Genomic DNA, 56,867 nt, shown 5'->3' with positions numbered 1-56,867 from the left:
AACGAAAAATATACACAGCGCAAGTACCGGCAGACCAATCAAAAAGACAGCCAGCTTCAAAAAGAGTGTCGATCCACGTTTCATAAAAAGCACCTCATTTCCTAATATCTTTTTCCATCATACCTCCATATTTATCGTTTATCAATAAAAATATATCATTTATAAATATTTAATTATCGAATAAGCTACATTTAACCTCTTAGGTACTTTTGTTCATAAAAAACGCAGACCTCCTATAACTAAGAGATCTGCGCTTTTCATTTATGGATACTAGTTAGCTGGGAGGCAATCGGTCCTTTAGGGCGATTCACTGTTCCTTTGGCGCGATTCACCAGCCTTTTGGCGCGACTTGCGACTTAACCTCGTACCACTAAACTTTTTTCGTACTCTATAACAGCTTCTTCAAAAACGGCCAACCCCTGATCGATCTCTTCTTGAGATACAACCAATGGAGGGATCATCCGAATGACTTCCTGGTGCTTTCCACAAAGGTAAAACAACACCCCTTTCTCTAGAGACAAATCTAGGACACGCATCATCCCATCCCCATCTGGCTTTCCAGTCACAGGGTCGACAATTTCAATACCAATCATAAGCCCGACGCCCCGAATATCCCCGATGACTCGATGTCTTTCCCTGATTTCCTCCAAACGATCCACAGCATAAGTTCCAAGTGTTCTCGAGTTATCAAGCAGCTGCTCTTCTTCTATGACATCAAGCGTGGCAAGAGCGGCTGAGCAGGCAAGTGGATTACCTCCGAAAGTCGTTCCATGTGTCCCCATCGGCCACTGGCTCATCAATTCTTTGGAAGCCACGGTGGCACTGAGTGGCATACCTGAAGCAATGCCTTTGGCGATCGCCATGATATCCGGCGTCACGCCGAACGTTTGAGCAGCAAACCATTCTCCCGTCCGCCCGAATCCGGTCTGTACCTCATCGAAAATCAAAAGGATACCATGCTGATCACAAATGTCACGTACTTTTTGGAGCCACTCTTTCGGAGGGATGATGTATCCTCCCTCCCCAAGAACCGGCTCAACGATGATGCATGCCACTTCTTCCGGTGTGACTTGATGGTCGAACAGCATTTCCACGTCCTTTTCAAGCTGATCCACACAATAAACAGCAGGGTCTTCTCCATCCGGACAGCTTTTAGGATCGGCATAAGGAATCTGGTACGTCAAACCATTCGGCTGTAAAAACCTGCGATACTTGCTTTTTGAAGTACTGACACCGAGAGCCCCTAGAGAGCGCCCATGAAAACAGCCGGTGAAGGAAACGACATAAGGACGCTTCGTTACGTATTTCGCCAGCTTCAGCGCACCTTCAATGGCTTCTGTTCCACTGTTGGCAAAAAAGAAACAATCCAGGTTTCCAGGTAAGATCCCCTTCAGCCGATCTGCGACACGTAAAATTGAATCGTACATGATGACCCCGGAAGGACCATGCATGAGCTGGTCCACCCCTTCCTTGATCGCCTCCACGACCTTCGGATGCCGGTGCCCGGTATTGGCTACAGCGATGCCTGAGGTGAAATCCAAATACTTTTTCCCATCGGCACCATAGTAATAGCATCCTTCTTCTTTCACGACCGGTAAATTGGGATGATCTTTCGCCATGCTGGGTGCAAGCAAATCTGGTAAACGCGTATACAATTCATCGAATGTTGGTTTCATTTTTCCATCCCCTTCATTTCATTGACCAAGCTCTTCTCTTTCATTCATACAAACCCTTTAGAATATGAAATGTGCAATCACCACAATGATCGGCAGGGTAATTACAGTCCTTTGCAGGAATATCACGGCCAGTTCCAGAACCGAAATCGGTATTTTCGATTTGACGAGCAGTACGCCGATCTCGGACATGTAAATCAACTGAGTCAGGGATACAGCGGCGATAACAAAGCGTGTCAATTCACTTTCAATACCCGAACCGATGACCGCGGGTAAAAACATGTCTGCGAAACCGACAAGCATGGCAGGGGCCGCTTGTGCAGCTTCAGGAATCCCCATCCATTGGAGTAGCGGAACGATCGGCATGGATAAATACGTGAAAAATGGTGTGAATTCCGCAACGATCAATGCCACGGTACCAAGCGCCATGACTAATGGAATCAAAGCGAAATAAATATCAAGAACCGTTTGGGCGCCTTGTTTCCCAACTTCCTTCAAACTCTTCACTTGTGAGGCTTTATGAAGTGCTTTATCAACGCCCCATTGAAAATCAGAAACTCCTTCAGGTGTATCTTCTGATATTCTCATGCCTGTCCCTTCGTAATAGGTATCCGCCTTTCTGGATAAAGGCGGGATGCGGGGACAAATAAACGCCGCTACCAAACCTGCAACAACGACAGTCAAATAGAAAGGCACAAAGTATTCTTCCAATCCTATAAAACTGATGACGACCAAACTGAACGCAATCGAATTAATGGAAAAGTTTGTAGCGATGATCGAGGCTTCTCGTTTCGTATAGTAACCCTCTTCGTATTGCTGAGTGGTAATGAGCACACCGATCGTTCCCGCTCCCATCCAGGAAGCTAGCGCATCGATGGAAGAACGTCCGGGCAGCTTGAACACCGGTCTCATCACCCGTCTGAGCATCGTGCCGATAAAATCCATCAAGCCAAACTGCATGAGTAACGGCATCAATACCCCTGCAAAAAGGAACCAGGCAGCAAGAACAGGGACAAGTGCATAGAGCATCGTTCCCCCTGTTACATCAGATGTGATGACGGCCGGCCCGATTCCGAAAAGCGTCATAAGAGCAAATACAGCCCCGAGAATTCTCGTAACCAACCAGAAAGGATGAATATAAAAGAGCTGTTTCATAAATGGGCGGTTCATGATCACAGAAGGCTGAAAGGCTTTTGCAAAGATCGGGACAATGGCAGAAACAACCAGGATACCGGTCATTAACCCTGGAAGAAAGGGCTCTAAGTATGCCTGGACCGTTTCAGCAAGTACACCGACACCGATTGTAATTTTTCCTCCGTATGGGATGGGGAATAAGAATAAAAACACTCCCAATAAAGAAGGAATGATGAACCACAGGAAATTCCTTTTGGTTCGATAGCCGTCCTGTTTTGACTCCATATAGCCCTTCTCAAAATCATCCGTCTGTTTCACTTCCATGTATTCCACTCCTTGTAAAAGTAATAAAAAAGGCAAAGGATATTTTTCTTCCCTCACCCTTTGTATTGCAAGAATCATGCCAAACTTTCATTTTATTCTGTGTTTTTTAAGTTTTCTGACTACTGTTGGTTGGCTGATCCCTAAAGCTTCGGCCATCTTCGTAGTCGTTCTGAATTTTTCTTTCGCTCGTTCAAGCCTTTCTTTTTCTACTCGATTCAGGGTTTCGGCCAATGATTCATCAAAATTATTCATTTCTGAATAAACCTTCCCCTTTTTACGATATCCTTCGGGTAAATCGACTGGGTAGATGACGGGATTCGGAGAAGTGACCACTAAGCGCTCCAATAAATTGATGAGCTCTCTTACATTGCCACGCCACTCGTATGTATTCAAATCGTGCAACACTTCTCTGCTCAACACTCTTTTCCGTTTATAACGGGCCGCGAAATGATCCAAAAAGGTATGGATGAGAGGAGTGATATCATCCTTACGTTCTCTTAATGGAGGAATCGTGATGGGTACGACATTCAACCGAAAGTAAAGGTCCTCCCGAAACTCCTTATGGTCCACCGCTTTATCCAGTTCCTTATTGGTTGCGCTGATCAATCGGAAGCCGGATTGTATTTCTTTGCGTCCCCCGACGGGATAAAAAGATTTCTTCTGAATCAGTTTCAGAACCTTCACTTGATTCTGTAAGGAAAGCTCACCGATTTCATCCAAAAACAAGGTCCCGTGATGGGCAAGTTCCGCGAACCCCTTCTTCCCGCCTTTGGTTGCTCCTGTAAAAGACCCACCCTCGTAGCCGAAAAGTTCAGCTTCAAACAAGGCATCAGGGATGGCTCCGCAGTTAACTTCAATGAAAGGTCCGTCCGCTCGACCACTCTTATCGTGGATCATTCTTGCGAGCTCCGTTTTCCCTACACCAGATTCTCCGAGAAGAAGGACATTCGCATCCACTCCTGCCACTTGATTCGCTGTGGCAAGAACTTGCCGCATCTCTTCACTTTTGCCAATAAACGTTTCTTCCTTTTCTTGTTTCAGACGATTCAGCTCGTCACGGACACGCTCCATCTCGATCGTCATTTCTTCCATACCTGCTTTGATCTCCATAAGTTCTGTCACATCATGAGAATAACTGACGACTCGAACGAGTTCTCCTTCATCGTCAAAAACGGGCAAGCCTGTCACGAGCAGCTTTTTTCCGTCGCCAACGGTTTGGACGAACGTCACCCGTTCTTTTGATTCCATCACCATAGGCGTAGCCAGAGGCGTAAATAATCCCTCTTTTTCCAAGTCATAAACCGATCTCCCGAGCAGCTCATTCGCATGGACATCATAAACTTTCCCTGTCGCTTCACTTACTTTGACAATCGTTCCATCTGTATTGGTCACAAGGATATCTTCTTGAAGAGAATGCAAAAGTGTTTTATATTCGGACCATTCTGACATGAAATCCCCCACATTCATGATTGAATATTTTCTAGAATTCTTAAAAAAACCCCTTAGTAACAACGGAGTTATTATTCATTTCTGAATATTTTCACTTTTATATTATATCATAACCTCTGCACATCGCTTAATGGGGTTAAAGATTTCCCTCTTCCTTTAGGCGTCTCATAAAAAAGACAAAAAGTAACAAGTCTCCACCGTCCACTCATCCTTTGAATTCAATCAGGATAGACCGATTCTATTCAACAATCGTTGGACAGCCGCCTAAGGCCATGGTCATTTCCGTATCCGCTAATTTATGAACACCTCATGAACTCCCTGTTCTCCGGCAACAGCCAGACTGTACCTCGATTTTTTAATTATCTTCAATGTACACGCTGTCATTGGTTTACGGTTGCACAGACAAGGTAAAAGAGTATATGTTTAAGCTTTCCTCAGAACTACTGAACAATCTTTGATCACCTATAGGAAAAGATCTAATAAAGGAGTGCAACTATAATGAGTCAATCGATTCCTGAAATTCAATTGAACGATGGTCTCACCATTCCATCCTTAGGATTTGGAACGTATCGCCTGAACGGAAACCGCGGCGCTTCAGCCATCCAAAGTGCCATAGACGTAGGCTACCATTTGATCGACACCGCCTATAATTACGAAAACGAGGCGACGGTCGGCGAAGGGATCCGCCGCAGCAGCATCCCAAGAAATGAATTGAAAATTACGTCCAAACTACCTGGCCGGTACCATGAATACGACAAAGCCGTCACGGCCATCCAGGAATCTCTGTTCCGCGCGCAGCTGGACTACTATGATCTTTACTTAATCCATTGGCCGAACCCGAAAGAGGATATGTATGTGGAAGCATGGCAAGCGTTGATCGACGCTCAAAAGTGGGGGCTGGTCCGCTCCATCGGGGTATGTAATTTTCTCCCTGAACATTTGGATCGCCTTGAAAAAGAGACAGGCGTCTTACCGAGCTTGAACCAGGTAGAACTTCATCCATTTTTTAACCAAGAGGAACAAAGAGCCTATCACCAGGAGAAGCAGATCCAAACACAATCCTGGAGTCCATTGGCCCGTGTCCAGAACATCCTCGACAATGAGGTGATTCAAGGTGTAGCGGATCATCACGATAAGACGGTTTCCCAGGTTATTCTGCGCTGGCATTATCAGCTCGGTTCAGTAGCTATTCCCAAATCGGCGTCACCACAACGCCAAAAAGAAAATCTGTCTATATTCGACTTTTCTTTGACGAATGGAGACATGAACAAAATCAATCAATTGACTCGTGAAAACGGGAGAATGAAAGACCAGAACCCTGCTACGTATCAGGAGTTTTAAATCATTGAAAACAAGCCGCCCCGTATAGAGGACGGCTTGTTTTTAGTTTCCATCGTCCTTCATTTAGAACAAAAAATGACCGCTTACTTCTAAAGTCTCTCTTCAATCACACCATCCAAAAATACCCACATATATACCTATGGGGGAATAAGAATGATTGTATTAAAATTGTGTTAAGACCAGCACATCATAAGATATCCAAACATCTTGAAAAAGTATAAATCAGAGGGGAGCGCTATGCCAACCATCCTTTGCTTGGAAAACAGAATCGAGTCCGTAAGAGAACAATTGTATCAAGCCTACCTGGATTCCGTGGAATATAGTGAATTAGTAAAAATATCTCAAGAACTGGATCAATTGTTAAATCAATTAGATTCTTTGAAGCGGAGATAAGGAGCCATCATGGACGGCTCCTTTTTATTTGATTCAGGGACGATTTCGAACCGAGGTGCATATGGTTACTTATTCATTTTATCCTACCACAAAATGAAAGCGCTTTATAATTCAATCAAAAGATAGAGCCCTTCCCCTTCCTGCCACTATAACTTCCCATCTTCAAAAAATTATACGGATTGCCCCTTTGTCGGTCGTTCCAGATATTCTGGAGTCGTCACGTGTTCGGTATCCATCGAAAAAACGATCCGCTGGTTTTAGTCACACTATAATAATCCCCGCCACCGCAATGTATACGAATGGAGCGAAAAAGAAACGCCATACTTGTATCGGGAGGCACCCATGCCTCTTTCGTTCAAGTAAATATCGTTCCAAACGTGCCCCTGGTGCTTACCCTTTTTCAGAAATACATTTGCTCCCTATCCATGAATGATTTTCATGATGAAAAGAATACTATCCCTGTACCAAAAACGAAGGAGTGAAGATATGGGAATCTTAAGCGGAAACCAACAGCAAGAACCCCTTCATTATGGGGAAGTTTTCAGTCTTTGGAGTTATCTATCTGTAGCAAAAGGGGACTCCGCAAGCTACCAGACCATGTATAATCACGCAGGTGACAAAGAATTAAAACGTCTTTTGGAAGAACTCGTCCAGGGAATTAAACAGGAGACACAGGAAATAGAGGAAGTTTTAAAAGTAAACGGTGTCGTCCTTCCTCCGTCTCCGCCTGAAAGATCCGTGGCCGACGCTGAAGACATTCCAGTGGGCGCACGGTTGAATGATCCGGAAATCAGTGCGGCTATTTCACTGAATATCTCTCAAGGGTTGGTCGCCTGCAGTCAGGCCATCGGGCAATCTACACGAGAAGATGTCGCCATGTTGTTTGGTAAATTCCATATGAACAAGGTACAAGCAGGTGCAAAAGCCCTCCGCCTAAATAAAGAAAAAGGCTGGCTTGTCCTCCCTCCTCTCCATAAAAAGAACTGACGAACTGATGCAATCCTTACCACAAGGGCTTCCCTTGTGGTAAGACCTTTACTTCACTAAGGAGGAGAGATTGGATATACATGCTAACGTTAACATTAAAACATGATAAAAAAGTGACGAAAAGTAATTGACACCGCCTTATCTAACAGGCTGCTCTCGTTACATAATTAGAAAAATCACCCGTCGTTCTCGATACGAACAAACTTGCAAGGAAGAGGGATAAATGATGAAAGCTGTTACCTACCAAGGAAAATATTCAGTAGCTGTCAAGGAAGTCGCCGCTCCAAAGATACAGGATAAAGAAGATGTCATTGTACGCATTACATCCACAGCCATCTGCGGATCTGACTTACATTTGTATCAAGGCAATTTCCCTTTGCCGATTGGTTATATTATTGGACATGAACCAATGGGAATCGTGGAAGAAGTCGGTCCGGAAGTAACCAAAGTGAAAAAAGGCGACCGTGTCGTCATCCCGTTCACCGTTGCCTGCGGTCATTGTCCATATTGTGATACAAACCATGTAAGCCAGTGTGACAACGCCAACCCCCATTACGATTCTGGAGGGTATTTCGGGTACTCCGAGAAATTTGGAAACTACCCTGGTGGACAAGCGGAATATTTGCGGGTGCCTTTCGGGAATTTCACGCCCTTTAAAGTGCCGGAGGACTGCGAACTGGATGATCCTTCCCTGCTGTTTCTTTCGGATGTCCTCCCAACCGCCTATTGGAGCGTGGAAAACGCAGGTGTCAAACCAGGAGATACGGTGATTGTTCTAGGATGTGGTCCTGTTGGTTTGATGGCACAAAAATTCGCCTGGCAGAAAGGGGCCGAGCGAGTGATCGCTGTCGACCACCTCTCCTACCGTTTAAACCATTCCAAGATCACAAACCGGACAGAAGTCTTCGATTTCACAAGGCATAAGGATATGGGAGAAATTTTGAAAGAAGTAACTAAAGGCGGCGCAGATGTCGTGATTGACTGTGTAGGCATGGATGGGAAGAAATCTCCACTGGAATTCATGGAACAAAAACTCAAACTCCAGGGAGGAACGCTCGGTCCGATTCAAATCGCATCGAAAGCAGTGAAGAAATGCGGAACGGTCCAACTTACCGGGGTCTATGGAGGAAATTACAACATGTTTCCTCTCGGGGCTTTTTTCTCGAGAAACATCCAGATCAAAATGGGGCAGGCTCATGCAAGGCCTTATATGAAGCCACTTTATGAACAAATTGCAAGAAATGAGTTCGATCCAAAGACGATTCTTACGCACGAACTGCCTTTGGCAAAAGCAGCAGAAGGCTATAAAAAATTTAATAAACACGAGGATGACTGCATCAAAGTCATCTTAAAGCCTTAATTTTCCGTGGAGACCTAGAATCAGGTGAAAAGGATACTTGCTTTATAGCCACCGATTTCTATCTAAACTGGAAGACACCCCACTCCTAGTGACGTATATTTTTCATACAACGGTGCATCTTATAGCTTGAGGAGGTGCCTTACATGACACACGTAAAATTACTGGCCCTGAAGTTTGTATTTACTTTAGGCATTCTGTTTATCATTTTAGGTTTAGGATTTGACGTCTCTTTCGGAAACGTCTTTCTCATTTCCCTTGTCGTTAGTGCTCTCGGTTATTTAGGGGACGTGACGGTTCTTAAAAAATCAAACAACACCATGGCCACAGCCGGGGATTTTGTCCTTAGTTTCGCCGTCATATACTTTATGACCGATGCACTGACAGTCGGTGACGACGTATTTGAAGCCACGTTGATCTCAGCTGTTTCCTTAGCGATTTTCGAATACTTCTTCCATCAATCGGTGGCAAGAAGCCTCGATCAGGAAAAGAAAGAAAATCACGAAGTACGTTCCACTGGCCAGCTGCAAACAGAAGCTTCGGAAGAACTTTTTCCGTATGATGAAGAAGATAAGGAAAAATAGGTACGTCCAAGGGAAAACATCCAATGTTTTCCCTTGTTTTTTTCACATATAAGTTGGTGCTTACCCCACACTAAGAACGTGACACCACTACAAGAGGAGAGATGTTATGTTCTATCACATCAAAGAACTTCAATATAATGCAAAACCTTCACAACCTGATCCCGTGTATGCAAAAAAACTGCAGGAAATCTTAGGCGGACAGTACGGAGAAATGTCTGTCATGATGCAGTACCTTTTTCAAGGCTGGAACTGCCGTGCTGAAAATAAATACAAAGACATGATTTTAGACATTGCGACAGAAGAAATTGCGCATGTGGAAATGATCGCGACCATGATCGCACAGCTTTTGGATGGGGCGCCTGCGAATGATCAAGAACAGGCAGCCAAGGATCCCGCGATTGAAGCTGTTTTAGGTGGAATGAACCCCCAGCACGCGATTGTCAACGGTTTGGGAGCCCAGCCTAATGATAGTGTCGGCTACCCATGGACGGCCCGTTATACGGTCGCAAGCGGAAACCTGCTTGCAGACTTCCGGGCGAATCTCAATGCAGAATCACAGGGAAGGCTTCAAGTATGCCGGCTTTACGAAATGACGACAGACCCTGGAGTGAGAGACATGCTTTCTTTCCTCATTGCCCGTGATACGATGCACCAGAATCAATGGATGGCAGCCATCGAAGAACTCGAGCAGACACAAGGGGCTGTCGTTCCGAGCTCGTTTAACAAGGAATACGAAAAGCAGGAAGTTTCCTACTCTTTCTACAATTTTTCTGAAGGTACGGAAAGTCAGCAGGGAAGATGGGCAAGTGGGCCAACATTGGATGGCAAAGGTTCTTTTGAATACATTCAGGATCCTAAACCGATGGGCCAGATTCCCGACCTTAAACCAGGGCCTGCTTATATTCATGGAACGCCGCCAAAAGAAATGAGAGAAGCTCAAAACCAGACCTTCCAATCATAGGACAATGAAAAATCCCGCACACATGGAGGTTCTTCCTTGTTGCGGGTTACATAGGAAAATTAATTGGATATCTCTTCTTCCGAGTTATTCTTTCTTAGTTTAAAGATATACAACACCGGAACCAGGAAACTGACGAAAATGATTCCTCCGATGAGAAGGCCGTTCCATACTGTCTGCCCATCTGAAAAGGATACGAACAAACCAATGATAGCGGAGAGCACACTGATGACCGTCAAGGATATATAAAGACTCTTAACAGGGGACCTCTGCCGTTCTTCATGATCGACACTTATGGTCATCGATAAATATGCATTTACAATAACTGAGACCATAAATACGATCCAGACCGGATTATTAGTCATCCCGTCTAACCCTTTCGTTGTAAGATCATAACCAAGAATCGCTAAAATCCCGAGTGTTTGAACGATGTAAACCACACGAATGTTTTTTAAGTTCTTCCACTGCAGCCGTTCATCCCTTATTTTCTTCAAAAGAATCGCTCCCCTTTTCCACCCAGAAAACTTCATCGAGGGTTTTATTCACGGCGTAACAAATTTCAAGACACAATTTCAAACTTGGATTATACTTCCCTTTTTCTATTAAACTGATGGTCTGCCTCGTCACACCGGTCTTTTCAGCCAACTGCTGTTGGGTGAGGTTTTTGCTCACTCTCGCCACTTTAACATGATTATCCATAAATACCTTCCCTTTCCACCAAACTATAACAGATACACCCCATAATGCAATATATATATTACATCCGTAGTTTTATGGTGACTGCCTCAGGTCTAAGAAAAATCAGTCCAGAGAAGGAATATAAAAATGAATCTCTTACACTTTTCAAACGTATGTAAAAGCAGAATCAAATCTTTTCATATGGAGGTGATCATCTTGTTTTTCCGAATCTTCCATAAAGCCAACCGACCGACAAAAATTGCTCTACTTTCAGGGTCCGTTTTATTATTAATCGCTGGTCTCATTTTTCTTATCTTTTAAAGCACTCGACAGTTATTCAAAAGAAAAATGAATAAAAAAAGCGCCCCAATGATGGAGACGCTTTACCTTCTAGTTGGTTTGATCCGTCAATTTAACCAATACATGAGCCATATGTTCACGTTCTTCTTTATTCGCTACATTCCATAATTCGTTTAAGACTTTCTCTTCACGGTTTCTCGGTTCCTCATGTTCAGCGAGGTAATCGGCTACCCGCTTGGCCCCTTTGGAAAGACCTTCTTCACCGAGTCCCAGCTTTTCTCCTTTTTGCACCTTGTCACCTAAATAATCTTTGAACGTTTCAAAATGTTGGAGAATATCTTCTTTCTTTTCTTCATTCATTTGTTTTGCTGCTTGTTTTGGATCGTGTACCAATGTGATTCCTCCCTTATTTCTTGTATAAAGACCATTTCCTTTTTCAGAATTTAGTAAACATTGGAAAGCGTCGGGTCCGCGCATCCACTTTCCTACATGTCTCCCTTCCTATTCATGGGAAGAATGAGAAGCAGAAGACTCGAGAATGTTTTCTTTTTTCAGCACAGATTCAATGGCTTCACAAGCTTCTTCCAAGACCGATTCTTTCCATTCCTTCTCTTTCGGATAGAACATATTCATCAACTCTTCCAGGATCCATTCCCTGCTTTCCTCATGTTCCGTACCTTCCCAATACAGTTGGTTTTCTAAGATGATCGTCGTAAATTCCCTCAGTTCCGCTTCACGGCTGGTTCCAAATGTACCAAACTCGAACAAGGCAGAGAATAGTGATGTAGAAGGATATTCCGCCTCTCTTAATTCATAAAAGTAATTCGTCGAATCGCCTTTGACGTCTTCTGGAGAAAACACTTGGATATTTTCCATGCCATAGGAAGCTTTCAGCTCATCTTCCTTTATGCCGTGCTTCTCGGAAATGACCATGGTCACTTCATTGGTCGGTCCAAGCGCTGTATGCCAGTCCATGTGAATGACTTTTTGGAATTGCCCAAGCAAATGCCTCTGCCATGTTTTGATATAGGAACCGGAAGGCTCTTCTTCATAACCGCCGAAATACACCCCGCGGTCGAACTGAAACTGCCCCATTCCTTTGGCTTGTTTGATTCCTTTATACCCCTCGTTCATCATCCCTTTACTCAAGGCTTCATACAGTTCCGTCTTCTCTTTAGAAATCACATCCACAGGTTTCTTCGGAAGAAAGATGTGACTTTCTTTTTCATAGTTTTCATTTAGATCATAAGGGATATCTGTTTCTTCTAAAAAGTAATTCCGGTTCAGATCGACATTATTTTCTGTGACTCTGCGAAAATGCCTCATGCCCCAAGGGTTGATGGCATGGACCAAACAAATCCCCGTCGTCGATGGATCGATGGATGCTAGGTAATGATCGACGAATAAATGAATAACAGCTGCTCCCGCGTATCCTTCAATTCCATGTTCACCCGATGTCAGCAGGGCCACTTTGTCGTTGGACGATGTCGCTTCCGCATAAATGACATCTATAGAGTTGTCTTCTTTTTCACCAATCGCATGTTGATAAAGCTTGGCTTCCGGCCAGACTTCTTGAACTTTGCTCAATAAACCTCTAAACGTTTCTCTCGATTCTTCATAATTATTTTTGAAATAGTTATTAATATCGATTACACTCACCATCCTTCATAGAAATAGACAAGACCTCTAAAACCAGCTATTTACTTTACTGAATCTCTCTAATGAATTTACCTTTCATTCAAAATCTCGAAACCTACGATAAAAAAATGCCCGTCCCCGCTTTAAATGAAGCGGGGGCGGGCATTCGAATGAATTTCAATAAGCAAGCGGAAATTTGTGATGGTTCACAGTCATAAAGGCATCATACACATGTCGAATCATATCCGATCCATATTCTTCTGGGACGGAAACACTCCATACCGCAGGATGACTGTCGATCGAATGGACGCCTTCCAAAGGCATGAACTTTTTTTCATTCATCAAGGCGGTCTGCTTCCTTTTTTCCTCCTCATTAACAAAAATCAGGTGGATGGCCGCTTTTTGAATCTCTGTTTGAATGGTTTGGACGCCTAATTGATCTTTGTATGAGTCAAGCATTGATATCGTCTGGTCGAGGTCGTCTTTCTTTACCACTGCGAGAAGCTCGTCTAGGTGTGCATGAACATCCTTTGTTCCGATCACACCAGAATCCTTCATCCGCCTCAAAATTTTTTCCTTTTTCATCCTTCTTCCAAAAAGACGGATATGACAGAGATTTTTTTGATACGTCACACCTGCGACTGAAGAAATAGATGTATCCTTTGATATCCAGGTCCCTTCGTGTTCACTGAAGCTCGAACGAATGACTAGAGGAACTTGATATTCTTTCGCATGGGCGACAGCACGCGGATGAATCACCCCGGCCCCCATTTCAGCCATGGTGAGCAGGCTGTCGTAATCCATGAATGAATATTTCCCTGCGTTTGGGATCACACGCGGATCTGCGGCATACACCCCATCGACATCCGTACAGATGTCACAGCGGTCCGCTTTCAGTGCTGCAGCCAAGGCAGCGGCCGTTGTGTCAGAACCGCCTCGGCCAAGCGTACAGAGTTCTCCGTTTGCGGCTACGCCTTGGAAACCGGCTACAATGACAACCTTTCCTTTTTGTAACTCCTGCTTCATGCACTTGGTATGAATCGCTGTGACCTTGGCGTTCCCGTGCAGGTATTCCACTTCAATTCCTGCCTGCTCACCGGTCATAGCGATAGCTGCCTGTCCTTTTTCTTGAAGGGCGAGCGCCATCAGCGCGCATGACACTTGTTCACCTGTAGATAAAAGCAAATCCTTTTCTCTTCCATTCGTACAGGAAGAGACTTCGCTGGAGAGCTGCTCTAGATGATTGGTGGAGTCTCCCATGGCTGAGACAACAACGACCATCTGGTTTCCTTTCTCTCGTTCACCGATGATGCGATTCGCTGCCTGTCTGATTTGTTCGGTTGTTTGGAGTGAAGTGCCTCCATATTTTTGTACAATGATCGCCACAATCCATCCCTCTTTTCGTCAGGTTATCCGATCGGCTGTTCTTTAAAAGCAGCCAGTGCGTTGGTTACTTTGCCAAATTCCGATGCATGCGGACGATCATCGCCATCGGCATAGCCATAATCGACCATCCGGTTGCGGTTCAGGCAAAGCTTCGTCATTTCCGGTTTGAAGAAGTCGAACAACTCAAATCGTTTCTTCAATTCAGGGAATCTGCTCTGGTAGTCGTGGATCGACTCTGCAAGCAGCTGCCAGAAGACTTCTTCATTTAATAGTTGGTGTTTTTCTAGAATATGGCTCAAATAACGCAGATGGCAGATGAAAAGTCCCGTAAAGATAAACTGCGTCAAGCCTTCCGGTGGTTCTGTACGCAGCACAGCTTTCATCTCTTCCGTTACGTGCGCAAGTTCAGGGAACGGCTGGTCCGTCACGTTCACATCATCGACAAAATCCTTGATGGCAAGACGATGGGGCTCGTTATTTTTCAGTACCAGAATCGTATTCTGCCCGTGCGGTGAAAAGACTGTCCCATATTTATATAAGTAGTGAAGCAAAGGATCCATGACAACTTTATAAAACTTCTTCATCCAATCTTCCGGATCCAATCCAGACGACTCGATCAACGATTGAATGAACGGTTTCCCATTTGGATCTTCGTGAACGAGCGCTGCAAGTGTGATGGCCTGTTCGCCGTCTTCCAGATACGTATAAATGCTTTCCCGCCAAATCGTCCCCAGCATTTCAAGGTATTGATACGGAGCTTCCTTAACGGCAGAGTAATGTTTATGATCCACATTGATACTGGCGTTTTCCCCCGGCAGAATCACCCGGCATTCATTCTTTAAAAATTCGTCTTGTTCATAGAGGCCCTTGATCCATTCAGTGACTTTCGGCGCGATCACTGTCCGTTCTGATGGCAGCCCTCGATACACAAGAGTGTTCAAAATACTCATTGGAAGCTTCACATGATGTTTCTCTTTATAACTTCTATTAACAAACGTACGGATCGACTGTTGAGGAAGATAAGCATCGTCGCCATCTCCAACTGCGATGATTTCCTTTTTCGCGATTTCCTCCGGGAAGTTCTGGATCAGCTGATTTTTCCACTGCCATTCATGGACAGGGAAAAAGTAATAGTCTTCCGGATCGCGGTTCTGTTTGCTCACCTCGGAAAAGAAGCGTTCCCTCTCTTGTTCACTTAACTCTTCTTTCAGAAGTGTTTCATAGCTGAGGTTCTCAACCGATTGGAAGGTTGCTAGATTTTTATGTGCCGCAATCCAGGAAAGCTGCACTTCCTGCTGGTGCTCAGGTGCAAAACGCAGGTAGTCATCATAACCGAAGCCGATTCTCCCCTTGTTGTAAGTAATCCACGGGTGCCCCTTCATGTAGCCTTCAAGCTCCGCATAATCGAGAGTCACAAGCTCATCAGACCCCCGATCTGTCTTTTGCATCAAATGCACATCAGCGATTAACGTCGCGTTCATCTCTTTAATCAGATGGCCGAGGGTTTCTGCGGACATGCCGATGATTTCCTTTAAATCGATCAGAAGTTCAAGCGCGTGATCCGCCTCTTCTTCGATCCCCTGCTCGACTTTTTTCAGTTCATCAACGGAGACATCAAAACTGTCGAACAAACGCTTTTCCGCAACGAACCGGTACGACTTTTCGCTGGAAACGGAAAGCTTGTACTCTATCGTTTTCCCGTCTTCTTGTAAAACTTCCGGCTGGATCATATCTTCATACATATATTCCGCGAACATTTTCGCCATTAACTGTTGATTGGCTTTCTTCCAACTGTCTGCGTTCAATTGTCCATGAATGTCCTGTTGAAATAACAAACCGATCCCCTCTTTCTTATGATTGATGTTGTGTGACCAAGGTCTTCTTCGTTCCGAATGTTTGGAAGACATTGTTTTCCTGTATCGAATAAACGTCTCTTTTCGCGATCCTGTTTATGATTACCGCATTGCGATGTGCGCCAAGTCCAAGATCAGGTGCGCCGACGCCGTGGGTATGGAGTTCTCCATTTTGGATAAAAATGTGCCCATCTGCCTTTAGGTCCGCAGCCAGGTCATAGCCTTTGTTCACGGCAAACCTGCCCTGCTCATCCCAAATGATGCTGTCCTTTATGCTTGAGAAAAAGGCAGGCACGCGAGGCTGATACCCTGTCCCTAAAATGACCAGATCCGCTTCCATCTCCACTGGCTCCTCTGTGACCTTCTGATAACCTTTTAAGCTCAAATGGCTCTCTTTCTGTTCGATGGACGTCACTTCGGTCATCGCCTGAAGATGGATCGAAGGATCGGCATTTCCGACCGTCCGTTCATAAAGATGATCATAAATAGCGGCGATGGTTTCTGCACTGATGCCTTTATAGAGAAGGTCCTGCTTATGTAACAGCTGGTCTTTCTTCCATTGAGGCAGCTCATAGAAGAAATCGATGTAATCCGGGGAGAAATACTCAAGCCCAAGCTTTGAGTACTCCATCGGAAAGAACCCTTGCGACCTTGTGTACCATTGAAGCGATCCGCCTGATTCTTCCTGGTACTTCGCTACATCAAGGAAAACTTCCGCCGCGCTCTGTCCCGATCCAATCACGGCGACAGACTTAGATAAGTCACACGATGGTTTTCTTTTCAAATATTCGCACGTATGAAAAACCGACTCTCCAAGGGCGTCTTGAAGTGCCTCCGGGACCCGGGGCTCCGTGCCAATGCCCATCACTATGTTTTCAGCTGTGTACGTGTGTTCCTCACCTGTGGAGGAATCGTGAGCGGTCACTTGATAGAGTGTCTTTTCACCGAGATCAGCGGTTGTCACATGGATGACTTCCTTACCGAACCGCAAACTGTCCAACCGGTCACTGACCCACCGGCAGTAATGATTGTATTCTTTCCTCGGGATATGGAACTTCTCCAAAAAATAAAAGTTATATAAACGGTTGTGTTCCTGCAGGTAATTCAAAAAGCTGTGCTTGTTGGTGACATCCGCCATACTGACAAGGTCTGCGAAAAAAGGCACCTGCAGCGTTGTCCCTTCCATCAGCAGATGAGGGTGCCATTGGAACTCTTCTTCTTTTTCCAAAAACACCGCGGACACATCCTCAACGCTATCCAGGAGGGCGGCCATTCCTAAGTTGAACGGCCCGAGTCCGATGCCGATGACATCAAAGATCTGCTTTTCTGTATTCATCGTTCCACCTCGATTCAAATGCTTCTCGTTGACAAAACATTAGCTGTGCCTCTTTATCCGGCAGCTGTATGGGCGCAATCGGTGCGAACCCGCATTTTTTAAAAATATGGATCATTTTGTCATTCCGTATATCTGGTTCTGCCACGACTTTCGTTGTCGCTTCATGCTGAAACTGAAAACGCACCATCGTTCTCAGAAGAGGCAGGGCAAACCCCGAACCGAGGTAATCCTTTTCCCCGATCAACAGATGGATGCCTTGGTCGTAAGCTTTGGGTGTGTACGCGTTTTCTATCACATCCCCTTTGACCCAGTAAGCTTCCCAATAGCTCATCACTTCCCCGTCGATCAGGCCGAGGTACAGCGTCTGATGGGTGTCGGCCACTGCCTTCTGAAAGTGTTTTTCAAACCGGTCAAAAGGGAGATTCAACTGCCAGAAAGGATGCACGTGTTCTTCATTCATCCACTTATGAACCAGCGCGACATCTTCCATTTGAGCTTTCCGAAACGCAATCGTGCGCTGGATTGTTTCATCATAAATCTCAAACTCAATGCTCATGGCCGACTCCCACCTTTGCAGCGAGCGGGTTAGCAACCGCTGTATAAACCGACTGCGCTTCCATCGGACCGACCAGTTCATCCATATCATACAAACGCGTCAATAGGTTGGCCTTACAAGGAAGCTTGCTTTCTTCCAATAGACTTTGGACCAGGGAGGTTGGAAGATGCTCCATCAAACGGCTGCGAAGAAGGTCGATCAATTTTTCTTCATCGACCAATCGACTGACGCCGAATCCATTGATCAGCCCATATAAATGATTGAAAAAGAAATAATAGCGCAGACGTTCATCCGCGACGTCATCCTCACAGATCGTATCGCTTTTGCTATTTAATGAAGGAAGCAGTTCTGTGAGTTGATCCGCTTTGGACCGACTGAAGTAATAGCCCTGGTTATCCCTGTAATAAAACTTGGAAGGATACCCTTGTTCCAGCCTGACAACAGAGTTCTGCTGATGGGCTTCAAGGGCGATCCCGTACGTGTGATGCAGCCAGAGAATAGGCTCCAGGCTGATCGACAAATACTTGTCAAACCAATCGAGACTGACCTCTTCCAACGATCTTCCTTCGCTCTCAGCAATACTTCGGATGATCGCGGAGATTCTGGACTTCCCTCCATACGCATGATCCTGGACGAGCCCTGCCACAAGAGTCACCTGCTCATCATCGTCGTAAAAAGGATTTTCCCTTAACGAAACTTCAAACCCTGAAGTTTCGTTCGTTAAACGGAGGTTGATCGACGCAGGGTCTTTCATCATATGGAAATTCGGATGATGCTTCTTCATTTGCTCTCCAAGCTCTGTATCGAGCAAACGCGAAACTTCCACCCCTCTCGCCAGTTCCTTCGGCTGGTTCGCCCTTAAGGAGTTCGTAATTTTGACCGGGACAGAGAATTTGTACATAAACCGGGAAGATTCACTGTACAGCGTCCGGAACGAAGAGGTAGCCGTAAACCGGACACCCGCTGGTCCAAGGTGTTTGATATCTCCAGAATCAAGATAACCTTGGACTTCCGGATCTTTTAATACAACGGGCACTTGCAGGGGATGCATAGGAAGTAAAAGTCGGCCTTTGTTCCATTCCTTCACTAGTGGGTCCGCCCCTTCCGTATCTTTGACGCCTTCGAAGATGCAGGCGGATGCGGGACGATCCAAACTGGAATCTTCTTCAACAAGATCAGGGTTCACACTGAAATAGTGGAGCTGGAAACGCCCTTTATATTCAGGTGAATATTCACGGTCCTCATTATCGGTCAGGCCTTGTTTGCTTTTCGGGGTCGGATGAAGCAAATGCCCGAACAGTAGCGACTGTTCCGCTTCGATAAATGTAAAATCTTCGTCCATCAGCTGGTGACGATCTTCGAATCTTGCAACTACATAATCTTTCATTTTCTTGCAGCTGAGCAGGACACGCAGGACGAGCTCATCTTCTGCCCATTCCTGTCCATTGCCGATGAGCCATTCTTTCACAAGGAGGGTGGTCATCGTGACATAATCAAGAGTATGGGTTTCTTCCTTTCCTTCTGTTTGATAGGTCATCGGAAAGTCAAACAGATGCCTCCCCGTTAACGACCAATAGTTTACAGGTACATGGATGACCAAGTGTTGTCGGACCAAAGGAATGCGCAGCATTTTTTCATTCATTTCGCCAACATCCATCCCCTCATAGTTGCCTGTTTCTCTTAAATAACAATTAAGAAAGCTTTGCATTGTGGCCATTTCTGCGATTTCTTTTGCTTTATTCAATGAGGTGTCCCTCCTAATATCTGTTTCGCTGTATTTTCAATCTCATCAATCACGGCCAACACATCTTCTTCCGTCGTACGTGGATTCAAGAGCGTAAATTTCAAATAGGTTTCTCCTCGGACTGATGTTTTCGCAATCACGGCCGTTCCTTCGTTGAAAAGTTTTTGCTGTATTTTCCGGTTCAAATCGCTCACATCAAGGCTTCCCTCCGGCTGGTACTGAAACACGACGGCCGAAAGTTCAGGAGATGGATTTTCTACCCGGAAAGCCTCGCGACGCCCGAGTTCCTCTGCAGCAAAGCTCGAGACTTCCATCGTCCGGTCCACCATACTCCCTAATAACCGCGTCCCGAGTACTTTCAAGGTCAAAAGAACTTTTAACGCATCAAACCTGCGCGTCGTCTGGATGCTTTTATTCACAAGGTTCACGATGCCTTCTTCTTCATCTTCTACAGGATTCAAGTAATCGGCATGGTGTGATAACAACCGCAGGTGCTTCCGATCTTTGACCGCAAACATCCCGCAGCTGATCGGCTGAAACAGCCATTTATGGAAATCGAGCGTCACCGAATCCGCACGGTCTATGCCTGCAAGCTTCCCATCGTGCTTCTCACTAAGCAGAAGCCCTGCTCCGTATGCGGCATCCACATGAAGCCAGAGGCCTTTTTCTTCACAAAAGTCAGCCAGACCCTCAAGCGGATCGATGCTTCCATAATCTGTCGTCCCACATGTACTGACGACCGCATACGGCAGAAGTCCATCCTGCTCCAATTGTTCAACCGTACGTCTAACCTCATCCAGATCCATCCGATGGTCATCAAGGACGGGAACCGGAACGACCGCCTTCTCGCCAAGACCAAGCTGAGAAACTGATTTTTTCACAGAAAAGTGAGCTTCTTCTGAACAAAGGACCCTCATCTTTTTGAACGATTCCGGCAGTCCATCTCTTTGGACGATGTGCTCCCATTTCGATCGACAAAACGCATCGCGGGCGAGCAGCATTCCCATGTAGTTGGACTGTGTCCCGCCACTTGTAAACACACCGTCTCCTCGATCCGAAAAGCCAATCCGCCCGCACCAGTACCGGCTTAATGCTTCTTCCACATAAGTCGCTGCCGGGCTTTGATCCCAGGAGTCCATCGATTGGTTTAACGCCCCGATGATCAATTCCGCCAACACGCCCGGTAAAACGGGAGGGCAGTGCAAGTGGGCCATACTCCTTTCGTGGGAAACGTGGAGGCTGTTTTTTATGACAGGTCCTTTGATTTCCCGTAGGACTTCATGCAGCGCCTGCGGTTCTTCTGAAAGATCCAGGATCCCGCGGAGCTCCTGCTGGATGTCTTGAACGGTCTTTCCTTCCAACGGACAATCAACGTCCTGCAACACGTCAGCAATTGTATCGACGACGAGTTCGACATGGTTTCGAAAATGCTCTCCCCCGAACTCCCCGTGTTGAAGGAAAAATGAGTCGAATGCGGTAGCTGCTAATTGAGTCGTTGTGGTTCCCATTCACTCACTCCGAAACAGCAGCAGCGACAGATTTATTGAAGATGGAAATGATCGTATCGACCTGCTCTTCTGTAATGATGAGTGGTGGTAAGAATCGGAGCACAGACCCATGACGGCCTCCACTCTCAAGAATCAACCCACGGTCAAAACAGGCTTTTTGAATCCGGCTCGTCAAATCAGGGTCTGCTGGATAACTGCCCTCCATGCCGGCTTTACCAGATGGATCGACGATTTCCACCCCAAGCATCAGGCCGCGTCCACGGACGTCTCCAAGCTGCGGATAATCCTTTTGCAGTTCGCATAACGCTTGGAAAATCTTCCCGCCCATCTCTTTTGCATGTGTAGAAAGCTTGTGCTCTTTAATGTATTGGAGGGTGGCTGTTCCTGCAGCCATCGCCATCTGATTACCACGGAAGGTCCCAATATGAGCGCCGGGCTCCCATGCATCAAGGTCACGGTCATAAACGACAACTGATAACGGGAGACTGCCACCGATTGCTTTAGAAAGCACAAAAGCATCCGGGACAATGCCAGCATGTTCGAAGGAGAACATTTCTCCTGTCCGTCCGATCCCTGTTTGAACTTCATCGATAATCAATGGAATGCCACGTTCTTTTGTGATCCGGCGCATTTCCTTCAGCCACTCGATGGGCGCTGGAATGGAACCACCTTCTCCTTGAACGGTTTCAAAAATCATCGCTGCCGGAGGAAGAATGCCGCTTTCCGGATCGTCCAGCAATCGTTCAATATAGGCGGCACTCAGCTCTGCTCCTTCTTTTCCACCTTTTCCAAAAGGACAGCGGTAATCATAAGGGTATGGAAGGAAATGCGTATCAGGCATCAGTCCCTGTACTCGCTTTTTCGGTCCGAGGTTTCCACTGATCGCCATCGTTCCGTGGGTCGCACCGTGATAACCGCCCTGGAAGGTAAGAATGCTTTGTCTACCTGTCGCTGTTTTGGCAAGCTTTAACGCCGCTTCAATCGCATCGCCTCCGGTCGGTCCGCAAAATTGAACCTTCGCCCGGTCCCGAAACCCTTCTGGAAGACTGGAGAAAAGCTCATCCACAAATTGTTCTTTCACTTCTGTCGTAAGATCGAGTGTATGTAAGGGCAGTTTATCGTGAAGCACTTTTTCCATCGCTTCAATGACCACCGGATGATTATGTCCTAAAGCAAGTGTCCCCGCTCCGGCTAGACAGTCGATGTACCGGTTCCCCTCCATATCTGTGAGGTAGACCCCTTCTGCTTCCTGAATTGCTAATGGGAAACGGCGCGGGTAAGACCGTGCATTCGATTCCCGTTGATTTTGTTGATTCAATAATTCCTGATTGGATTTCTTTATATGAACACTCATGTAATTCCACTCCTTTTCGTTTGCTCAATGGCTTACCGCTATACTATTTGATAATGATTATCAATGTCAACACTAATTGAAAACCATTATCATTCTCAATTGTGTCCTTACACTTTGATACAGAGCGGTTTTTGGCGGATATTCGATTCGATTATTTTTCTGATAATTAAGGAATTCGTCATGAATAAAAACAGGCGGTTTTAACTATAAAGGACCCCGTTTCTAGTATTTTCTTCCCCTGTGTAAAATTGGGTAAAAAAAGTCCACCTCCGCGAACGAAGGTGGAACACGTTATTCATGCAGCATCTCTTTCAGTGTTCTCGTCATTTTTTCCAAGGCTTCTGCCGAACGATCGACGACGCCCGCCATATTGATAAAACTGTGGACGAGATCTTCAAAATGGAAATGATTTACGGACACTCCTGTGGCTTGGAGCCTGTCAGCATATACAAATGCTTCTTCTCTGAGCGGGTCGTATTCTGCTGTAACCATCAATGTCGACGGTAACTCGGCCATGTTTTGGATCCGCAGTGGTGAAACAAACACATCCCGCCCATCTTCCTCCTCTTTCAAATAGTGCTGGAAAAACCATTTCATTTTTTCATTCGTCAAGTTGTATGTATAATTCGCCCTGTACGATTCCGTATCGAAGTTATAATCCAACACAGGGGTAATCAGAAATTGATGAGAAATCTCTATCTCCTCATCGTCCCTGAAATAAATTGCCGAAGCAGCAGCCAAGTTACCACCAGAGCTTTCCCCACCTACGGCCAGCCGCTTGAGGTCAATGTTCCATTGATGAGCCTCATTCGCAACCCATGTGACCGCATCCAAAGCATCGTGGAAAGCTGCCGGATATTTATGTTCAGGGGCTAACCGGTAGTCAACGGAGGCCACAACTGTTTGCGCATGACGGGAAAAGTACCGGCACACGTTGTCTGAACTGTCGACGTCCCCGAACACCCAGCCGCCGCCGTGAAAATAAACAAGGACAGGAAATGGTCCTTCCCCTTCAGGCGTATAGATTTTCACCGGGACTTCATTCCCTGATCTGCCCTGAAAAGAAGAGTCATCCACGGCCACTCCGCCGACAGACATATCTTTAAAATATCCCCTGGCCACCTTGTAGTACTCTCTTGATTGTTTAGGGGTCAACTGGTCCAGTGGTGGATGTTCAAGCTCGATCATCCGATCCCCAATGGTTTTGAGTAAGTGAAGGACTTGTGCATCTACTTTCATACCACCAGCTCACTTTTAGACGCCTTCATCCTTGTCAACGTCTGGATTTCAACATCATTGTCCTGCAATGATTTTTCAAATGCCTCTTTCGCTCCCACAATTAAAGACGCTTGTTTCCCATGTAAATTAATGCGGCCCAGATTTTCTCCCCCGACCTTTTTCAAAATTGGTATCACAATCCGGTTGCGACGGTCAGGTTCCCCGATGATTCTTTTCGCTTGGTAACGTTCAAATAGGAAATAGATCATCGCACGAACGATGGATAGACCGTCATCCATATTCAATAACGGACGAGGGCCAATTAAGAGATGCATGCCTAAATCACCGTTCTGATAGGCGTAATAGTCTCTAATCGGATCCTTTTCAATCGCATACGCAATCAGATAACAAACAGGCTCGCCATTGTATGTACCGATGTAAGCATCCTTATGTTCAGCTTCTATGGACTTCCGTACCCAAGGACGCAGCTCCTCCATAGGAAGGTTCAGCTTCCAAAATGGTGAAATATGTTTTTGATGCATCCAGTCATGCAGCAGTCCTACGTCTTTTTCTTCCAAGGGACGAAAAGAAAAAGCATCTTCCTTCGCTCCATTTTTCATCTTTAGTTCTGTACGATCAGTAGTATCGCTCATTTTTTCTCCTCCTTAAAACAAATGATAACGATTTTCATTATCATTTGGTGTTGATTATAGAGAAAGGTGGAAGAAAGAGCAACAAAACTTTTGAACTATACGTCCACTCATCAGAAATCTTAAAGCAGAAAAATTCCCCCTTTGTTTCCCAGGAAAGTACGGATTCATAGGCACAAACCGTCTGTTTAAATTAATTCCATATACCCAAAAAGAATGTAATAGAGATAGGGGGAGGTGACTAACCTCCATCCCTCTCACACCACCGTACGTACGGTTCCGTATACGGCGGTTCCAATCATGTCTGACGAATAAATTTGTATCTTAAGACAATACTCTTCAGCCCTAGGCGCCACCAATAGGTGGTGCCTAGGGTTTTGTGTAAGACGGGACTTCTCGCAATTCGCCAGTAAGCCTTCCGTGAGTTTCCCCATTCGTGGGCTTTCTGCGGAGAGATTCCCAGTTTGATCAGTTTCCTGATTTTCGTTTTGGGAAGTCTCCATTCTTTCCAGCGAATCATTCGAAGTCTTCGATGAAGCCATGATTCCAACTCTTTCAATACACTTAGTGTGTCAATTAGGCTATAATAATTCATCCATCCTTGTAGGAATAGATTAAGCTTCCTCACTCGATTCTCCATCGATATTCGTTCTTTTCGTGAAGTAAGACTTCGGACTCGGTTCTTAAACCGTTCGATTGAACGCTTAGCTAATCGAATCTTAGGGATTCGATTAGGAGTGAAGCTGAACCCCAGAAGTTTTCTCTTCCAAGGTCGGTCCACGGCACTCTTCTCGCGGTTTACCTTCAGTCGTAATTTCTTCTCGATGAAAGATGTGATGGACGCCATCACCCTTTCCCCTGCACGCTTAGACTTCGCGTAAATATGAAAGTCATCCGCATACCGAACGAACTTGTGACCACGCTTTTCCAGTTCTTTATCCAGCTCGTCTAATACGATGTTGGAAAGCAACGGACTGAGGGGGCCTCCTTGAGGAGTCCCTTCCGTATTTGGGCTTACAAGACCCTGTTCCATAATACCTGCTTGAAGGTATTGTCGGATAAGGTAGAGAGCGTTCTTATCCTGGATACGGTTGGATAGGGTTGCCATAAGTCGGTCATGGTTGACTTTATCGAAGAACTTCTCCAAGTCCATGTCCACGACCCAGCGGTATCCTTCTTGGATGTACTCTTTTGCCTGACGGACAGCTTGGTGGGCATCTCGATTTGGACGGAACCCGTAGCTGTATTCCGAAAAGGTCGGGTCATACATCTCGGATAGTTGTTGGGCGATTGCCTGTTGAATAAATCGGTCTGTCACCGTGGGGATGCCCAGCTTCCTCTTTCCGCCGTCTGGTTTCGGGATTTCGACTCGACGTACCGGTTGAGGTTGGTAGGTTCCCGACCGCAGGCTTTCCACTAATGATGTCCACTCTTCTTTTAAATGCGTACGTAGGGATTTTACGGGCATTTGATCGACACCGTGGCTTCCTTTATTCTTTTCTACACGCTTGAGCGCTTGAAGTAAATTCGGTCGTGACAGTACACGATTTATCATAAGATACATTCCTCCGTGAATGACGTTTCCTCTTGTGCCATCCTCGCCTCTCCGCCCTGTCTCAGGTCCCCCACGGACTTCACCGTTTCCTCCCTGAGAAGGTGTTTCGTTTTCTGCTTCAACGAGGGGATGAACGCCTGGACGTCATTCTCCATAATTGATTCAGTCCTTCTTTGGCATCTTAAGCTACCAAATACTACGACTTCGGCTGACTTCTGCCGGTTCAGCTCCTCATCACTGAGAAGGTTACGAAGAGTCCTTCGCTTTCCCGACAGACCTCCCCGGGTAAGAGCATAAACTTCCCTTCCATATCCCCGCCTCATTTACTGCCTACCCCTTTGGTCGTTGGGACTTTATCTTGTTATGCAGACTCATCCCAGATAGACAGCCTTGTATGAGATTTGTGTTCCTCGGGGCAGAAGTTTGCCTCCGGCTTCCTTCAGGTTCCAGGTCGCCCTGGACACCCTTGCCTTTAGCTAACGGCTACAACGACCTTCGCCGTTCGGGACTTGAACCCTAGAGTTTATGCCCATGCCGGGCACACATAAAAGAGAGACTTCCTCTACCCGAGGAAGTCCCTATCAGCTTATTCTCCACTGTCCTGTTCATACTCAGCCAGCGTCACAGCAATTTCATCTTCAATATCCTTTACAGAACCTAGATAATTGTTCAACACAATCGAAAAGATGAACTCTTCCCCATCGGCTGACGTCACATATCCAGATAGCGATGTTACTCCCGTCAAAGAGCCCGTTTTAGCGCGCACGTTATCTTCGGCAGCTGTATCATTCATGCGATAACGAAGCGTACCACCAACAAAACGTTCCCCATTGCCTGCGACCGGAAGAGAATTCCAATAAGCAGGGAACCACTCTTTATCTTTCACCTGGTACAAAAGGTTGGAAATTTCATTGGCTGGAACCATGTTCACATGGGACATCCCGGACCCGTCACGAAGCCGCATCGTATCCGCATCAACGCTATTGTCAGTCAAGAAATCTTCCACAACCTCCAACCCTTTATCCCAGCTTCCTTCATCATGAACCACTTTTCCCATCTCTTTAAGTAATACTTCCGCATGGCCGTTATTACTGATTTTCATAAACGGGATAAACAATTCTTCAAGAGGGATGGATTCCTTAGAGATCACTACTTCTGCAGCCTCCGGAGTTTTACCGTCTACAACCTCTTTCCCTTTCACTTTGATTCCCTCATCTTTTAAAGCTTTGTGGAAGAGGTTCAGCGCGAGACCCGTCGGTTCGGAGACCGCAATCCATGACCTTGAACGGCTTCCATCCACTGGGATCGTTCCTTCTATGACAATTTGATTTGTCTCGTGTTTACGCTCAATGGAAATGTCTTTCGATTGATCGGAAGGTACAGTTGTGGCACGGTTTACGATTTCCACATAATCGTTTTCAGGCGTCACCTTAATTTCTGCCGGTTCCCCAACCGTATCAGACGGATGAGCCGCTACAATGACCGTCCCCGCATCATAATCCTCATTCGGGGAAACCGTCAGTGCAGATATTTGAGCACCGGTATAGTTGGTTTCATCATTCCAGGCAATATCTTCGGATAAACGAATATCATCATACCACGTATCATCTGCGACAAGGTCACCTTTCACTTCCCGGATCCCTTTCTCTTTTAACGACCGGGCCATAGCAGCGAAGTCCTTTTCCATCAAGGTCGGATCGCCTTTCCCTTTGACATACAAGTCACCGTGAAGTTTCTTTCCCTTAATATCCCCATCTGCCAGGATCTCTGTCGTAAACGTATAATCCGGCCCAAGGACTTCCATCGCCGCAGCCCCCGTCAACAACTTCATATTCGATGCAGGCTTTAGACGAATATCCCCATCATGTTCGTAAATCATTTCACCCGTCTCTGCAGATCGAATACTCACCCCGGCAAGCGCGCCATCCAGCTCTTCATCCATCAAAATCTTATTGATTTCATGCCCGAGGTCATCATTTTCTGCGTTCACTCCCGTGCTTTCATTCGTTTGAAAAGGAGTGACGATTAAAAAAGAAGCCATCATTAAAACAACCATTTGTTTCCACCGAAATGGATTCATCATTATGTATATTCCTCCTTGAAAATTATGGATAACTCTAACCTTAGCAAAAATGACAGAAAATTATAACTATTATTTAGAATAAGAATGAAAACAGTGCCATAGTCGCAGTCTTTAATACTTAACCCTTTTTTATACCGTCTTTTTCCATTCTCTCACTCCCTCACTTCTAATAAGGTGAAGCGGGAGTATAGATCTGTAATGTCCGGTCTATATTCTAAAAATGAAAAAACAGTGAATGAAATTAGGCAAATTCACCAATTCGTAAGAAACGATAGGCGAAGATGCCGGAATTGAATAGGATGAAGAGATGTATTCAAGGGAGGCGAACGTTTATGTATCATATGAATGCTTATCCACCATATTTTCATCAGCGTCAGCAAGGGGCCATGATCTGCTTTCCACAAGGGCAGGGAGCTCAGATGCAAGGAGGCATGCAGGGAACGATTACAGGGGAAAACGGTGAAGAAATGACCCTCACCTGCTACCCTTTATATCCTCAGGCTGGGTCTCAGAATGGAGCAGGAAATCAAGGAAATGGAACCAGTAACGGTGAATCCGGTAGTGAGGAAAATGGAAGCGGTGAAAGTGGCGGAATGCCGCAGTCACCTCAGAGTCCGTCCCAGGGGCAGAGCGGAAGTGGAAATGGCAACGGGATGATGCCGGGGTTCCCCGTTCCCGGGCAAAATGGGAATGGAATGATGCCGGGATTTCCTATGCCGGGCCAGAACGGGAATGGAGCCACACCTGGATTCCCCGTTCCAGGACAAAATGGTGGTGGCAGCGGAAGTGGGATGATGCCAGGGTTCCCGCAGCCGGGTGGAAACCAGGGAGGAATGCCAGGCGGAGGAATGATGCCAGGACTTCCAGGTATGGGAGGTCAATCACGCGAATATTTAGAACCAGCACCTTGGAGCTATCACGATTCCCATCATTACTACAAATAGATCATTTGGTGCCTGCCAAGAAAGACTCCACAGAAAGGCAGGCACGCTCCTTTAATTCAAAATGTATTCCACCACATTTAATCTTGGTTGAAAAAATCCAATGAAAAACCAAGTATTCCTTTCTTGTTCAACTCCATTCCTAAAACTCCATCAGCTACCTGAACCTTATAAAGGTATTTCTCTAGATCTAGGTTAGAGCCGAAAATTTCAACCTTTATTTGATTGTTCGCTCCTTTTATGATTTGAACATCAGCGGTTGATGTATCGATATCAATTGAATGTACTTCCTCTCCTGAAAATGCTTGTTCGTTATGAACCTCCTCCGCATCTTTCCCTAACGCACTTGTCAGACGTAAAGAAACGATTCCCCCTATTACTCCTAGAATCAAGGTTAAGCTTACAGCCCAGGCTATTTTTTTCATTTCCGTTTCCCCTTGAAATGGTCGGCACGTTTTTCCGTTTCATATGTAAATCCTACATTAACCATTCCAATATTCCCATAAATTAATTGGTAATTTAAGGAAAATTATTAAGCCTTAACAACCTGCTTTACATTATCTTTTTCACAAAAGACACACTCCCAACGAGAGTAGTCCTCTGTTTCCTGTGTAAAACAGTCTTTCTCTATCAACCATGAAGAAAATTATGATGAATACTCCATATATTTAAACGCTTTATAATAATTATTTTTTAAAAAATTGTAAATTCAGCATAATCTACTTAACGAACAAAGAAGAGAAGAGTAAAATCCAATATAGAGATGTGCTACTCTGGGTTGTTAGAAAAAAGGAGACTACTAAATGAATATAAAAAACATTTACGATCGGCTTAATAATGAAAAAATCGTAGGCATGTACTATAAGGTTTTAACGGAAATCTTTAATGGTACTTTATCGGATGTAATGTTCAACGAAGTAGACTTATTAGAAACCATTGCTGCAAAGAGAGGAATACAACTTTCTTATTTCAGATTCCAAGAACATATGAACAGTCCTTCTAAAGTGATGATACTGATACGATTCCATTGAGCATTTGATACTGAGTCCATGCCTATACTAAAAAAAGCCTCCCTGTAATGGAAGGCTTGATCATGCACGATGGACCTTATCTTCGTAAAGGTATTTTACTTGAATTCACCACAGGTTTATTATTTTCCTCTTCACCTTTTAATAATTTATAAATCTTAGTCAGTTGATGGAAGATTCCTAATAAAACCCCCAGTACTGCTCCTAACAATAACGTGTTTCCAAACCCTTCGGGGATAATTCCCAAAAAGAATGCGATGCCAATGCTAATCGCCATGTATATCAAAACAACCACAGGACTCCCCCTTTATATATTAGGTGTAAAGAAACAGGATTTACTATGAATCACGAAGGCATACATAAAACCAATCGTTATTCTTTGGACAACATTTTTCTTATCATTCTCATCTGCCCTCTATGATTGATCTCATCTTCAAAGACATGAAACCAAATGAAAGAGTTGTTTGAAGAATGATGATTCCATATCCGGTCCTCGTACAACCAATCATCGGTCCGTTGCCAAAGTTCGTCAAGATTCATCATCCAACGGCTCCTTTTCTGACTATGTACATTCATAAATCATAAAAAGTCATATGAGGTTTTGCCTCTTTGTAATAGTCGATCCTTTCTTTCCGTGTCCCTGTGTGAAATTCGAATTTATGACCATCGGGATCCGTAAAATAGATGGACCGTTTATCCCTCTTTTCACGCTCCCGTCCCGGAAGGATAGGCACGCCCAGGCTGACCAGCTCCTCATAGGCGTCATCAAAGTCACATTCTCTAATCGTGAAAGCGGTGTGGGTATAGGAAGCTGAAATTTCATTTCTAGGAATATCTTTTTCTTCATTTAATGCAAGCCACATCCCCTGCAGATCAAAATAGGCGGTCGATTTTCCTCTAACTAATAACTCGGCTCCTAAGACTTTTTCATAGAAAGTGATGGATGTTTCTAAGTCAGATACTGAAAAAAGAAAGTGGTTAAGCCCCTGGATTTTCATAAAATCTCCTCCTTCAAACTTTTTTAGCGTGAAGCTGTTTCATGCCGGGACCATTCATGAGGAATTCACAATCCTAAAGAACAATTCACGCGCTTTTAGAAGCTGGAATGGGAACAGTCTTCTATACTGTCCCCATTCCAGCTATTCACCAAGACAAACGCATCACGATTTGCTCGCCAATTCTCCCTTCTCTACGCAGCCCTGTATCCATGAATCCACACTTTGAGTAGAGTTTTTGAGCAGGGACGTTTTTATGATTTACAGCGAGGACAATTTCGTTTACAAACGGAAAATCCTTTTCTACAAAATTCCTAAGCATCCCCATCGCTCGCTCCGCGCATCCCTTCCCCTGATCCAAATGATTGATGGAGAAGGCGGTAAGTAAAAGGGCATAAGGATTTTCGGTATAGTCATAAACCCTTTCTGTTTGATTCAGCAAAAAGAATCCAACCGGGCGTGAGGATTCAAGGATGACGCAAGGAAATACGCCTCTCATCGATTTTCCCAACGTTTTCCCTGGCAGTGCCGTGAACCTCTCTTGATCGGCAGGTAAAGCAAATGCATTCAACTCTTTTTTGTAACGGTTTGAATAATGGACAAGACGTATCGCCGAAGAAGCATTCATGATCATTCCCTCCTATGTTGTTCTCCCTTCGTTGAAAGAACCTCTCTAAACCATAAAGGGTGCCGTTACGTAAAGGTCAACCGTTCCTTTACCTCTTTTCAGGCTTTCATGAATGCTCGAACATTCTTATACCTTGCCTCTCTATCCTTACTTACTGCTTTACTAGCCACTTCATAGAGATCTTCACCAGCTTCCCAGCTCGACAACTGCTGCCATCATAAAAGTCAACAGCCACAAATCCTTGCTCCTCCACAAAGGCATGAAAAGAAAAGATCGTCTCCAGCGTCTTCAAACGCTTGGTAACATCGAGATTTCTGAACCGGTAATAAGGGGAGGTAGGATCTGTATATTTCGCCGGTCCGCCATGAGACCAATGTGAATGCAGACACTCTCCCTCTGCCCAATCGAAAACAGCAGCATACCCCTCCCTTAATGCAAAATGATTTTTAAGCTTGATCAAGAAAGGGTGGTCCAACTGTTCATAAACAGGGATGGCTGTTTTCAACCGCTCCACCGCATCTTCTGGTTCGCCTGCAAAGTCCATCGGCTTCGCTCCTGCATATTTAACAAAAAACTTCCCATCTTCGTTTTCCACTCCAAAGCTGATGTTTCCTGAATCCTGCTCATCAAAGACACAAAAGACGTGTCCTATTTATTCCAACCAACGAAAATCATGGTCCTCCCGCAGAGAAAAGGACACATCACCCATCATTTTTGTTTTCATAAAATCCTCCCTGTAATAGGGATCTCGCGTAGTTTATAGGGGTTATGATACGCTCACCCTTAAAATGGCCCCCATATTTCTTCTATTGCTTTTCATAAAACAACGCCTCCTTTCAAGCTCTTCTATCAAACGGTATAAATCCAGACGTCTTTTCCATCCAGAACTACCGACTTCTCTTTTTCCATCCCCATTTTTTCAGAAACACGTTGAGAGGCGATATTTCCGGACTGAATCAAAGAAATCAATCGCTCCCGCTCCCTCTTTCCATGTTTCAAAAGAGCGGCAGCCGCTTCCGTCGCATACCCACGGCCCCAATAATCCCGGCCTATCCAGTAGCCGACCTCAATCTCTTCTTTTCCGTCAATGAATTGAGGAACAAGTCCAGCATGGCCAATCTTCATCCCATCTGCTTTACGGACAAGAACGTGCAGTCCATGATTTTCCGAAGCTTCATATGTACGGTAAATCCACTGCAAAAATTCCCGGGCTCCCTTTTCATCTTTCACCTTTCCGTCCCCGATAAAGCTTACAGTTTCCGGGTCCGTAACCATGGATAACAGAAAAGGAAAATCACCTTCCTCATACTTTCGAAAGGATAACCTTTCTGTCTCCAACCCCTCACATGATCTGTTCATAGATTTCCAGAAGGTTACCATCGGGATCTCTGAAATGAGCGACCTTAATGCCCCAGTCCTTCTGCTCCACAGGTTCTGTAATGAACGTCACTTTATCCTTCCATTCCTGATACATCTTCTCCACGTCATCCACTTTAAAAATGAGTGCAGCTCTATCCTCTCTGCTCCCGTTCTTTACATAAACAATCCCTAGTGCTTCCACCATCTGCCTACGTTCAAAGACGCCTAACGTCACACCTCTGAATTTGAAATCTGCGTAGTTGGAGTTTTCATCTCCCCACGTCACTTCGAACCCGAGCGTATCCCGGTAGAAATAAAAACAAGCTTGGTAATCATCTACAAGCAATCGCACATGAGTCAATTCCATATACATCGTCCTTTCTTCATGTTTTCTGTTTTTAAAAAAAGGTAATAACAGGAAGTAAACCTTTCATGGAGCTGATAAAATGACCCGAAGTCAACAAATTTTCCTTGGTCTCGCTCTCGGATTCGCCCTCTTCTTGGGTTTCCAGCTGGGACTAGCGGTTTCTAATCAATGGATCGTCATCATTCTCATTGCTCTTAGTTGTGGATTCATTACCCGTTTCGTGCTGCAGTGGTTTTTCAAAAGGGGAAATCATGGGTAAGGAGGTATTCGTATGTGGCGAAGACTGCAATGGGGATTGATCACAGCTTTAGGCTACATCATCGTTTCGTTGATGTTCGGCTATTTTGTTGTCGGAGAAATTAATTTGAGTCTCATGATAGGACTAACTGTAGGCGGTTTTTTTTCCGGGGTCACTTACCTTAATCCTCCTCCAAAAAAATGGCGGAAAGGTCAAGGTGTTTGAGCTTTTAATAAAAGGAATTCCTTATTATAGTTTCATAGTATATGATTTCCAGTTAAACGTCCATGGTGCTCCCAAGCCCTGTATCTTTCATTCTTGCGATAGACCCTTATGTTTTCGGGACTCAAAAAGTAAGCAGGGCAGGTCACACTCTCTTCCCAGCAGCCCCTCTTTTCGCTGACAATCTTCTCCCTTAAGTCATACCATGCTCCCCTTCCAAGAAAATCCCCATTGATAAGATGCATCCCTCTCTTTATGATGGTACATAACCCGTAAGATTCAAAAACAAAGGAGTACATAACCATGGACATCCGCCATTTGCAATATTTCATTGAAGTCGCGCGCTTCCAGAGCTTCACTAAAGCAGCTGAGCATTTATTCATCTCACAACCAACCATCAGCAAAATGATTAAAAACCTGGAAGAAGACCTGGGTGTGGAATTGTTTGAACGCACACGAAAAAAGGTCATCCTCACCGATGCCGGGCGGCTGATTCTTATGCAGGCGAAAACCATTGATAAAGCATTCGAAAACCTCAATACCCAGCTCAATGATTTGCTTGGACTTAAAAAAGGCCACATTCGAGTAGGACTCCCACCGATTATGGACGCCGAGCAGATCATTAACATTATCGGAGGCTTTCATGCGAAGCACCCTCACATTACCTATCAACTCATAGAGGATGGGGCGAAAAGGATCGAGGAGAATATCCTCAAGGAGGAACTGGATGTCGGCATTACCGTGTTACCAACCCAAGAGGACAAATTTGACCACTTCTTTCTTTTAAGTGAGGAGCTTGAGGTCATTCTTCCTCCTGCCCACCCGTTAGCCGGACGAAAGCAGATTCGACTGGAAGAGCTCAAAGACGATTCGTTCATCCTCTTCAGTAAAGACTTCGTTTTAAACGACCGGATCACCTCCTCCTGCAAAGAGGCCGGCTTTATACCGAAAGTCATTTCCGAGAGCTCACAGTGGGACTTTATCGGCAAAATGATCGCTTCCAACCTAGGGATTTCCATCCTCCCCAAAAGCGTTGCCCGTCTGCTTACACAAGACGTAAAGCGACTGAAGGTCATCCAGCCGACCATCGCCTGGGAACTCGCTATCATTTGGCCGAAAAACCAATACATATCGTATGCTACGAAAGAATGGCTCGCTTATACACAAGATCGATTGAGTATGGATTAAAGATCGACCAGCTCCCACGAAGGGCTGGTCTTTTTCATGCCCAAAATCAATACTTGAAAACACTTCCATTGATAAAAGCTATACAACCTATGACGATTCGCTATTTCACTTATGAAGACATCGCTCGTACACTGAAATTATCAACGAACACAAAGACATGTCTTGATGTTGAAAAGAAATAATAAATCGAACCAAACAGGAGGCACACTCATGGAAGCGAAACGCACGAAAGAAAGTTTAGTCATCAATACAGATCAAGTGATGATCAACGATTTAAACAATTACAACACATTGTTCGGCGGGGTCCTCATGAAGAAACTCGACAACAATGCCACATTATCTGCGAGGCGCCATGCACGTGTGAAAGAATGCGTCACCGCTTCGACCGACTCCATCGACTTCCTGCATCCGATTCATCAAACAGATTCGGTTTGTGTGGAATCCTTCGTCTCCTATACCGGAAACAAATCGATGGAGATCTTCTGCAAAGTCATTGCCGAAGACATGATTACCGGTCACCGTCGCATGGCCGCTACTGCATTTTTAACCTTTGTCGCTCTCGATGAAAATAAAAAAGCGATCAAAGTTCCGAGGGTAATTCCTGAGACAGAGGAAGAGAAATTTCTCTATCAATCTGGTGAAGAGCGAGCCAAAACAAGACGAATTCGTCGGGAACACAGTGCCCAGCTCACAGAAATCATTGGACTTGAAAAACCATGGGAAAAAGGAGAGGATCAACATGTTGAAGTTAGCCAGTTTGGATGAATTGTACGAAGCAAAAAAAGGGTTGGAAGAAGTCAGCCGCCGCTATCCGGATGTCTATGAAGTGTTGACTCATGTGGTCAGCTTCACCCGGCAGCTTCAAATCAAATATGGATATATGGGAGCCATGCTGATGGAAGAAGAATTGACTACAGCGTATCCAGCATTCATCAAAGGTTCAATTCTCTCTCTTTACAAAAAAGAAGTGGAAAAGCTGAAAAAACACGAGGATTTCCCTGTCGTCAAAGATCTTTTAAATCAATACAGAGAAGTGGGAGATGCTAAACTCTTTCTATTAATACTAGGAGCTAAACCGGAACTGCTAAAAGGGTCCACGTTCATTAAATAGGCCATGCGGATATCATCGGCCGTCCTGGCCCCGTTCAGCTGAAGAACCAACTGAATGGGGCCCAGGCCCTTTACCGCTATCGAAAAAAGACACCCGCGCAGCCCGAGGTATGTGGAACGATCTATCCTATTTGCTCCTGTTTGTTATGTACGATAAGAGGCACTGGTCGTTCGGATTTCCCCTAATTCAATGCGGTTTCCATCCGGGTCCAGAAAGACCGCGATCGTCCCCCATTCAAACACACACCTCTCTTGTAAAAAGTGGATGCCACGTTTCTTCAGGTTATGGACTTCCTTGCTGAGGTCTTCCACATCAAAACGAAGAACGGCCGGGTTCTCGCCCCTTGTTTTCTCTCTTGTTTGAGCCACCCCGTCTTTTTCGACCATAAGATAACCAATGGAAAGGTCGAAACAGACGAGCATATCCTGACTCCTTCTTACAGGTAATTGTAATAGATTCTGATAGAAGCTAACACACTTCTGAAACCGCTCGACAAACAAAATCAAACCAAATTCATCAACGTTCATCCTACCAATCCCCCCTTACGTATGATTCTTGCTATAAAAACATCCACTTACGTTGCAAATAATGTTCCATTAATGGCACGTATGTAACGTTCCGCCGACTTTTGCACAACGTCATCTGCCTTCGTATTTACAACGTTGTGAAAAGCATTGTAAATACGATCGAAAGCAAGTCCCTCCACTTTCTCTGCAATCTCCGCAACTTTTGCTGCCGGCAGAGGAATCAAATTCGGATAACTGTACATGAAGCTCACCCACCGATGGTCGGCAACAACCTGAATAATATCTCCAGTCATCAGCAAGCCCTCTGCACCATTTTCCATGTGCAGGACCGCCCCCCCTTTGAAATGTCCTCCCAGACGTTGAAGTGATAGATTTTCTGAGAGTTTCATAGATTCCCCTTCCCAGAAGTGAAGGTATGCGCTCTCTTCCATTACCCACTCTCTGTCATCCTGATGAAGATAAACGAGCGCATCGAATGCTTCGGCCCAATCGGTCATACGGGAATAATAATGCGGATGGGAAATAGCAATTGCATCAATGCCTCCGAGTGCGCAAATCACATCCACCGTCTCTTGATCTAAATAAGTAATGCAGTCCCAAAGGACATTCATGTCATCTTTTTGAACCAAGTACGCCGTCTGCCCAATCCCGAATTTTGGAGTCGTCGTAATGCTGTACAACCCTTTTTCCTCTTCCCTAATGATGTTTTTATATCGTTCTGTCTGAACTAGTTCTTTATGTGTCGTCCATGTCTGCCCCTCTGGGTTTACATACTGCCTTTCTTCGCTGCATATCTCACAACCATTTGGTCCTTCATTTCTTTCCGAATACTGAACGCCACAAGTCTTGCAAATATACTTTTCCATCGATCTTCCTCCCTTTGATTATTCCGCTTTTGTTCTATCTTCAGCTTAGCTGGAAAATGAAAAAGGGAGCACCTGCGATGGTTGGAAAGCTTTCTACAACTTTGGATGTATAAAAAAAGAGACTCGTGAAGAGCCTCTTTTCTGATCATTATTCTTCTGTTTCCAAATTTGATTCCTGCGTCACGAGTTTCAAAGGCACCGGAATCGTATCTTCGACTTCCTTCCCTTGCAGTACATCTGCCCCTGCCTGTACAGCAAGTTTCCCAATTTCCTCTGGCTGCTGAGCAACGGTAGCGGAAAGGTTTCCATTTTTAATACTAGTAATGGCATCATCATTCCCGTCAAATCCGACGACAAGAACATCTCGACCGGAACTTTGGATAGCCTGGTAGGCTCCCAGCGCCATTTCATCATTGTGAGCGAAAACAGCTTCGATGTCTGGATTCCCTTGAATGATGTTTTCCATCGTATTCAAGCCTTCCGTCCGATCAAAATTCGCCGTTTGTTTAGCTACGACATCCAGTTTTTCATCTGCGATATTGTGGAAACCAGCGCCGCGTTCACGTGTTGCGGACGCGCCGGGGACACCTTCAAGTTCAGCTACTTTGGCACCTTCACCAAGCAGCTCAACCAAATACTCCCCTGCCATTTCTCCACCTTTTTCGTTATCCGAGCTGACCAATGTCGCGACTTCTCCTTTTTCTGCAGAACGGTCAAGCGTTACGACCGGTATGCCCAAGCTGTTGGCTGACTGAACGGCAGTCGAGATGGCGGAAGAATCAGTAGGGTTGATCAGCAATACATCGACGCCTTGCTGGATCAGATCCTCCACGTCATTGATTTGTTTAGCTGCATCATTTTGCGCATCTACGACAACGACTTCCATACCTTGAGCCGCAGCCTCATTTTCTACCCCTTCCTTCATAGAGACGAAGAATGGATTGTTCAGCGTGGATACAGATAAACCAATTTTGATATCATCCGGATTTTTATCCCCTTTGGGTTTGGCCCATTCCGGTGGCTGCAGCGAGCAAGCACCAAGGAACACCAGGGATAAACTCATCAGTAATACGACTAGCTTCTTCATGTTACCCCTCCTATGCTGCTTTCTTTCGATCGATTAGTACGGCAATGATGATGACGACACCTTTGACCACCATTTGGAAAAAGGATGATACGCCGAGAAGATTCAAACCGTTATTCAACGTTCCGATAATCAGAGCTCCAATCAACGTCCCAATAATCAAACCACGTCCGCCGGAAAGGCTCGTCCCGCCAAGAACAACAGCAGCGATCGCATCAAGTTCGTACGACGTACCTGCTGTCGGCTGTGCCGAGTTCAATCTCGATGTAAGAATAGCCCCGGCAAGCGCTGAAAGCAGTCCAGCGAGTGAGTAGACCATCACTTTAATCCGAGAAACTTTGATACCTGAAATGAGTGCAGCCTTCTCGTTGCCGCCGATGGCATACGTTTTACGACCGAATGGAGTTTTATGCAAAATCACCCACAAGACAGCAAAAGCAAGCAGCATCGTAATCGCTGGAACTGGAATCCCCAGGAAATATCCTCTTCCGAACAGTTGAAAAGCATAACTGTCGCCAAGACCTGTAATCGGGTTTCCGTCGGTATAAACGAGCGTCAGTCCGCGGAACATCGTCATCGTTGCAAGGGTCGCGATGAACGGAGCCATCTTCCCTTTTGTAATAAGCAGACCGTTGACCGTTCCCATCAATGCACCAAGCAAACACCCAATTAAAATTGCTAAAATCGGGTCCACACCTGAGACCATCATCCCGGCCATCAAGGCACTGGATAAGGCAAGAATCGATCCGACGGATAAATCGATGCCTCCAGTTAAGATTACGAATGTCATCCCATAGGCAATCAGAGCATTAATTGCGACTTGCCTCAATAGATTCAATAAGTTCAAGGGTTCAAGAAAACTAGGGTTAATAATGGAAACTGTCGCCATCAATACAAGTAAACCAACGAATGGTCCTAATTTCTGCATCACGTTTCCTACATGATTTGATTTTTTGATTGCATTAATCATTGACTTTACCTCCTGTTGCCAGTGTCATAATTTTTTCCTGATCAGCTTCCGCTTTGGAAAGTTCTCCAGCTATGGTTCCTTCATGGACCACGAGCACACGATCACTCATCCCCAATACTTCCGGAAGTTCTGAAGAAACCATGATGATCGCTACTCCTCTGTCGGTCAGCTCATTCATCAATTGATAAATCTCCCGTTTGGCACCAACATCGACACCCCGGGTCGGCTCATCCAAGATGAGAACTTTTGGACCGATCCCGATCCATTTTGCAATGACGACCTTTTGTTGGTTTCCACCTGACAAATTCTTTGCTTCCGTTTTGGCTGATTCAGTTTTAATCGTCAGCCTTTTGATGAGCAAATCGACAAATTCCCGCTCGCGCTTTTCTCCGATAAGTCCTTTATCTGTGAAACTGTACAAACTCGGGAGGGCGATGTTGTCCTGAATCGGGAAATCGAGAACGAGCCCTTCTTCTTTTCGATCTTCCGTAATGAAACCAAGGCCGAGCTTGACCGCATAGCTCGGGCTTTTCACTGTCACTTTTTCTCCATTGATGAAAATGTCGCCCTGGTACTTCCCATCCAAACCAAAAATCGTGCGCATGATTTCCGTACGCCCCGCGCCCATCAATCCGGCGACGCCGACGATTTCACCTGACCTGGCACGAAAGTTCACATTCTCGAAGAGGCCTTTTTTGGTAAGGTTTTTCACTTCCAGCATAGTTTCTCCAGGCTTCGCTTCTCTCGCAGGAAAACGATCGGTCAGTTCACGTCCGACCATCTTCCGGACCACGTCATCAAAATTCGTTTCAGGAATCGGCTTCGTATCCACCGTCTGCCCATCACGCATGACCGTGATCGTATCGCAAATCGTAAAGATCTCCTCCATCCGGTGGGAGATATAAACGATGGATACGCCAGATTTTTTCAATGACCGAATGACGTCGAAAAGCTTCTCTATTTCCCTGTCTGTCAAAGCAGCTGTCGGCTCGTCCATAATGATCACTTTGGCATCCGTCATGAGGGCTTTAGCAATCTCGATCATTTGTTGCTCACCAACCGAACACTGACCGGCTTCTTTATGAAGTGGAATAGAAATGGAAAGCTTCTCAAACTGATCATTAGCAACCGCTTTCATTTTACTTGTATGAATAAGCCCAAAATGTGTAACCGGTTCCTTATTAATAAACAAGTTTTCCAGCACCGTCATTTCCGGCCAAACATTCAACTCTTGATGAATAAAGGCAATGCCGTATTCTTCCGCTTCCTTCGGATTAGCAAATGTTTTTTCCCTCCCATCAATTTCAATTGTACCTTGGTCCTTTTTATGCAGCCCTGTCAGGATATTCATAAGCGTAGATTTCCCAGCGCCATTCTCACCCATCAATGCATGAACTTCTCCGTCTTTAATATGAATACTAACGCCTTCAAGGACTTTGTTCTTTCCGAAAGCTTTATGAATCTGGTTCATCCGGATTTCCATGATCGCTCACCTCTTTAAAAAGTTACTCCAGCGTGAAGAATACAGTTCGCATATGGGCTGACTTCCCCTGTCCTCACCACTGCTTTCGCCTGTTTTAAATGATCTTTCAATGCTTCATGAGAGAGATAATCGACTTCCCCAAACCATTCTTTCATCCCTTTATGAACAGAGGGGTTCTGATCCATTTCCTCTGCTATCGTCACACGTTCGACAACCATTTCTTCTTTCAATACCTCTACGACGTCAAGAAAAGAAGGAACCCCCTGCTTTAAAGAGAGGTCGATCTTTCTCACTCCGTCCGGCACGGGAAGTCCCGCATCAGCAACAACGATGGTATCGGTGTGACCGAGGTCTGCAAAAACTTTGGATAGATGGCTGTTCAAAAGGCCGTGTCGTTTCATTCCAAGAGTCCTCCTTCTACTTCTTTCCTCGTCGGCATGCCGCCTTGAGCTCCGAACCCTGTAACTGAAAGAGATGCCGCTCGATTCGCGAAGCGCAGACTGTCTTTCAAGTCCATCCCTTCTGCAATAGCTGTTCCGAAGGCCGCATTAAACGTATCGCCCGCGCCCGTGGTGTCTATAGGTTTCACAGGATAAGACGGAACGAGCACTTCTTCTTTTCCATCAAAGTAGCGGACGCCCGCCGCTCCTTCTGTAATGAACAGTTTATTCGGATATTTCTTTAATGCTTTTGCAAGTTCTTCTCCTTGAAAAAGGAGGGCAGCTTCATGTTCATTCGGCGTAAGATAGCTCACTTGTTCCACCACTCGATCAGGAATTTCCCTTGCTGGTGCCGGGTTCAATAACAAGGGCACACCAAGCTCCTGACACAGTCGGGCCGTTTCAGTCACGGTTACTTCGGGGACTTCCTGCTGAATCATCACAAGGTCACACGTCTTAATGAAGTCTCTTTTATCCTTCACATACTCAGGCGTAACGTGATCGTTGGCTCCTTTTACAACTACAATGCTGTTATCTCCTTCAGCTAATATGATGTGAGCTGTCCCACTTTTTTCGTGTGTAACCGGTTCCACATAATCCGTATGAACGCCATTCGATTTAAAATTACTTAAGATGTCCACCCCATAGGCGTCTTCACCTACACGGCCGATCATATACACATCTGCTCCCAAACGTGCAGCAGCAACAGCCTGGTTCGCTCCTTTGCCTCCAGGTACGGTTTCAAAAGATTCGCCAAGAACCGTTTCACCAGCTCCCGGCCGCCGTTTGGATGTAACAACTAAATCCATGGAAGAGCTGCCGATGACAGCTATTTTAGGTTTCTTCATAGGTTTCAATCCTTTCGTGTCGTCTTTCTTTCTACTAATTCCACAGGCATTTGAATGGTTTGTTCCACACCTGGTTCTTTTTTTATCGTTCGGATTAAAAGTTTTGCCGCTTCTCTGCCCATTTCATAGGCCGGCTGGCGAATCGTGGAAAGGGTCGGGTAGGACAGGCGGCTTTGTGGAATATCGTCATAACCGATAATTTGTACATCATCCGGAATACGCTTTCCACGTTCCAGGGCCTCATGAACGATCGCGATCCCGACAATGTCATTACTCGCAATGACTCCATCTGTATCTGAGAACTTATCAAACAATTCTTCCGCCCAGCCCTGCGCTTCTTCAAAAGAGTAGGAGGTCGTGGACAGGACAGAGAAATCAACATCTGCCTGGCTCAGCTCTTCGATAGCTCCTTGGAAACGATCCTGGGCAGGCTTTATATTGGCCGGTCCTTTCACGAGCGTAATTCTTTTTGATCCCTTTTCAATGAGGGTCTTTGCTGCAAGGCGGCCACCCTCTCTACCATCTGCAAAAACAGCTGGATAGTTTTCCGACGCCCTGTCCAAAAGTACGAGTGGCAAATCCAGAGCCTCATAGATTTTATAATCGACGTGATTGGTTGCCGTAATGATTCCGACCACATTATTCTGAACGAACGTTTGTATATAATCCAATTCCTTTTGTATATTTTCATCACTGTTCCCGAGCAGAAGTCTATAACCTGCCTGGCTCAGTTCATCTTCCACCCCTCTCGCAAGCTGGGGAAAGAACGGGTTCGTAATATCAGGTAAAAGCAGACCTATTAAACGGGACTCCCTTTTGTAAAGGGAACGTGCCACTTCGTTCGGACTGTAGTTCAATTCAGCAATGGCTTCCATCACTTTTTTTCTAGTATCTGCTCCAACATAGCCGTTATCATTCAACACGCGTGAAACGGTGGCTACTGAAACACCTGCTTCACGTGCAACATCTTTGATTGTTACCATACGTTCACCTCTGTGTGTAACCGGTTACAGATAAAGTACCACACCTTTGTAATCGTTTGCAAGAACTTTTTGATAAGAACAGATACAATTTGAATTTAATTGGCTGTTTTTAATGATTAAACATGATGAAGATAATAACAATAAAAAGCTTTTCCTGAGTAGAATTCAGGAAAAGCTTTTTTACTTCACTACATAAGTAAAGGAATAATCAATCCAGCAAGCAACAATATGAGAGCACCACCCAAGCGGGAAGAAATTTGAGCAAAAGGCATCAGTTCCATCCTTTTCGATGCAGATAAAACAGCCACATCCCCTGTTCCACCCATATTTGCCATACATAAACCTGCCGTAATCGCGGACTCGATCGGGTAGAAACCAACCAGCTTCCCAAGCAACCCTGATCCAAGGACCGCTCCTATAATGACACCAAGAACCGTAAGGATGTACTGAAGCGTCAAGGCTTCAAGGACCGTGTTCAAGTCTGTATAAGCGATTCCGATTCCAAACAACAGCGCCAGCGTCCAGTTTTTAGCGACAAATTTATACCATTGATTCGCGCCATCAAGTACGCTTTGGGGCAGAATCCCTGCGATTTTCACAACAGCTACAATGATGATCATCAAAGCATAGGCGTGAAGAGGTATAAAACCAGCCAATAACGTCCCGACCGTAAAGAAGAGAATGGCGGTCATCAATCCTACACCCATCTTCTGCACGTCAAAGGATGATGGCTTTTCTTTGAATTGGAAACCTTTCAACAATTGCCCGTTCCCTGTTAACGAAGGATTTTTCTTGCCAATGATATCGAGAATACTTGCTAGAATAATGGCAAAGACATTTCCGAGAGCAAGGGCTGGAACAAGCATGGAGATATAGTAGCTGGGATCGTTCCCCATCAATTCACTATAAATCTGGCTCATCGGAACGGCTCCAGCCCCCATTCCTCCTCCCATGATCGGCATCGTAATGACAAGGACTGCATCACTTAGAGAAAACCCTACAAGAGATCCGAGCAGACCTGCTACAGCCATAGCTCCGATCACGGCTCCGAAGATCGGAAGGAAATATTTGAGGCCGACTTTTATGAGAATGCTTTTATCCATACCAAGAATACTTCCCGTGATTAAAGCGGCAATATAGAAATTCAGGAACCCTCCGCTTTTCATGAAATCCGTGATCATCGTTACCGTTGATTCAGGAATCCATCCCCCATACACCATATAGGCCGCTCCAAAGATCGCGATGATCGCCCCGCCACCTAAATAGGTTTTAACGATTGGGGTATGGTCTCCAAGCCAACCGAAGAGCTCACCAAGCACCATCATAACGAGAAGGCTTCCGAGCATTCCTCCCGGCAGGTTTCCTGTGTACATACTGACCAACGTCACTGCAGTAATGACACCAAACCAATGTAGAGGAAGACCAAATATTGTAATCGCTTTCTTTTTTTCATTTACAAAAGGGGTGACATTTGCCTCTTTAGACGGATTCCTATGAATCTTCTCCGCTGAACTCGACATGCAATCCTCTCCTTTTCTTTTGATTGGTGAACACTTAGCAAGTGGCTAAGCGTTCAACTTTATCTTCAACAGACTCTTCAACAGCACGGGCGACTGCGCGGGCCACCTTTTCATTCAAGGCACTCGGAATCACATATTCCGGACTAAGCTCATTCTCAGAAATGACCTCCGCAATCCCTTCTGCGGCAGCGATTTTCATTTCAGGGGTGATGTCTCTCACCTTTTTGTTCAGTGCTCCTTTGAATATGCCGGGAAATGCCAGCAGATTATTGATCTGGTTCGGGTAATCCGATCTTCCGGTTCCTACAACTTTCGCTCCTGCTTTCCAAGCTTCTTCTGGATAAATTTCAGGGATAGGATTAGCTAAAGCGAAGATGATCGGGTCCTTGTTCATCTTTTGAACATGTTCTTCGTCCATGACTCCAGGAGCCGAGACTCCGATGAAGATATCAGCCCCTTCAATGGCTTCTTCCAATCCACCTGAACGCCTGTCAGAATTCGTCCGCTCAGCGAGGTTTTTCTGCTTCGCATTCATCCATGCTTCTCCTTTTCTTAATGTCCCTTCCAGACTGACAAGGGTGATATCAGAAAAGCCGGCATATAAAAGCAATTCAGCGATGGCAATGCCTGCAGCACCTGCTCCATTGATTACGACTCTCGCTTTTTGTTTCGTTTTCTTAACCATTTTCAATGCATTGAGCAATGCCGCTAAGACGACAATGGCCGTCCCATGCTGATCATCATGAAAAACAGGAATATCCAACTCTTCTTTCAATCTTTCCTCAATCTCAAAGCATCTCGGTGCTGAAATATCTTCAAGATTGATACCGGAAAAAGTAGGAGCCAGAGCTTTGACGATTGAAATGATTTCTTCAGGATCTTGTGTATCCAGGCATATAGGAAAAGCATCGATGCCCGCAAATTTTTTGAACAACAAACTTTTACCTTCCATGACGGGGAGAGCAGCTTTAGGGCCTACATTTCCCAGTCCTAATACAGCCGTTCCATCAGTCACAATCGCCACCATGTTCCCTTTGGACGTCAACTCATCTGCTACATCCGGATTTTCTTCAATGGCTTTACTGATCTCAGCCACCCCCGGTGTATAGACAAGACTTAACTCTTCTTCTGTATCCACCGGTAACTTGCTGCTGATTTCGATTTTCCCACGATAAGCTCGGTGCAAATCTAGTGTTTCTCTCTTTCTATTATCTTTGTGCATATTCATTCCCTCCATTTACGAGAAATCGCTTTCAAATGATGGTTCCATCATAGGAATAATCAAAGACCATGCCTACCATATGAAAATAATAATTTTATTGTAATTAAAAAAAGCAGCCTGAGAAGACTGCTTTTTTTCATAGATAGAATGTGGAATGAAGGGCTTTCGATCCATTGATATGATATTGATAGACAGGGCGTCCGACTCCATAGATCAGCGTTTCTTCAAGGATGTCCTCGGATGTTAAAAACTTTAAATATTTCCTCACCGACACCCTGGATATCCCCGTTTCTTGAGCGATGTCATCTGTAGAAAATGCCGTCCCCTCTTTCTTCTTAATGACCTCAATAATATGCTCCAAAGTATTGTTCGTTAATCCTTTCGGTAATGGAATGTTTTTATCCTTTGGATATTCATTCTTACGGAAAATCTGATCAAGCTCCCCTTGGTTCACTTTCTGCTTATCTTTTAATATAGAAGTATTTTTTTGATAGTAAAGTAAAGCGTCTTGAAAGCGATTGAATTCAAAGGGTTTGACCAAATAATCCACCACCCCGAGACGAAGGGATTGTTGGATCTTCTCCTTCTCAGAAGCGGCCGTAATCAAGATCACATCCAAATCATCTTCCCTATTTCTAAGCTCTTTCAACCATTGCAAACCATTTTCCCCAGGCATATAGACATCCAATAACACGAGATCAATGGCAGCCCGGTTCAGCCAGTCATGAGCTTCCTCCGTGTTAGCGGCTGTTGCGATCAACTGAAACCCCTGAAGCTGATTCAAATATTTGCGATTCAATTCAGCCACCATGGGGTCGTCTTCTACGATTAGTACGCGAATCATTCCACTTCCTCCTTTGCTTCAAATGGGATAATGACACTCACACAGGTTCCACCTTGCCGATTGGACTCGATCTCCACTGAACCTTCCAATGCCTCTACACTCGTTTTCACCAAATGTAAACCATATCCACGATTTTCGCCCTTTGTGGACATTCCTTTCCTAAATATTTCATCTTTGATTCGTTCTTCAATCCCACTACCGTTATCAATTATGTCGATACTCAACAATTCATCGACATAAGATAGAGCAACAGACACTTCTTTGCCTTCTTCCGTATGGAAACTCTCCATCGCATTATCTAACAGGTTTCCTAAAATGGTAATCAGTCCATGGGTGACGTTTGGATCCTTTGCCTGTGGAATGACCGTTTCACATTGAACCGTCAAATCGACTTGCTGTTCCCGCGCATAGCTGTGTTTTCCAATCATAAATCCAGCCAGTGCCGGGTCCTTGATTTTATCCGTTAACGAAGTGGTCTCACGGGCTTGATGATCGACCAATTGTTTAATGTATGCATGGACCTCCTGATAAGCTTTCATTTCAATCATCCCAAGCAGCACGTGCAGCTTGTTCTTGAACTCATGAGATTGGGCCCGGAGAGATTCCGCATATAAACGTACACCCGTCAGTTGTTCAGCCAGTCGATTCACCTCTGTTTTATCCCGGAAAGTCGAAATCGCCCCTACAACAGCTCCATTCACAATCAAAGGAACCCGGTTCACGATAATGGAAGACCCTTGAATGTTCTGCTCTTCATCCACTTCAGCCTCTCCCGTTTGTAAGACACGATCGAGCTTCGAATCAGGAAGATATTCAGCAATCGCAAGTCCCACCGGTTCCTTTTCATAGATGCCTGCTTTTTGAAAGATTTCCTTGGCTGAATGGTTGATAAATGTAATGCGAGCCTCCTCATCTACCGCAATGACCCCTTCTCTTACCGAATGAAACATCCGGTTTCGTTCCTCATAAATCTTCGCAATCGCTGCCGGCTCCAGCCCAAACAGGCTCTTCTTAATGTAGCGGGCCAGAAGAAAGGCACCAATGACACCTACGAGGCTTCCGATCAAGGATCCGATTAAAATGTTTTGATGGTTCTTCTCCAATGCAGCTTCCACGGCATCTAAGGAAAGCCCTGTAGCGACCGCTCCCATTTGCTCCCCATCCCTTCCATAGATCGGGGTGAACGCACGCACAGAATGTCCAAGCGTTCCTTCCGAAATGGAAATATACTCTTCGCCGTTCAGCACTCGTTTTTCATCTCCCCCTACAAATGCTTGACCAATCCGCCCGGGGTCTGGATGGGATTGACGGATTCCCTCCATATTCATAACGACGACGAACAGGACGTCACTCGCCTCTTGAATACTCATGGCATAGTCCTGGATCGTCCCTTGAATTTCTTCACTTTCCAACTCTTGTTGAACAATTTGTGATTCAGCGACCGTCCGTGAAATAATCAATGCTTTCTCTTCCAGCTGTCCACGAATCTCATCACTCGTATTTTCTGTAATCAACAAATCTGTGATTAACAAAGAAAAAAACACAACAAGTAGAACGAAGAAGATAATGATGGTGCTCAATTTAAATCGTGGTTGTTTCATGTCCATTCTCCTAAATAGGAAGTGATTAATCGTACATGCGTCATTAAACAATAACCGCTTTTCAAAATTGTATCAATTTTTAGTATAATAACAAATGTCATATACAAATTGAAGGAAGGAGTGAGTCCATTGTCAAAAGGACTGATCTTCGATATGGACGGAACACTGTTCCAAACCGAACGAATTCTTGAGGTTTCTTTAGAAGAGACCTTCAACCACCTGAAAGACAGAGGCGAATGGCACGAGGAGACCCCGCTGCAAAAATACAGAGAAATCATGGGGGTACCGCTGCAAACGGTGTGGAAAACGTTACTCCCTAACCACTCGGATCATCAAAGGAAAGAAATCGATGCATATTTCTTAGAAAAACTCATCCTCAATATTCAAAAAGGGAAAGGCGCGCTCTACCCACAGGTGGAAGAAGTATTGGAAACTTTGCATAAAGAAGGCCACTCTCTATACATAGCAAGCAACGGTCTGATTGATTATTTACGTGCCATCGTCGAATACTATCGTCTGGACCGATGGGTGACAGAAACATTCAGTATCGAGCAGATCGACTCATTGGACAAAACAGATTTGGTGGCGGCCATTAAGAAAAAATACAACTTTGAGCAGGGAATTGTCGTCGGAGACCGGTTATCCGACATTCATGCCGCTAAGAAAAATGGTTTGACTTCTGTAGGCTGCCGGTTTGATTTTGCTCAAGAAGACGAGCTCGCCAAAGCGGATCATGTCATTGATGACTTCTCTGCACTAAACCGAGTGATACGAGAAATAGAAAAGATGTACGTTTGACGAAGATATAAAAAATCAGCTTTCCTTAACGAGGGAAGCTGATTTTTTTTTGGATACTTTTAAATAGACCGTTCAAGTAATCAAGGTTCTCATATGTTCGTTATTCAATAATACTCAAGAAGGAATAGAGAGGACAGGACTTCTTCTAATTCGGGATTCTTCCTTAGCCAAGTATGATGGATCCTTTCAGCCTTTTTTATTTCCACCCCAAAAAAACCTGAATCCTAGGCAGGATTCAGGTTTTAATCGTTTATTTAATTTTGCCTGGAGCTTGTTCGTTAACCACTTTCGTGCGGTCATTTTGAAGAGCAATTTTCAACGTTGGCGCTAAAGTACCGCCAAAATGAGACATTTGGTACTCTGGAGATGTACCACCGAGATCAGCAATGTTCTTGCCATCTAAGTCATGGAAATTATAGAAACTGATTACTTTCCCGTTCGGAAGCACCATCCAGGAATACGCTTGGTAGGCATGGTTTTCTGGGTTGGCAAGGACAAGGCCGCTGTCGTTCAGTGGCTCATAACCTGTTGTCAACTGATCAGAAGAAAAGCCGTACAATCCGTCCGGAGCAGACAAGTCAGGACCGAATTTGTGCTCGTGGGTGTTTGTGAACAAGTAGTACTGGTTGCCTTTGGTCACGATATGTGGACGCTCAAGCTCCTGGTTCACGTAGTTCGCTTCAAGAAGGGGCTTCATTGCTTCAAATTCTGTGTAGCTGTCATTGGTCGCTTCTGCGATTCCAATCGCGCCGTTGAACAGTTTTGCAAAGTCTTCATTTACAAAATCGAAGGAGCTTTGGAAGTCTTCGCTGCCGATATAAGCTCGGTCGAGCGTTCGTTCTGATGGTGTACCTGCAGAGTTTCCTTCAAATAAAATGTAGTCTTTTCCTGTTTTCGGATCTTCGAAGAACCATGGGTCACGGAACGTGTAGCCGATGTCTCCGGCTTCCGCCTGCTCTTCGGTCTGATAGTATTTCCCTTCCGGTTCAAGGATGATCGAGTGGTCGAAGTTAGAGAAAGAGATTCCTTTCCCATTCGCTTCCACGTCGCCTGTTGCAAGCGCTAAGCGCTGTTCGTAGGTGACGCTTTCCTCTCCTTTACGTCCAGTTGCTGTATAGAAAAGGTTCAGCTTCCCGTCTTCAATCATTGCAGAACCAGCCCACTGTCTGGAACCATAAGCCTGCTTTGTATCAAAAGCTTTACCGCCAAGCTCCCAGCTCTTGCCGTCTTTCGAGTAGAAGTAACGAATTGTCGCTACGTCGTGACGCTTACCAGGAAGCAAGTCAGAGTCGGCCGTTAATGAGAAAATCACATAATAGCCATTTACTTTAGCGATAGAACCATCTTTTTCGCGAAGCGGCCATGTGTCCCATACGTGCAGTTCAGGTGCCATTTTTTCAAAATCTGGTTCAATATAGGGAGCTGTTGTATCATCCGTACGTTCGATCTTGGATGCATCTTCAATCGTCCAGTTGGATGTACCGGCTGTGTTAGCAGAAGTGGCTGAAGCAAACCCGAAGGATAACGTCGATACAATCGCAGTTGTCAGCAATACATTGCGGGCCATAAATTTCTTAGTGTTCATCTGTTCTTCCTCCTTTTTATTACAAAAAGATTACAATAGATGCTTGTTAAGAAAGAGAAGCTAGCCGATCACAGCTAGCTTCTTATTCCAACATTATCCGTGAATTTCGCCTTCACCCATAACACCCTTGATTTCAGAAGTGTCATCTTTAAGCTTCAGCTTCAACGTCGGCGCAAAAGATCCGCCAAACTGGAAGTCGCCATTTTCGTCATAAAATTCGTTGACAAAACTGATGACTTGTCCATGTGGAAGAACCGCCCAAGAGTATGCCTGGAATGGATCTTCTTCAGGGTTCGCAACCACAAGACCTGTACCGTTCATCGGCTCATAATCACCGAATAGAGAGTTGGCATGGAAGCCATAAAGCCCGTCTGGACCTTCCAGGCCGGGAGCGAACGTGAACTGGTGAGAAATGGTGAACAAATAATAGTCGTCACCTTTCTGCACAACGTGCGGACGTTCAAGCTGTTGGTTTACACCGTCAGCTTCAAGAAGTGGTGGCATAAGTTCAAACTCTGTCAGATCATCGTTTTCTGCTTTCGCAATACCAACGTTTCCGTTGTAATCTTCTGCACCAGCTGGAATTGGACCATCAACGTTACCTATGTTATCGGCCTCCAGTGTCTTATCTGTGCCGCCAGTATTACCTTCAAAGATTAAGTATTCCTCGCCTGTTTCCGGGTGCTGGAAGAACCAAGGATCACGGAAGGAATAAATGATATCTCCCGTTTTCTGTGCTTGTGTTTCGTAATAAACGCCATCAGCTTCTGCAAGGATTTGGTGCTCTCCATTGTTCTTTACTTGGAATCCTTCTTTGTTGTCATAATCCATTTCGAATGTCGTTTTCGCTAGACGCTGTTCGAATGTAGGACCCTCATCCTTCCGACCGGCAGCTGTATAGAACAAGTGGATTTTATCATTTTCGTCGATCATCGCAGATCCAGCCCATTGGCGGAAACCAAGTGCTTTATCTTCATCATAAGGAACCGTTCCCATTTCCCAATCTTTACCATTCTTAGAATAGAAAGTACGGATAACGGCATGGTCATGACGGCCGGCCCATGTGTACTCTTTGCTTGCAGTAAGAGCGAACTGGACATAACGGCCATTGATTTTAGCCAGAGAACCATCGCGATCACGAAGCGGCCATGTGTCCCATACCCAGTAATCCGGGGCCACATCTGTGAAAGAATCGATGTTCGGTGCCGTGTTTTCGTCTGTCAACGTAAAGTTTGAAGCATCCTCACGGGACCACGTTGGAGTATCCTCCGCTGCTTGTGCTGAAGAAGCTACAGGAAATGCTGTGAAAGCACTGGACACTACAAGTGCTGTTAAGGCTAGTTTGGATAAAATAGATGATTGCTTAGTCTTCATTACTTAACCTCCCGATAATTTGTAGTTTGGGGTGTGCTCCGGAACACACCTTAACTCTAAGGAAGCGGAAAGCACTGGTCAACGGAAGATTTCCCGTCATCTCTTTAAGGGTAAAAAGTCACAAATAGCTTATGAAGTATACATTGGTAACGTTTCAATTTAAAGTTGGAAAGGGTTACAATGTTTTCCAAAATGAGAGGAAATACATAGATAAAATGTAAAATTAACCCATATAAATGAAGCTTAGGGTTTGGTTTAAAACTGGCCATATGAAGGAGTTTAAAACTTATGGGGATCTATTCTCCCCGTTCATAAGGAAAGATCACACTCCCTCATTTTTCATGTATCCGATTTCAAAAATGTTGATCTATCAATGGTTAAACATTGTTTTACAATCATTGAGATAACATTTACAACTAGTTAAAATGGTAGAAAAATTGAATCAATCGGTTTCCTGAATTTTTCTTCATTAACTTTGAGTCATAATAAGTGAATAGATGCACCTCTTACCCTATGTCCTAGTTGAAATCAGTAAAGTCATGCCTTGAACTTTGTATCCGTGTAGACTTTTCTTTGAAATTCGACAGTCATCTTTCGTGAGTCCCTCCTCTCTCCTGAGGAGGTTAATTTTTCACTAAGAAATTAAAAAAGAGAAGGACAACCGTAAAGGTCCCTTCTCTAAAATCATAAAATCACACATCACCTCTTCTCCCGTTCAAGAATTCGATCCACTTTCGCTTCCACTCTGTCCAGCTGACTCTTCTTTCTTTTTACCGAAATGATGATCGATACCGTTCCTATAATCACTCCGATTAACAATACAAAAAATAAAAGTTGAGCGATCATATCACCGATAATGAAACTGCCTGCACTCTCCACTTCAGAACTCCCCTCTTTCGTTCTTCTACCATTATTTAACGTACTCCAAGTCAAACGTTTCTTCCCTTTCGCCCCATTCAATGGTCACCTGGATCTCATGATTTTCCTTTGTCACCGCGCAGCCGGAGCAGAAGTTCCCCATTTGTTGGACCATCCCATCATTCAACAGAACGTAGTCTCCCTCTCCACTGCCGGTAGGACTGTCCAGGATGTAATTGATATGTTCCGGAGCTTTCTCTTCACCTACATAGGTGATATGAAGACTTGTCGATTCACTGTCTTCTGATTTTACATCCGCGATATATTCGACCTGCCATTCTTCGCTTTCTTCTTGAAAGTGCAAGGTCTTCTGCCCAAAACACCCTGTCAATATCAAAGCGGTCAACAAAAACAAAATAACCTTAGGATACTTCATAACATGGGCTCCTTTCTCCATTGTTTACATGCATCAAGGACACAATCCCATTAAAAAATACGGTCGGCCGATGAAGATAACTTCCTCACCTGTCTCAAATAAAACGTCATGTTTTCATCCTCATCCCATTGATATGTAAAAGAGAATTCATCCGCTACATGTCCAGCCAGTGTCCGGAACAAATCGCCTGCAACAAACAGTGCATCCCAAATATGTTCAGCGTCACCGTCCGCATAGGTCGCTTCATACATCGTCCAATACTCATCCGGCAGAAACTTTTTAAAATAATTCCCGATCTTCCCTGTCGAAACTTGAAAATCCGTCTTTGTGCCAATCCACCAGGAAACCATCTGATCTAAGTCTCTACGAATCACACATTCCAGCATGAACTGCGCATACGGCACTTCATCGCGCCACAAGCTTTTCGCAACGTTCTGCTGACACCACCAGAAGTTGTTGCAGCGAGCGAGATACTCCTCTTCCTTCGGCTTTTGCACATGATAATCTTCATCTGTCGCATCAGGAATTTCAGGCAGACAGTCATCCTGGTCCATCAAAGGGACGGTCAGCTTGTCGTCCCCGTAGTGTTCCTGCATATGCGGAATGGTTTCTATATGTAAATCGATCCGGTTACCATCCGTAAATAGCATCAAATAGCCATAAAAGTCCGCAAACTCGCCATCTTTGCCCTGATCATTTTTATCCGGTTCCTGCATCATCAGCCTTTCACCGAACACATCCACCCATTGCTTATCTTCCAAAAAAGAAGCTGTTTCCGTCACAACGTAGACGATGTCATAATCCTGAAAAAGATCTTCTTTTAATGTGGGATTCGTTCGTGACCCGTTCATGTACGCCGCACGAATCCGCTCATCCTTCTCGGCGACAGTCAAAATCAGATCCATCATTTCCTTATCTGATCGCATTCTTTGCTCCCTCCCCTTTACAGTCCATCTTTATGATCCGAATAAACTTCATATCGTTCCTTCCACTCTCGTCTTTTCATTTCTATAAATACACTTTTTTTCAGACTCATCCATGATAAAACGAAGAAGAACAAATATATGAAAAATGGATTTTCCTGCTGGATGATCTTTTCCTTCACTTGCTTCCCTCCATATACAAGAGCATAGTTTTTTTCCACCTTCTCAATAATAAAAAGAAAAGGAGGTTCCGAAATGCACAGACATCTCCAATGGCTATTGGCTTTGAACCTTTTCCTTTTCGTATTGTTCAGCAGGGGGAGTGATGACAACACCACCCTTCCTCACAGCTATGGATGAATGGGGAATGAAGACTACAGCAGACTCAGACGACCAAACCACCATCCAAATCGCTCGTTTCTTCTCTATAGTAACCAGCTACAAGGTTTGCCTCACTACAGGCTTTATCGTTTCTTTTATTTTTATTTATTTGAACAAGTACCGAACCAGCTTTTTCATCCTTTTAGGAGCCGCATGTACCAAGCTCATCAGTACAGGTTTGAAAGATTTCTTCAGTCGAGAGCGCCTTCTTGTCGATTCTTTTGTATCAGTCAATGGGGGTGCTTTCCCGAGTGCTCATATGATCTATGCGGTCTTCCTGACAGGATCCCTTTTTATCCTCTTCTCCGTTTACTTGAAACGTACAGGACGGGGGATTCTTATGGTATGTGGATTTCTTGTGGTTGGAATGGTTGGGTGGTCCCGCGTCCATCTCGGCGCTCATTATTTAAGCGATGTGCTCGGTGGGTTTTTCATCGGAGTCGTGTGGCTTCTGGTGATGGATTTTTTTATCACAAAAGAAAATCTCTAATGATGTTCGGAGGAAAGATTCTTGATAATATGCTCCACGATGTTCTCCACGCTCAGCGTTCCATCGACGACAAGATCGGCATCGGGTTTAATGGACTGGAGCATTTCTAAATAAGCTTTTCTTCCAGCATGCAAATAATGAGTCAACTCTTCCTTTACGCCTGGCCCTACCTCATCACGAAGCAAACGCCTGGCCATAGCGATATCCAGAGGTGTATCAATATAAACCGAATAGTCAATCCAAGGCTTCACTTTCTCATGCTTATAAGAAAATGGGTAATCGAGGATCAGAAAAGAAGCATTTTGTGTTTGTGCTGATTGAATATCATCAATCAACGGATCCAGTTCCCATTGATGATAATCCGGTCCATTTTCCACCCATTCGGTGAGGTTTTCCGGTGCACCGTCAAATTCATACGCATCAAAGAAAAGCGCTTCAGATCCAGACAAGCGCTCCCGAAGCTTTTTCGTAATCGTCGTCTTCCCGCCACCCGAAACGGCAGCCACTGCAATAACCGTTGGATGTGTCATTGGTCCCTCTCCCTGAATTTCACTAGTCGTTTTCTTTTCACATGGACCGACATCGCTTCATCTCCTCATGGTAGAATCAAAGTATAATATTCCCATAGAAAATTTTAACACAAAGGAGAATACATATGTCGCTGAAGGAAAAATTGAAAGCACTGGAAACCCACCACCTACAGTTAAGCACTCGCAAATCCACAGAAGGGCTGGATTACATATTGGCCGATGACTTCTGGGAGATCGGAAGTTCCGGCGTTCCTTATGATAAAAAGTTCTGCCTGGAGCAGGGCGTCCTCCTGACTGAGATGGCTCTCGATCATTATGAAATTCAGCCTTTATCAGAGGATACGGTCCTCGCAACGTATTATGTCACGGACACAACAAGAAACAGAAACACACTCCGCAGCTCCATTTGGAAAAAGATCGATGAGCGCTGGCAATTGTATTTTCATCAAGGAACCATGACGGATTTACTAAAGGATGAGTATAAAGAAATGCGCGGACTTTGATCTTGTCATCACCATCCCGTCAAAAGTCCTTTTTAAAGCCAGAAACGTTTGTATTTTTTAAGTGGTGGGTACAACATAGGAAGAATTTTGAAGAATGGGAGGTTTTTCTATGGGTTCAAAGTCCCTTCATTCTGAACGTAATCATCACTCAAAACGGAACCTATGGTCCGGAGTCTTGTTCGGAATCGGCCTTGCTGCATTTATAGACGAAACGATTTTCCACCAACTGCTTAGATGGCACCATTTTTATGATCAATCCACTACAGACATCGGACTGATTTCAGACGGATTGTTCCACGCGTTCAGTTGGTTCGCAACCATTGGCGGTCTGTTTCTTTTTGCCGATCTAAAACGGAGGAATGGCTTATCACTGAAGCGGTGGTGGGGCGGCGTTCTGCTTGGAGCAGGGTCTTTCCAGTTGTATGACGGAATCATTCAGCATAAACTGATGCGCCTGCACCAGAT

62 protein-coding genes and 1 pseudogene (2 of these 63 running past the window's edge) are annotated in these 56,867 nt (G+C 44.9%); 17 read left to right on the top strand and 46 right to left on the bottom strand.

Going from position 1 to position 56,867, the window contains the following annotated elements; translation table 11 throughout:
* From ACJA3J_RS07910 to ACJA3J_RS07895, 4 genes are all read right to left on the bottom strand, one after another.
* Positions 1-84, bottom strand: partial view of a DUF2975 domain-containing protein gene (locus ACJA3J_RS07910; RefSeq protein WP_115822023.1) — the start only. It extends 399 nt beyond the left edge of the window; only the first 84 of its 483 coding nucleotides appear in the window; the start codon lies at positions 82-84; its stop codon lies beyond the left edge, outside the window.
* Positions 85-356: 272 nt separating this feature from the next.
* A complete protein-coding gene (locus ACJA3J_RS07905) occupies positions 357-1,676 on the bottom strand; it encodes an aspartate aminotransferase family protein (RefSeq protein WP_406945950.1) in 1,320 nt (439 codons plus the stop codon).
* Between the two features lie 57 nt (positions 1,677-1,733).
* On the bottom strand, positions 1,734-3,131 hold the full coding sequence (locus tag ACJA3J_RS07900; protein ID WP_406945949.1) for a YjiH family protein: 1,398 nt from the start codon (positions 3,129-3,131) through the stop codon (positions 1,734-1,736).
* Positions 3,132-3,218: 87 nt separating this feature from the next.
* Entirely contained in the window at positions 3,219-4,580 is a 1,362-nt protein-coding gene (locus tag ACJA3J_RS07895) for a sigma-54 interaction domain-containing protein (protein ID WP_406945948.1), read from the bottom strand.
* 498 nt (positions 4,581-5,078) lie between these two features.
* Between ACJA3J_RS07895 and ACJA3J_RS07890 the strand changes: the two genes are divergently transcribed.
* The 6 genes from ACJA3J_RS07890 (at position 5,079) to ACJA3J_RS07865 (ending at position 10,203) form a co-directional block, all read left to right on the top strand.
* Positions 5,079-5,921: an aldo/keto reductase gene (locus ACJA3J_RS07890; RefSeq protein ID WP_406945947.1), complete on the top strand. Its 843-nt coding sequence runs from the start codon at positions 5,079-5,081 to the stop codon at positions 5,919-5,921.
* A gap of 237 nt (positions 5,922-6,158) precedes the next feature.
* On the top strand, positions 6,159-6,314 hold the full coding sequence (locus ACJA3J_RS07885; protein ID WP_089650945.1) for an aspartyl-phosphate phosphatase Spo0E family protein: 156 nt from the start codon (positions 6,159-6,161) through the stop codon (positions 6,312-6,314).
* Between the two features lie 486 nt (positions 6,315-6,800).
* On the top strand, positions 6,801-7,301 hold the full coding sequence (locus ACJA3J_RS07880) for a DUF3231 family protein (protein WP_115894333.1): 501 nt from the start codon (positions 6,801-6,803) through the stop codon (positions 7,299-7,301).
* 226 nt (positions 7,302-7,527) lie between these two features.
* A complete protein-coding gene (locus ACJA3J_RS07875) occupies positions 7,528-8,661 on the top strand; it encodes a zinc-dependent alcohol dehydrogenase (RefSeq protein WP_406946283.1) in 1,134 nt (377 codons plus the stop codon).
* Between the two features lie 143 nt (positions 8,662-8,804).
* Positions 8,805-9,242 (top strand): YndM family protein, encoded by a 438-nt coding sequence (locus ACJA3J_RS07870; protein ID WP_115894334.1) that lies wholly within the window; start codon positions 8,805-8,807, stop codon positions 9,240-9,242.
* Between the two features lie 106 nt (positions 9,243-9,348).
* On the top strand, positions 9,349-10,203 hold the full coding sequence (locus tag ACJA3J_RS07865; protein ID WP_406945946.1) for a manganese catalase family protein: 855 nt from the start codon (positions 9,349-9,351) through the stop codon (positions 10,201-10,203).
* Between the two features lie 59 nt (positions 10,204-10,262).
* Here the strand turns inward: ACJA3J_RS07865 and ACJA3J_RS07860 are convergent, their stop codons facing one another.
* The 15 genes from ACJA3J_RS07860 to dacB all read right to left on the bottom strand — a co-directional run bounded on the left by ACJA3J_RS07860 (position 10,263) and on the right by dacB (position 28,059).
* On the bottom strand, positions 10,263-10,694 hold the full coding sequence (locus ACJA3J_RS07860; RefSeq protein WP_406945945.1) for a hypothetical protein: 432 nt from the start codon (positions 10,692-10,694) through the stop codon (positions 10,263-10,265).
* A complete protein-coding gene (locus tag ACJA3J_RS07855) occupies positions 10,675-10,899 on the bottom strand; it encodes a helix-turn-helix transcriptional regulator (RefSeq protein ID WP_089650940.1) in 225 nt (74 codons plus the stop codon). Before ACJA3J_RS07855 ends, ACJA3J_RS07860 begins: the two co-directional genes overlap by 20 nt.
* Positions 10,900-11,268: 369 nt before the next feature.
* The gene (locus ACJA3J_RS07850) at positions 11,269-11,538 is read right to left on the bottom strand and encodes a DUF3243 domain-containing protein (RefSeq protein WP_089651127.1); all 270 of its coding nucleotides are present in this window, start codon (positions 11,536-11,538) and stop codon (positions 11,269-11,271) included.
* A 141-nt stretch (positions 11,539-11,679) separates the two neighbouring features.
* Positions 11,680-12,837, bottom strand: a complete 1,158-nt coding sequence (locus tag ACJA3J_RS07845; protein ID WP_406945944.1) for a M14 family metallopeptidase — start codon at positions 12,835-12,837, stop codon at positions 11,680-11,682.
* A 156-nt stretch (positions 12,838-12,993) separates the two neighbouring features.
* Complete coding sequence (locus ACJA3J_RS07840) at positions 12,994-14,202, bottom strand: aspartate kinase (protein WP_406945943.1); 1,209 nt, start codon at positions 14,200-14,202, stop codon at positions 12,994-12,996.
* Positions 14,203-14,225: 23 nt separating this feature from the next.
* Positions 14,226-16,037 carry an IucA/IucC family protein gene (locus tag ACJA3J_RS07835; protein ID WP_406945942.1) on the bottom strand — a complete coding sequence of 604 codons (1,812 nt, stop codon included), beginning with the start codon at positions 16,035-16,037 and terminating at the stop codon, positions 14,226-14,228.
* A 16-nt stretch (positions 16,038-16,053) separates the two neighbouring features.
* Positions 16,054-17,391: a lysine N(6)-hydroxylase/L-ornithine N(5)-oxygenase family protein gene (locus ACJA3J_RS07830; protein ID WP_406945941.1), complete on the bottom strand. Its 1,338-nt coding sequence runs from the start codon at positions 17,389-17,391 to the stop codon at positions 16,054-16,056.
* Positions 17,366-17,947: a GNAT family N-acetyltransferase gene (locus tag ACJA3J_RS07825; protein ID WP_406945940.1), complete on the bottom strand. Its 582-nt coding sequence runs from the start codon at positions 17,945-17,947 to the stop codon at positions 17,366-17,368. The genes ACJA3J_RS07830 and ACJA3J_RS07825 overlap by 26 nt, the downstream gene beginning before the upstream one ends.
* The gene (locus tag ACJA3J_RS07820; protein ID WP_406945939.1) at positions 17,937-19,691 is read right to left on the bottom strand and encodes an IucA/IucC family protein; all 1,755 of its coding nucleotides are present in this window, start codon (positions 19,689-19,691) and stop codon (positions 17,937-17,939) included. The genes ACJA3J_RS07825 and ACJA3J_RS07820 overlap by 11 nt, the downstream gene beginning before the upstream one ends.
* A complete protein-coding gene (locus tag ACJA3J_RS07815) occupies positions 19,688-21,199 on the bottom strand; it encodes a pyridoxal phosphate-dependent decarboxylase family protein (RefSeq protein WP_406945938.1) in 1,512 nt (503 codons plus the stop codon). The genes ACJA3J_RS07820 and ACJA3J_RS07815 overlap by 4 nt, the downstream gene beginning before the upstream one ends.
* A 4-nt stretch (positions 21,200-21,203) precedes the next feature.
* Complete coding sequence (locus tag ACJA3J_RS07810; RefSeq protein WP_406945937.1) at positions 21,204-22,553, bottom strand: aspartate aminotransferase family protein; 1,350 nt, start codon at positions 22,551-22,553, stop codon at positions 21,204-21,206.
* 291 nt (positions 22,554-22,844) lie between these two features.
* Complete coding sequence (locus ACJA3J_RS07805; protein WP_406945936.1) at positions 22,845-23,792, bottom strand: alpha/beta hydrolase; 948 nt, start codon at positions 23,790-23,792, stop codon at positions 22,845-22,847.
* Positions 23,789-24,424 (bottom strand): GNAT family N-acetyltransferase, encoded by a 636-nt coding sequence (locus ACJA3J_RS07800; RefSeq protein ID WP_406945935.1) that lies wholly within the window; start codon positions 24,422-24,424, stop codon positions 23,789-23,791. The genes ACJA3J_RS07805 and ACJA3J_RS07800 overlap by 4 nt, the downstream gene beginning before the upstream one ends.
* Positions 24,425-24,719: 295 nt before the next feature.
* Positions 24,720-25,976, bottom strand: coding sequence for a group II intron reverse transcriptase/maturase (ltrA, locus tag ACJA3J_RS07795; RefSeq protein ID WP_406945934.1), 1,257 nt, complete (start codon positions 25,974-25,976; stop codon positions 24,720-24,722).
* Positions 25,977-26,562: 586 nt separating this feature from the next.
* Complete coding sequence (gene dacB, locus ACJA3J_RS07790) at positions 26,563-28,059, bottom strand: D-alanyl-D-alanine carboxypeptidase/D-alanyl-D-alanine-endopeptidase (RefSeq protein WP_406945933.1); 1,497 nt, start codon at positions 28,057-28,059, stop codon at positions 26,563-26,565.
* 332 nt (positions 28,060-28,391) lie between these two features.
* Here dacB and ACJA3J_RS07785 point away from each other — a divergent pair, with 332 nt between their 5' ends.
* Positions 28,392-29,003, top strand: coding sequence for a hypothetical protein (locus ACJA3J_RS07785; RefSeq protein WP_406945932.1), 612 nt, complete (start codon positions 28,392-28,394; stop codon positions 29,001-29,003).
* 77 nt (positions 29,004-29,080) lie between these two features.
* On the opposite strand, the gene ACJA3J_RS07780 is transcribed toward ACJA3J_RS07785, so the two are convergent.
* Positions 29,081-29,425, bottom strand: coding sequence for a hypothetical protein (locus ACJA3J_RS07780; protein ID WP_406945931.1), 345 nt, complete (start codon positions 29,423-29,425; stop codon positions 29,081-29,083).
* Positions 29,426-29,803: 378 nt separating this feature from the next.
* Here ACJA3J_RS07780 and ACJA3J_RS07775 point away from each other — a divergent pair, with 378 nt between their 5' ends.
* A complete protein-coding gene (locus ACJA3J_RS07775) occupies positions 29,804-30,031 on the top strand; it encodes a hypothetical protein (RefSeq protein ID WP_089650930.1) in 228 nt (75 codons plus the stop codon).
* A 76-nt stretch (positions 30,032-30,107) separates the two neighbouring features.
* On the opposite strand, the gene ACJA3J_RS07770 is transcribed toward ACJA3J_RS07775, so the two are convergent.
* The 7 genes and pseudogenes from ACJA3J_RS07770 to ACJA3J_RS07740 all read right to left on the bottom strand — a co-directional run bounded on the left by ACJA3J_RS07770 (position 30,108) and on the right by ACJA3J_RS07740 (position 33,377).
* Positions 30,108-30,323: a hypothetical protein gene (locus ACJA3J_RS07770; RefSeq protein WP_115822001.1), complete on the bottom strand. Its 216-nt coding sequence runs from the start codon at positions 30,321-30,323 to the stop codon at positions 30,108-30,110.
* A 77-nt stretch (positions 30,324-30,400) separates the two neighbouring features.
* Positions 30,401-30,493: pseudogene (locus ACJA3J_RS07765) on the bottom strand (integrase); the annotation flags it as partial.
* Between the two features lie 107 nt (positions 30,494-30,600).
* Positions 30,601-31,026: a metallothiol transferase FosB gene (gene fosB / locus ACJA3J_RS07760; RefSeq protein ID WP_406945930.1), complete on the bottom strand. Its 426-nt coding sequence runs from the start codon at positions 31,024-31,026 to the stop codon at positions 30,601-30,603.
* 145 nt (positions 31,027-31,171) lie between these two features.
* On the bottom strand, positions 31,172-31,651 hold the full coding sequence (locus tag ACJA3J_RS07755) for a GNAT family N-acetyltransferase (RefSeq protein ID WP_406945929.1): 480 nt from the start codon (positions 31,649-31,651) through the stop codon (positions 31,172-31,174).
* A gap of 151 nt (positions 31,652-31,802) precedes the next feature.
* Positions 31,803-32,246 (bottom strand): hypothetical protein, encoded by a 444-nt coding sequence (locus tag ACJA3J_RS07750; RefSeq protein ID WP_406945928.1) that lies wholly within the window; start codon positions 32,244-32,246, stop codon positions 31,803-31,805.
* Positions 32,247-32,500: 254 nt separating this feature from the next.
* Complete coding sequence (locus tag ACJA3J_RS07745) at positions 32,501-33,010, bottom strand: GNAT family N-acetyltransferase (protein WP_406945927.1); 510 nt, start codon at positions 33,008-33,010, stop codon at positions 32,501-32,503.
* A complete protein-coding gene (locus ACJA3J_RS07740; protein WP_406945926.1) occupies positions 32,994-33,377 on the bottom strand; it encodes a VOC family protein in 384 nt (127 codons plus the stop codon). Before ACJA3J_RS07740 ends, ACJA3J_RS07745 begins: the two co-directional genes overlap by 17 nt.
* A 79-nt stretch (positions 33,378-33,456) precedes the next feature.
* Here ACJA3J_RS07740 and ACJA3J_RS07735 point away from each other — a divergent pair, with 79 nt between their 5' ends.
* The 5 genes from ACJA3J_RS07735 (at position 33,457) to ACJA3J_RS07715 (ending at position 36,136) form a co-directional block, all read left to right on the top strand.
* The gene (locus ACJA3J_RS07735) at positions 33,457-33,636 is read left to right on the top strand and encodes a hypothetical protein (protein ID WP_115894044.1); all 180 of its coding nucleotides are present in this window, start codon (positions 33,457-33,459) and stop codon (positions 33,634-33,636) included.
* Between the two features lie 12 nt (positions 33,637-33,648).
* Entirely contained in the window at positions 33,649-33,840 is a 192-nt protein-coding gene (locus tag ACJA3J_RS07730) for a hypothetical protein (RefSeq protein ID WP_406945925.1), read from the top strand.
* A gap of 300 nt (positions 33,841-34,140) precedes the next feature.
* Positions 34,141-35,025, top strand: a complete 885-nt coding sequence (cidR, locus tag ACJA3J_RS07725; protein WP_406945924.1) for a cidABC operon transcriptional activator CidR — start codon at positions 34,141-34,143, stop codon at positions 35,023-35,025.
* Between the two features lie 210 nt (positions 35,026-35,235).
* The gene (locus tag ACJA3J_RS07720) at positions 35,236-35,790 is read left to right on the top strand and encodes an acyl-CoA thioesterase (protein ID WP_115894043.1); all 555 of its coding nucleotides are present in this window, start codon (positions 35,236-35,238) and stop codon (positions 35,788-35,790) included.
* Positions 35,765-36,136, top strand: a complete 372-nt coding sequence (locus ACJA3J_RS07715) for a hypothetical protein (RefSeq protein WP_406945923.1) — start codon at positions 35,765-35,767, stop codon at positions 36,134-36,136. Before ACJA3J_RS07720 ends, ACJA3J_RS07715 begins: the two co-directional genes overlap by 26 nt.
* A gap of 143 nt (positions 36,137-36,279) precedes the next feature.
* Here the strand turns inward: ACJA3J_RS07715 and ACJA3J_RS07710 are convergent, their stop codons facing one another.
* The 12 genes from ACJA3J_RS07710 to dcuS form a co-directional block, all read right to left on the bottom strand.
* Positions 36,280-36,663 carry a VOC family protein gene (locus ACJA3J_RS07710; protein ID WP_406945922.1) on the bottom strand — a complete coding sequence of 128 codons (384 nt, stop codon included), beginning with the start codon at positions 36,661-36,663 and terminating at the stop codon, positions 36,280-36,282.
* Positions 36,664-36,710: 47 nt separating this feature from the next.
* Positions 36,711-37,529, bottom strand: coding sequence for an MBL fold metallo-hydrolase (locus ACJA3J_RS07705; RefSeq protein WP_406945921.1), 819 nt, complete (start codon positions 37,527-37,529; stop codon positions 36,711-36,713).
* Between the two features lie 148 nt (positions 37,530-37,677).
* On the bottom strand, positions 37,678-38,616 hold the full coding sequence (gene rbsB, locus ACJA3J_RS07700; RefSeq protein WP_406945920.1) for a ribose ABC transporter substrate-binding protein RbsB: 939 nt from the start codon (positions 38,614-38,616) through the stop codon (positions 37,678-37,680).
* A 10-nt stretch (positions 38,617-38,626) separates the two neighbouring features.
* Positions 38,627-39,583: a ribose ABC transporter permease RbsC gene (gene rbsC / locus ACJA3J_RS07695; RefSeq protein WP_406945919.1), complete on the bottom strand. Its 957-nt coding sequence runs from the start codon at positions 39,581-39,583 to the stop codon at positions 38,627-38,629.
* On the bottom strand, positions 39,576-41,066 hold the full coding sequence (locus ACJA3J_RS07690) for a sugar ABC transporter ATP-binding protein (protein WP_406945918.1): 1,491 nt from the start codon (positions 41,064-41,066) through the stop codon (positions 39,576-39,578). Before ACJA3J_RS07690 ends, rbsC begins: the two co-directional genes overlap by 8 nt.
* Before the next feature lie 14 nt (positions 41,067-41,080).
* Positions 41,081-41,467 carry a D-ribose pyranase gene (gene rbsD / locus ACJA3J_RS07685; RefSeq protein WP_406945917.1) on the bottom strand — a complete coding sequence of 129 codons (387 nt, stop codon included), beginning with the start codon at positions 41,465-41,467 and terminating at the stop codon, positions 41,081-41,083.
* On the bottom strand, positions 41,464-42,354 hold the full coding sequence (gene rbsK, locus ACJA3J_RS07680; RefSeq protein ID WP_089650912.1) for a ribokinase: 891 nt from the start codon (positions 42,352-42,354) through the stop codon (positions 41,464-41,466). The genes rbsD and rbsK overlap by 4 nt, the downstream gene beginning before the upstream one ends.
* 5 nt (positions 42,355-42,359) lie before the next feature.
* Positions 42,360-43,337 carry a LacI family DNA-binding transcriptional regulator gene (locus ACJA3J_RS07675; RefSeq protein WP_089650911.1) on the bottom strand — a complete coding sequence of 326 codons (978 nt, stop codon included), beginning with the start codon at positions 43,335-43,337 and terminating at the stop codon, positions 42,360-42,362.
* A 188-nt stretch (positions 43,338-43,525) separates the two neighbouring features.
* A complete protein-coding gene (locus ACJA3J_RS07670) occupies positions 43,526-44,857 on the bottom strand; it encodes a 2-hydroxycarboxylate transporter family protein (protein WP_406945916.1) in 1,332 nt (443 codons plus the stop codon).
* A 34-nt stretch (positions 44,858-44,891) separates the two neighbouring features.
* Entirely contained in the window at positions 44,892-46,079 is a 1,188-nt protein-coding gene (locus ACJA3J_RS07665) for an NADP-dependent malic enzyme (protein ID WP_406945915.1), read from the bottom strand.
* Positions 46,080-46,215: 136 nt separating this feature from the next.
* Positions 46,216-46,923, bottom strand: coding sequence for a response regulator (locus tag ACJA3J_RS07660; RefSeq protein WP_406945914.1), 708 nt, complete (start codon positions 46,921-46,923; stop codon positions 46,216-46,218).
* Positions 46,920-48,524, bottom strand: coding sequence for a DcuS/MalK family sensor histidine kinase (gene dcuS, locus ACJA3J_RS07655; protein ID WP_406945913.1), 1,605 nt, complete (start codon positions 48,522-48,524; stop codon positions 46,920-46,922). The genes ACJA3J_RS07660 and dcuS overlap by 4 nt, the downstream gene beginning before the upstream one ends.
* A gap of 129 nt (positions 48,525-48,653) precedes the next feature.
* Between dcuS and ACJA3J_RS07650 the strand changes: the two genes are divergently transcribed.
* Complete coding sequence (locus tag ACJA3J_RS07650) at positions 48,654-49,322, top strand: HAD hydrolase-like protein (RefSeq protein ID WP_406945912.1); 669 nt, start codon at positions 48,654-48,656, stop codon at positions 49,320-49,322.
* 250 nt (positions 49,323-49,572) lie between these two features.
* On the opposite strand, the gene ACJA3J_RS07645 is transcribed toward ACJA3J_RS07650, so the two are convergent.
* From ACJA3J_RS07645 to ACJA3J_RS07620, 6 genes are all read right to left on the bottom strand, one after another.
* A complete protein-coding gene (locus ACJA3J_RS07645) occupies positions 49,573-50,907 on the bottom strand; it encodes a glycoside hydrolase family 68 protein (RefSeq protein WP_406945911.1) in 1,335 nt (444 codons plus the stop codon).
* Between the two features lie 93 nt (positions 50,908-51,000).
* Positions 51,001-52,281 (bottom strand): glycoside hydrolase family 68 protein, encoded by a 1,281-nt coding sequence (locus ACJA3J_RS07640; protein ID WP_089650904.1) that lies wholly within the window; start codon positions 52,279-52,281, stop codon positions 51,001-51,003.
* Between the two features lie 699 nt (positions 52,282-52,980).
* Positions 52,981-53,214: a hypothetical protein gene (locus tag ACJA3J_RS07635; protein ID WP_143015210.1), complete on the bottom strand. Its 234-nt coding sequence runs from the start codon at positions 53,212-53,214 to the stop codon at positions 52,981-52,983.
* A complete protein-coding gene (locus ACJA3J_RS07630; RefSeq protein ID WP_089650902.1) occupies positions 53,192-53,575 on the bottom strand; it encodes a hypothetical protein in 384 nt (127 codons plus the stop codon). Before ACJA3J_RS07630 ends, ACJA3J_RS07635 begins: the two co-directional genes overlap by 23 nt.
* 50 nt (positions 53,576-53,625) lie before the next feature.
* Positions 53,626-54,501, bottom strand: coding sequence for an aminoglycoside 6-adenylyltransferase (locus ACJA3J_RS07625; RefSeq protein WP_406945910.1), 876 nt, complete (start codon positions 54,499-54,501; stop codon positions 53,626-53,628).
* A 17-nt stretch (positions 54,502-54,518) separates the two neighbouring features.
* The gene (locus ACJA3J_RS07620; RefSeq protein ID WP_181898608.1) at positions 54,519-54,680 is read right to left on the bottom strand and encodes a hypothetical protein; all 162 of its coding nucleotides are present in this window, start codon (positions 54,678-54,680) and stop codon (positions 54,519-54,521) included.
* A gap of 143 nt (positions 54,681-54,823) precedes the next feature.
* Here ACJA3J_RS07620 and ACJA3J_RS07615 point away from each other — a divergent pair, with 143 nt between their 5' ends.
* Positions 54,824-55,369, top strand: a complete 546-nt coding sequence (locus ACJA3J_RS07615; protein WP_406945909.1) for a phosphatase PAP2 family protein — start codon at positions 54,824-54,826, stop codon at positions 55,367-55,369.
* Here the strand turns inward: ACJA3J_RS07615 and ACJA3J_RS07610 are convergent.
* Positions 55,366-55,899, bottom strand: coding sequence for a hypothetical protein (locus tag ACJA3J_RS07610; protein ID WP_406945908.1), 534 nt, complete (start codon positions 55,897-55,899; stop codon positions 55,366-55,368). The two genes, ACJA3J_RS07615 and ACJA3J_RS07610, sit on opposite strands and share 4 nt — an antisense overlap.
* Positions 55,900-56,024: 125 nt before the next feature.
* On the opposite strand from ACJA3J_RS07610, the gene ACJA3J_RS07605 reads away from it, so the two are divergent.
* Together ACJA3J_RS07605 and ACJA3J_RS07600 are read left to right on the top strand one after the other, a co-directional pair.
* On the top strand, positions 56,025-56,402 hold the full coding sequence (locus ACJA3J_RS07605) for a DUF4440 domain-containing protein (protein WP_406945907.1): 378 nt from the start codon (positions 56,025-56,027) through the stop codon (positions 56,400-56,402).
* A 109-nt stretch (positions 56,403-56,511) separates the two neighbouring features.
* Positions 56,512-56,867, top strand: the 5' portion of a protein-coding gene (locus ACJA3J_RS07600; RefSeq protein WP_406945906.1) for a DUF2243 domain-containing protein. It continues 124 nt past the right edge of the window; the window shows 356 of its 480 coding nt (coding positions 1-356); the start codon lies at positions 56,512-56,514; the stop codon falls past the right edge of the window.

Source organism: Halobacillus sp. SY10, assembly GCF_045401165.1.
GTDB lineage: Bacteria > Bacillota > Bacilli > Bacillales > Halobacillaceae > Halobacillus > Halobacillus aidingensis.
Note: the sequence above shows the minus strand (reverse complement) of the source record. Positions and strands in the feature narration are given on the sequence as shown.

Bases quoted from the DNA above. Each gene is read 5' to 3' on its own strand.
- ACJA3J_RS07905 (WP_406945950.1), bottom strand. From the start codon at position 1,676: ATGAAACCAACATTCGATGAATTGTATACGCGTTTACCAGATTTGCTT.
- ACJA3J_RS07900 (WP_406945949.1), bottom strand. From the start codon at position 3,131: ATGGAAGTGAAACAGACGGATGATTTTGAGAAGGGCTATATGGAGTCA.
- ACJA3J_RS07895 (WP_406945948.1), bottom strand. From the start codon at position 4,580: ATGTCAGAATGGTCCGAATATAAAACACTTTTGCATTCTCTTCAAGAA.
- ACJA3J_RS07890 (WP_406945947.1), top strand. From the start codon at position 5,079: ATGAGTCAATCGATTCCTGAAATTCAATTGAACGATGGTCTCACCATT.
- ACJA3J_RS07885 (WP_089650945.1), top strand. From the start codon at position 6,159: ATGCCAACCATCCTTTGCTTGGAAAACAGAATCGAGTCCGTAAGAGAA.
- ACJA3J_RS07880 (WP_115894333.1), top strand. From the start codon at position 6,801: ATGGGAATCTTAAGCGGAAACCAACAGCAAGAACCCCTTCATTATGGG.
- ACJA3J_RS07875 (WP_406946283.1), top strand. From the start codon at position 7,528: ATGAAAGCTGTTACCTACCAAGGAAAATATTCAGTAGCTGTCAAGGAA.
- ACJA3J_RS07870 (WP_115894334.1), top strand. From the start codon at position 8,805: ATGACACACGTAAAATTACTGGCCCTGAAGTTTGTATTTACTTTAGGC.
- ACJA3J_RS07865 (WP_406945946.1), top strand. From the start codon at position 9,349: ATGTTCTATCACATCAAAGAACTTCAATATAATGCAAAACCTTCACAA.
- ACJA3J_RS07855 (WP_089650940.1), bottom strand. From the start codon at position 10,899: ATGGATAATCATGTTAAAGTGGCGAGAGTGAGCAAAAACCTCACCCAA.
- ACJA3J_RS07850 (WP_089651127.1), bottom strand. From the start codon at position 11,538: ATGAATGAAGAAAAGAAAGAAGATATTCTCCAACATTTTGAAACGTTC.
- ACJA3J_RS07830 (WP_406945941.1), bottom strand. From the start codon at position 17,391: ATGAATACAGAAAAGCAGATCTTTGATGTCATCGGCATCGGACTCGGG.
- ACJA3J_RS07825 (WP_406945940.1), bottom strand. From the start codon at position 17,947: ATGAGCATTGAGTTTGAGATTTATGATGAAACAATCCAGCGCACGATT.
- ACJA3J_RS07815 (WP_406945938.1), bottom strand. From the start codon at position 21,199: ATGGGAACCACAACGACTCAATTAGCAGCTACCGCATTCGACTCATTT.
- ACJA3J_RS07810 (WP_406945937.1), bottom strand. From the start codon at position 22,553: ATGAGTGTTCATATAAAGAAATCCAATCAGGAATTATTGAATCAACAA.
- ACJA3J_RS07805 (WP_406945936.1), bottom strand. From the start codon at position 23,792: ATGAAAGTAGATGCACAAGTCCTTCACTTACTCAAAACCATTGGGGAT.
- ACJA3J_RS07800 (WP_406945935.1), bottom strand. From the start codon at position 24,424: ATGAGCGATACTACTGATCGTACAGAACTAAAGATGAAAAATGGAGCG.
- ltrA (WP_406945934.1), bottom strand. From the start codon at position 25,976: ATGATAAATCGTGTACTGTCACGACCGAATTTACTTCAAGCGCTCAAG.
- dacB (WP_406945933.1), bottom strand. From the start codon at position 28,059: ATGATGAATCCATTTCGGTGGAAACAAATGGTTGTTTTAATGATGGCT.
- ACJA3J_RS07785 (WP_406945932.1), top strand. From the start codon at position 28,392: ATGTATCATATGAATGCTTATCCACCATATTTTCATCAGCGTCAGCAA.
- ACJA3J_RS07780 (WP_406945931.1), bottom strand. From the start codon at position 29,425: ATGAAAAAAATAGCCTGGGCTGTAAGCTTAACCTTGATTCTAGGAGTA.
- ACJA3J_RS07775 (WP_089650930.1), top strand. From the start codon at position 29,804: ATGAATATAAAAAACATTTACGATCGGCTTAATAATGAAAAAATCGTA.
- fosB (WP_406945930.1), bottom strand. From the start codon at position 31,026: ATGAAAATCCAGGGGCTTAACCACTTTCTTTTTTCAGTATCTGACTTA.
- ACJA3J_RS07755 (WP_406945929.1), bottom strand. From the start codon at position 31,651: ATGAATGCTTCTTCGGCGATACGTCTTGTCCATTATTCAAACCGTTAC.
- ACJA3J_RS07745 (WP_406945927.1), bottom strand. From the start codon at position 33,010: ATGAACAGATCATGTGAGGGGTTGGAGACAGAAAGGTTATCCTTTCGA.
- ACJA3J_RS07740 (WP_406945926.1), bottom strand. From the start codon at position 33,377: ATGGAATTGACTCATGTGCGATTGCTTGTAGATGATTACCAAGCTTGT.
- ACJA3J_RS07735 (WP_115894044.1), top strand. From the start codon at position 33,457: ATGACCCGAAGTCAACAAATTTTCCTTGGTCTCGCTCTCGGATTCGCC.
- ACJA3J_RS07730 (WP_406945925.1), top strand. From the start codon at position 33,649: ATGTGGCGAAGACTGCAATGGGGATTGATCACAGCTTTAGGCTACATC.
- cidR (WP_406945924.1), top strand. From the start codon at position 34,141: ATGGACATCCGCCATTTGCAATATTTCATTGAAGTCGCGCGCTTCCAG.
- ACJA3J_RS07720 (WP_115894043.1), top strand. From the start codon at position 35,236: ATGGAAGCGAAACGCACGAAAGAAAGTTTAGTCATCAATACAGATCAA.
- ACJA3J_RS07715 (WP_406945923.1), top strand. From the start codon at position 35,765: ATGTTGAAGTTAGCCAGTTTGGATGAATTGTACGAAGCAAAAAAAGGG.
- ACJA3J_RS07710 (WP_406945922.1), bottom strand. From the start codon at position 36,663: ATGAACGTTGATGAATTTGGTTTGATTTTGTTTGTCGAGCGGTTTCAG.
- ACJA3J_RS07705 (WP_406945921.1), bottom strand. From the start codon at position 37,529: ATGGAAAAGTATATTTGCAAGACTTGTGGCGTTCAGTATTCGGAAAGA.
- rbsB (WP_406945920.1), bottom strand. From the start codon at position 38,616: ATGAAGAAGCTAGTCGTATTACTGATGAGTTTATCCCTGGTGTTCCTT.
- rbsC (WP_406945919.1), bottom strand. From the start codon at position 39,583: ATGATTAATGCAATCAAAAAATCAAATCATGTAGGAAACGTGATGCAG.
- ACJA3J_RS07690 (WP_406945918.1), bottom strand. From the start codon at position 41,066: ATGGAAATCCGGATGAACCAGATTCATAAAGCTTTCGGAAAGAACAAA.
- rbsD (WP_406945917.1), bottom strand. From the start codon at position 41,467: ATGAAACGACACGGCCTTTTGAACAGCCATCTATCCAAAGTTTTTGCA.
- rbsK (WP_089650912.1), bottom strand. From the start codon at position 42,354: ATGAAGAAACCTAAAATAGCTGTCATCGGCAGCTCTTCCATGGATTTA.
- ACJA3J_RS07675 (WP_089650911.1), bottom strand. From the start codon at position 43,337: ATGGTAACAATCAAAGATGTTGCACGTGAAGCAGGTGTTTCAGTAGCC.
- ACJA3J_RS07670 (WP_406945916.1), bottom strand. From the start codon at position 44,857: ATGTCGAGTTCAGCGGAGAAGATTCATAGGAATCCGTCTAAAGAGGCA.
- ACJA3J_RS07665 (WP_406945915.1), bottom strand. From the start codon at position 46,079: ATGCACAAAGATAATAGAAAGAGAGAAACACTAGATTTGCACCGAGCT.
- ACJA3J_RS07660 (WP_406945914.1), bottom strand. From the start codon at position 46,923: ATGATTCGCGTACTAATCGTAGAAGACGACCCCATGGTGGCTGAATTG.
- dcuS (WP_406945913.1), bottom strand. From the start codon at position 48,524: ATGAAACAACCACGATTTAAATTGAGCACCATCATTATCTTCTTCGTT.
- ACJA3J_RS07645 (WP_406945911.1), bottom strand. From the start codon at position 50,907: ATGAACACTAAGAAATTTATGGCCCGCAATGTATTGCTGACAACTGCG.
- ACJA3J_RS07640 (WP_089650904.1), bottom strand. From the start codon at position 52,281: ATGAAGACTAAGCAATCATCTATTTTATCCAAACTAGCCTTAACAGCA.
- ACJA3J_RS07630 (WP_089650902.1), bottom strand. From the start codon at position 53,575: ATGAAGTATCCTAAGGTTATTTTGTTTTTGTTGACCGCTTTGATATTG.
- ACJA3J_RS07625 (WP_406945910.1), bottom strand. From the start codon at position 54,501: ATGCGATCAGATAAGGAAATGATGGATCTGATTTTGACTGTCGCCGAG.
- ACJA3J_RS07615 (WP_406945909.1), top strand. From the start codon at position 54,824: ATGACAACACCACCCTTCCTCACAGCTATGGATGAATGGGGAATGAAG.
- ACJA3J_RS07610 (WP_406945908.1), bottom strand. From the start codon at position 55,899: ATGACACATCCAACGGTTATTGCAGTGGCTGCCGTTTCGGGTGGCGGG.
- ACJA3J_RS07605 (WP_406945907.1), top strand. From the start codon at position 56,025: ATGTCGCTGAAGGAAAAATTGAAAGCACTGGAAACCCACCACCTACAG.